The sequence below is a fragment of the Croceicoccus naphthovorans genome (assembly GCF_001028705.1).
Lineage (GTDB): Bacteria > Pseudomonadota > Alphaproteobacteria > Sphingomonadales > Sphingomonadaceae > Croceicoccus > Croceicoccus naphthovorans.
This window is the reverse complement of sequence record NZ_CP011770.1, coordinates 1,814,733-1,872,403: the sequence shown is the minus strand read 5'-3', so window position 1 is coordinate 1,872,403 and position 57,671 is coordinate 1,814,733. Positions and strand designations below refer to the sequence as shown.

At 64.5% G+C, this 57,671-nt stretch carries 45 protein-coding genes and 1 pseudogene (2 of these 46 cut by a window edge); 28 read left to right on the top strand and 18 right to left on the bottom strand.

Annotation, left to right across the window (positions count from 1 at the left end; translation table 11 throughout):
- From tnpC to AB433_RS20510, 3 genes are all read left to right on the top strand, one after another.
- Positions 1-625: the 3' end of an IS66 family transposase gene (gene tnpC / locus AB433_RS09450; protein ID WP_047823140.1), read on the top strand. Its footprint begins 1,025 nt before the window's first position; only the last 625 of its 1,650 coding nucleotides appear in the window; its start codon lies beyond the left edge, outside the window; its stop codon occupies positions 623-625.
- A complete protein-coding gene (locus tag AB433_RS09445) occupies positions 622-1,260 on the top strand; it encodes a plasmid pRiA4b ORF-3 family protein (RefSeq protein ID WP_245626563.1) in 639 nt (212 codons plus the stop codon). The genes tnpC and AB433_RS09445 overlap by 4 nt, the downstream gene beginning before the upstream one ends.
- 141 nt (positions 1,261-1,401) lie before the next feature.
- Positions 1,402-1,593 (top strand): hypothetical protein, encoded by a 192-nt coding sequence (locus AB433_RS20510; RefSeq protein ID WP_156170769.1) that lies wholly within the window; start codon positions 1,402-1,404, stop codon positions 1,591-1,593.
- Positions 1,594-1,600: 7 nt separating this feature from the next.
- Here AB433_RS20510 and AB433_RS09440 read toward each other — a convergent pair whose 3' ends face one another.
- A complete protein-coding gene (locus AB433_RS09440) occupies positions 1,601-2,053 on the bottom strand; it encodes a hypothetical protein (protein WP_156170768.1) in 453 nt (150 codons plus the stop codon).
- Between the two features lie 138 nt (positions 2,054-2,191).
- On the opposite strand from AB433_RS09440, the gene AB433_RS09435 reads away from it, so the two are divergent.
- Together AB433_RS09435 and AB433_RS21250 are read left to right on the top strand one after the other, a co-directional pair.
- Positions 2,192-2,737, top strand: coding sequence for a DMT family transporter (locus AB433_RS09435; RefSeq protein WP_053059091.1), 546 nt, complete (start codon positions 2,192-2,194; stop codon positions 2,735-2,737).
- Positions 2,734-3,000 (top strand): annotated as a pseudogene (locus AB433_RS21250) (HNH endonuclease); the annotation flags it as partial. The gene AB433_RS09435 and the pseudogene AB433_RS21250, both read left to right, overlap by 4 nt.
- A 73-nt stretch (positions 3,001-3,073) precedes the next feature.
- On the opposite strand, the gene AB433_RS09430 reads toward AB433_RS21250, so the two are convergent.
- From AB433_RS09430 to AB433_RS09405, 6 genes are all read right to left on the bottom strand, one after another.
- Positions 3,074-3,331, bottom strand: a complete 258-nt coding sequence (locus AB433_RS09430; RefSeq protein WP_047820822.1) for an ATP synthase F1 subunit epsilon — start codon at positions 3,329-3,331, stop codon at positions 3,074-3,076.
- Positions 3,332-3,333: 2 nt separating this feature from the next.
- Positions 3,334-4,806 (bottom strand): F0F1 ATP synthase subunit beta, encoded by a 1,473-nt coding sequence (gene atpD, locus AB433_RS09425; RefSeq protein WP_047820821.1) that lies wholly within the window; start codon positions 4,804-4,806, stop codon positions 3,334-3,336.
- A gap of 21 nt (positions 4,807-4,827) precedes the next feature.
- Positions 4,828-5,700 (bottom strand): F0F1 ATP synthase subunit gamma, encoded by an 873-nt coding sequence (locus tag AB433_RS09420; protein WP_047820820.1) that lies wholly within the window; start codon positions 5,698-5,700, stop codon positions 4,828-4,830.
- A gap of 31 nt (positions 5,701-5,731) precedes the next feature.
- Complete coding sequence (atpA, locus tag AB433_RS09415; protein ID WP_047820819.1) at positions 5,732-7,261, bottom strand: F0F1 ATP synthase subunit alpha; 1,530 nt, start codon at positions 7,259-7,261, stop codon at positions 5,732-5,734.
- A 29-nt stretch (positions 7,262-7,290) separates the two neighbouring features.
- Positions 7,291-7,845 carry a F0F1 ATP synthase subunit delta gene (locus AB433_RS09410; RefSeq protein WP_047823752.1) on the bottom strand — a complete coding sequence of 185 codons (555 nt, stop codon included), beginning with the start codon at positions 7,843-7,845 and terminating at the stop codon, positions 7,291-7,293.
- A 221-nt stretch (positions 7,846-8,066) separates the two neighbouring features.
- Positions 8,067-9,704 (bottom strand): S1C family serine protease, encoded by a 1,638-nt coding sequence (locus AB433_RS09405; protein WP_047820818.1) that lies wholly within the window; start codon positions 9,702-9,704, stop codon positions 8,067-8,069.
- Between the two features lie 114 nt (positions 9,705-9,818).
- On the opposite strand from AB433_RS09405, the gene AB433_RS09400 reads away from it, so the two are divergent.
- Complete coding sequence (locus tag AB433_RS09400; protein ID WP_375782412.1) at positions 9,819-10,865, top strand: bifunctional transcriptional activator/DNA repair enzyme AdaA; 1,047 nt, start codon at positions 9,819-9,821, stop codon at positions 10,863-10,865.
- Here AB433_RS09400 and AB433_RS09395 read toward each other — a convergent pair whose 3' ends face one another.
- Together AB433_RS09395 and AB433_RS09390 are read right to left on the bottom strand one after the other, a co-directional pair.
- Positions 10,866-12,425: a tetratricopeptide repeat protein gene (locus AB433_RS09395; protein WP_156170767.1), complete on the bottom strand. Its 1,560-nt coding sequence runs from the start codon at positions 12,423-12,425 to the stop codon at positions 10,866-10,868.
- Positions 12,426-12,500: 75 nt separating this feature from the next.
- Complete coding sequence (locus AB433_RS09390) at positions 12,501-14,681, bottom strand: primosomal protein N' (RefSeq protein WP_047820816.1); 2,181 nt, start codon at positions 14,679-14,681, stop codon at positions 12,501-12,503.
- Between the two features lie 74 nt (positions 14,682-14,755).
- Here AB433_RS09390 and AB433_RS09385 point away from each other — a divergent pair, with 74 nt between their 5' ends.
- The 9 genes from AB433_RS09385 to cysS all read left to right on the top strand — a co-directional run bounded on the left by AB433_RS09385 (position 14,756) and on the right by cysS (position 33,441).
- Entirely contained in the window at positions 14,756-15,463 is a 708-nt protein-coding gene (locus AB433_RS09385; protein WP_047820815.1) for a DUF4197 domain-containing protein, read from the top strand.
- 95 nt (positions 15,464-15,558) lie between these two features.
- Positions 15,559-16,212: a fructose-6-phosphate aldolase gene (gene fsa / locus AB433_RS09380; RefSeq protein ID WP_047820814.1), complete on the top strand. Its 654-nt coding sequence runs from the start codon at positions 15,559-15,561 to the stop codon at positions 16,210-16,212.
- A gap of 9 nt (positions 16,213-16,221) precedes the next feature.
- Entirely contained in the window at positions 16,222-18,045 is a 1,824-nt protein-coding gene (cobT, locus tag AB433_RS09375; RefSeq protein ID WP_047820813.1) for a cobaltochelatase subunit CobT, read from the top strand.
- Positions 18,046-18,259: 214 nt separating this feature from the next.
- Positions 18,260-21,310, top strand: a complete 3,051-nt coding sequence (locus AB433_RS09370) for a CHAT domain-containing protein (protein WP_169749330.1) — start codon at positions 18,260-18,262, stop codon at positions 21,308-21,310.
- Between the two features lie 30 nt (positions 21,311-21,340).
- The gene (locus tag AB433_RS09365; RefSeq protein WP_047820812.1) at positions 21,341-23,437 is read left to right on the top strand and encodes an adenylate/guanylate cyclase domain-containing protein; all 2,097 of its coding nucleotides are present in this window, start codon (positions 21,341-21,343) and stop codon (positions 23,435-23,437) included.
- Positions 23,424-24,215: a hypothetical protein gene (locus tag AB433_RS09360; RefSeq protein ID WP_053059089.1), complete on the top strand. Its 792-nt coding sequence runs from the start codon at positions 23,424-23,426 to the stop codon at positions 24,213-24,215. The genes AB433_RS09365 and AB433_RS09360 overlap by 14 nt, the downstream gene beginning before the upstream one ends.
- A 55-nt stretch (positions 24,216-24,270) precedes the next feature.
- Positions 24,271-26,061 (top strand): ShlB/FhaC/HecB family hemolysin secretion/activation protein, encoded by a 1,791-nt coding sequence (locus tag AB433_RS09355; RefSeq protein ID WP_169749329.1) that lies wholly within the window; start codon positions 24,271-24,273, stop codon positions 26,059-26,061.
- Positions 26,062-26,114: 53 nt separating this feature from the next.
- Complete coding sequence (locus AB433_RS09350; protein ID WP_156170766.1) at positions 26,115-31,904, top strand: beta strand repeat-containing protein; 5,790 nt, start codon at positions 26,115-26,117, stop codon at positions 31,902-31,904.
- Positions 31,905-31,947: 43 nt separating this feature from the next.
- The gene (cysS, locus tag AB433_RS09345) at positions 31,948-33,441 is read left to right on the top strand and encodes a cysteine--tRNA ligase (protein WP_047820810.1); all 1,494 of its coding nucleotides are present in this window, start codon (positions 31,948-31,950) and stop codon (positions 33,439-33,441) included.
- A gap of 100 nt (positions 33,442-33,541) precedes the next feature.
- On the opposite strand, the gene AB433_RS09340 is transcribed toward cysS, so the two are convergent.
- The gene (locus AB433_RS09340) at positions 33,542-34,423 is read right to left on the bottom strand and encodes a YihY/virulence factor BrkB family protein (protein ID WP_047820809.1); all 882 of its coding nucleotides are present in this window, start codon (positions 34,421-34,423) and stop codon (positions 33,542-33,544) included.
- 126 nt (positions 34,424-34,549) lie between these two features.
- Here AB433_RS09340 and AB433_RS09335 point away from each other — a divergent pair, with 126 nt between their 5' ends.
- The 5 genes from AB433_RS09335 (at position 34,550) to AB433_RS09315 (ending at position 45,870) form a co-directional block, all read left to right on the top strand.
- Positions 34,550-35,983 carry an aldehyde dehydrogenase family protein gene (locus AB433_RS09335; RefSeq protein WP_047820808.1) on the top strand — a complete coding sequence of 478 codons (1,434 nt, stop codon included), beginning with the start codon at positions 34,550-34,552 and terminating at the stop codon, positions 35,981-35,983.
- 110 nt (positions 35,984-36,093) lie between these two features.
- Positions 36,094-37,506, top strand: a complete 1,413-nt coding sequence (locus AB433_RS09330; RefSeq protein WP_245626628.1) for a multiheme c-type cytochrome — start codon at positions 36,094-36,096, stop codon at positions 37,504-37,506.
- On the top strand, positions 37,503-39,461 hold the full coding sequence (locus tag AB433_RS09325) for a heme-binding protein (protein WP_047820807.1): 1,959 nt from the start codon (positions 37,503-37,505) through the stop codon (positions 39,459-39,461). The genes AB433_RS09330 and AB433_RS09325 overlap by 4 nt, the downstream gene beginning before the upstream one ends.
- Positions 39,461-41,383: a hypothetical protein gene (locus tag AB433_RS09320; RefSeq protein ID WP_047820806.1), complete on the top strand. Its 1,923-nt coding sequence runs from the start codon at positions 39,461-39,463 to the stop codon at positions 41,381-41,383. Before AB433_RS09325 ends, AB433_RS09320 begins: the two co-directional genes overlap by 1 nt.
- Positions 41,383-45,870 carry an LVIVD repeat-containing protein gene (locus AB433_RS09315; protein ID WP_047820805.1) on the top strand — a complete coding sequence of 1,496 codons (4,488 nt, stop codon included), beginning with the start codon at positions 41,383-41,385 and terminating at the stop codon, positions 45,868-45,870. Before AB433_RS09320 ends, AB433_RS09315 begins: the two co-directional genes overlap by 1 nt.
- Here the strand turns inward: AB433_RS09315 and AB433_RS09310 are convergent.
- Both AB433_RS09310 and AB433_RS09305 read right to left on the bottom strand, forming a co-directional pair.
- Positions 45,867-46,217: a hypothetical protein gene (locus AB433_RS09310; protein ID WP_047820804.1), complete on the bottom strand. Its 351-nt coding sequence runs from the start codon at positions 46,215-46,217 to the stop codon at positions 45,867-45,869. The genes AB433_RS09315 and AB433_RS09310 overlap by 4 nt on opposite strands.
- Positions 46,207-46,419 (bottom strand): hypothetical protein, encoded by a 213-nt coding sequence (locus AB433_RS09305; RefSeq protein WP_047823739.1) that lies wholly within the window; start codon positions 46,417-46,419, stop codon positions 46,207-46,209. Before AB433_RS09305 ends, AB433_RS09310 begins: the two co-directional genes overlap by 11 nt.
- Positions 46,420-46,541: 122 nt before the next feature.
- Between AB433_RS09305 and AB433_RS09300 the strand changes: the two genes are divergently transcribed.
- Positions 46,542-47,216, top strand: coding sequence for a S24 family peptidase (locus tag AB433_RS09300; protein WP_047820803.1), 675 nt, complete (start codon positions 46,542-46,544; stop codon positions 47,214-47,216).
- A gap of 3 nt (positions 47,217-47,219) precedes the next feature.
- Here AB433_RS09300 and AB433_RS09295 read toward each other — a convergent pair whose 3' ends face one another.
- Entirely contained in the window at positions 47,220-47,552 is a 333-nt protein-coding gene (locus AB433_RS09295; RefSeq protein ID WP_342670043.1) for a DUF1294 domain-containing protein, read from the bottom strand.
- A 30-nt stretch (positions 47,553-47,582) separates the two neighbouring features.
- On the opposite strand from AB433_RS09295, the gene AB433_RS09290 reads away from it, so the two are divergent.
- The 7 genes from AB433_RS09290 to AB433_RS09260 all read left to right on the top strand — a co-directional run bounded on the left by AB433_RS09290 (position 47,583) and on the right by AB433_RS09260 (position 52,087).
- Positions 47,583-48,254, top strand: coding sequence for an MBL fold metallo-hydrolase (locus tag AB433_RS09290; protein WP_047820801.1), 672 nt, complete (start codon positions 47,583-47,585; stop codon positions 48,252-48,254).
- Between the two features lie 193 nt (positions 48,255-48,447).
- On the top strand, positions 48,448-48,627 hold the full coding sequence (gene rpmF / locus AB433_RS09285; protein WP_047820800.1) for a 50S ribosomal protein L32: 180 nt from the start codon (positions 48,448-48,450) through the stop codon (positions 48,625-48,627).
- Between the two features lie 30 nt (positions 48,628-48,657).
- On the top strand, positions 48,658-49,710 hold the full coding sequence (gene plsX, locus AB433_RS09280) for a phosphate acyltransferase PlsX (RefSeq protein ID WP_047820799.1): 1,053 nt from the start codon (positions 48,658-48,660) through the stop codon (positions 49,708-49,710).
- Positions 49,711-49,712: 2 nt separating this feature from the next.
- Complete coding sequence (locus tag AB433_RS09275; protein ID WP_047820798.1) at positions 49,713-50,693, top strand: beta-ketoacyl-ACP synthase III; 981 nt, start codon at positions 49,713-49,715, stop codon at positions 50,691-50,693.
- 154 nt (positions 50,694-50,847) lie between these two features.
- A complete protein-coding gene (locus AB433_RS09270) occupies positions 50,848-51,144 on the top strand; it encodes an integration host factor subunit alpha (protein WP_047820797.1) in 297 nt (98 codons plus the stop codon).
- A gap of 29 nt (positions 51,145-51,173) precedes the next feature.
- On the top strand, positions 51,174-51,632 hold the full coding sequence (locus AB433_RS09265; RefSeq protein WP_047820796.1) for a MerR family transcriptional regulator: 459 nt from the start codon (positions 51,174-51,176) through the stop codon (positions 51,630-51,632).
- Between the two features lie 74 nt (positions 51,633-51,706).
- On the top strand, positions 51,707-52,087 hold the full coding sequence (locus AB433_RS09260; protein ID WP_169749328.1) for a GNAT family N-acetyltransferase: 381 nt from the start codon (positions 51,707-51,709) through the stop codon (positions 52,085-52,087).
- Here AB433_RS09260 and AB433_RS09255 read toward each other — a convergent pair.
- From AB433_RS09255 to AB433_RS09235, 5 genes are all read right to left on the bottom strand, one after another.
- Entirely contained in the window at positions 52,084-52,635 is a 552-nt protein-coding gene (locus tag AB433_RS09255) for a SixA phosphatase family protein (protein ID WP_047820795.1), read from the bottom strand. The genes AB433_RS09260 and AB433_RS09255 overlap by 4 nt on opposite strands.
- Before the next feature lie 14 nt (positions 52,636-52,649).
- Positions 52,650-55,409 carry an ATP-dependent DNA helicase gene (locus AB433_RS09250; protein WP_047820794.1) on the bottom strand — a complete coding sequence of 920 codons (2,760 nt, stop codon included), beginning with the start codon at positions 55,407-55,409 and terminating at the stop codon, positions 52,650-52,652.
- Between the two features lie 67 nt (positions 55,410-55,476).
- Positions 55,477-56,094 (bottom strand): hypothetical protein, encoded by a 618-nt coding sequence (locus AB433_RS09245; protein ID WP_156170765.1) that lies wholly within the window; start codon positions 56,092-56,094, stop codon positions 55,477-55,479.
- A gap of 107 nt (positions 56,095-56,201) precedes the next feature.
- Complete coding sequence (locus tag AB433_RS09240; protein ID WP_245626627.1) at positions 56,202-56,852, bottom strand: thermonuclease family protein; 651 nt, start codon at positions 56,850-56,852, stop codon at positions 56,202-56,204.
- Positions 56,849-57,671, bottom strand: the 3' portion of a protein-coding gene (locus AB433_RS09235; protein ID WP_047820792.1) for a phytoene/squalene synthase family protein. It continues 164 nt past the right edge of the window; the window shows 823 of its 987 coding nt (coding positions 165-987); the start codon falls outside the window, past its right edge; the stop codon is at positions 56,849-56,851. The genes AB433_RS09240 and AB433_RS09235 overlap by 4 nt, the downstream gene beginning before the upstream one ends.

Sequence of the window (57,671 nt, the reverse complement as noted above, 5' to 3'; positions counted from 1 at the left end):
GATCGAGGCGGGCTGCTTCGCGCATGCACGCCGCAAATTCTTCGAACTGGCCGATGTTGAGGGGGCCGCACGCAGGAGGAGCCGCGGCGAACGCACCGGCATGATCTACCCGATTGCGCTGGAAGCCGTGCAGCGCCTCGATGCCCTGTTCGAGATCGAGCGCGGCATTAATGGCAAGACGTCAGCCGAGCGCGTTGCACTCCGGCAGGAACGCAGCGCGCCGCTGATGGCGGATTTGCACGCCTGGCTCGCCGCGCAGCTCGCGAAGCTGTCGCGCAGCCACGATCTGGCCAAGGCCATCAACTATATGCTCCGGCGCTGGGATGCCTTCACCCGCTTCCTCGATGATGGCCGGATCTGCATCACGAACAACGCCGCCGAGCGGTCGCTGCGCTGTGTACCGCTTGGCCGCAAGGCATGGCTGTTCTGCGGTTCTGACCGCGGCGGACAGCGTGCCGCCGTGCTCTACACGCTGATCCAGACGGCCCGGCTCAACGAAGTCGATCCGCAGGCGTGGCTGGCCGACGTCCTCGAGCGCATCGCCGGACATCCTGCCCACCGGATCGACGAACTGCTGCCCTGGAACTGGCGTGCGAACGCAGGAGTGCTATCGCAGGCGGCATGACCGCTCGATCCATGCACAGGCCCACGGCCATCGACAGCTTCACGCAAATCGCCACGCTGCGCATCGACCTCAAGGACAGCGATCCGCCGATCTGGCGGCAGGTCGAGGTGCCGACCTCGATCACCCTCAAGGTGTTGCATGACATCGTCCAGGCCGCGATGGGATGGTTCGACTATCATCTCTGGGAGATGATGATCGACGGCCAGGCATACGGTATCCCGATGGATGACGACTGGGGCACTCCGCCGCCCAAAAATGCCTCGCGGGTTCGTCTGCGTGATGTCCTTTCCCCGGGCACCACCACGATCGCCTATTCCTACGACTTTGGTGACGACTGGCAGCACACGCTGACCCTGAGTGATGTTCGCCAGGGCGACCCGGCCATAGCCTACCCGCGCTTCATCATCGGCGAGCGCAATTGCCCGCCCGAAGATTGCGGCGGGATTAGCGGCTTCTACGAAGTGCTCGATGCCAGGTCCGATCCCACGCACGAGGAACATGCTGACATCTGCCGATGGCTCGACGATTACGACCCGGAGGAACTGGATATCTTCCCCATCCAGGTCGCCCTCGGCCGTATCGCCGCCAAACGCAACGCCGCCGCAAAGCGCATCATCTCGAAAAAGGGCTCCTAGCCATCACGCTGCGGTCCTCACCGGATGGGTACGCCCTTCCAAGCGAGCCGCCGCTTCAAAAGTAGCAGTTCCTGGCCGATTCCACAGTCGGTTGTCGCTACAGTGCAGACAATATAATATCGGCTCGCACCGCCGCCCCGCTTGAACGAGAAGCAGCCAGATTCATCGGCGAATAGGAAAACAGTCATGCCGCATACGAAAGCCGCTGATAAAAAGAGTCAATCCGACAAATTCAAGGAACTTGCCCGCGAACTCGAATGCGACGAGGACGAAGCTCATTGGGATGAACGGCTAAAGAAGGTCGCGAGGGGCAAGCCGGAGAAGGGCGAATGAACCTACCTCAGCTGCGGACTCCCCCACCGTCTTCGCCTTCGGTTCCACGTTCAGAGCTTTGAGAAAACAGTTCCTGCAGTTCTTCATGCGAAGCGCGCACCTCTGCTACGGCGGAACTCGCTTCCTCCATTATCGCATACGAACGAGCGACCTGTTCCTGCGCCTTCGCTATAATCACGTCGACCTTCCGCGTGACAAACCAGCGAAATATCCCACCAGCAACGAACGCGGAAAAGGCAGCGCCAGCGGCTACGGCCAAGACGCTAACGATAAGTTCAAGCGCGGATTGTCCACCCGCCCCTAGTATGAACTGAACAATCGGGACTATGGCGTCGAGAATAATCAAACGCACACAGACAGTCATCGCAGCTAAGCCGATGACCGCCAGCATAACCCGCGTCGGCCATCTCCCAAAATGCTCCTCAAATTTCTCAACAAGCGAGCCGAATCCAAGGTCCATGATTAAACGCCCCACCCTTTCGGGGAGCGTAAGGACCGCTCGCCAAATAAGCGAATCCGATACGCTCCAAGCGCTATTCACCTAGCCCTCCCTCGCTTGTGTTTGCAAGGTATACAATCGCCATTCCTGAAAGAGCCGGTGACGCGGCAGACATGGCTGGCCAATCTGGGCGGGTTCGTCGGGGTCGCCATTGTCTTGCGGCCCAATCTGATGGCGCTGGGTCCGGTGGCTATCCTGCCACTGGTTTCGGCACTGGGGATGAGCATGCTGGTGATCGGCAATCGCCTGTCTGCCGGGTCGGGCAGCGCCTTGGCCATGCAGTTCCAGCTTGCCGCGCCCGCCGCGTTCTTTCTCGCCCTGACCGCCTTGGCGGGGCATTTGTCCGGTGTCGAAACGCTTCACGTCGGCGCGCCGCAGGGCGTTGCGATCTTGGCGGGCGTGGTCGTGGCCATAGTTGCGACGGCGGGGCACTGGTGCATCTATTTCGGCACGACGCGGGCCGGGGCCGCCACCATTGCGCCCATGACCTATGTCCAGATCGTCTGCGCGGGGGTGCTGGGCTGGTTGCTGTTCGGAGACGTGCCCGATCTGCTGGCGCTTGTCGGGGTGGCGATCATCGTCGCATCCGGTCTGTTCCTGTGGCGCGGTCGGCAACCGGTCGGCGTGCCTGACGAAGCGGGATGAGTGAGCAACCCGAAACTTGCTGGCTTTGCCGGCGGCCATTGGGCCGGCGGGTGGAATGGCATCATCCCGTGCCCAAAAGCAGGGGCGGGCGGGTGACCCGCGCAGTCCATCCGATTTGCCACAGGACGTTGCATGCGCGTTTTTCCAATGCGGAACTGGCGCGGATCGGGGACGATGCGGAGGCAGTGCACAAAGACGCGGAAATTGGGCGGTTCTTGCGGTGGATCGCGAACAAGAAACCGGATTTCCATGCGCCCGCGCAAGGGAGCGCGGCGCTGACATACGAAAAGGGGCGCCCGCGTGGACGCCCCAGTTCGCTTCGATCGGTCGCGCGAATTACTCGCTTACGTGTTCGGCCAGAACCGTCAGGCCAGCATCGCCGACCTCGGCGAAGCCGCCCTGGACCATGATCTCTTCCGGGGCGGAGGTGGCGGTCTTGTAGACCTGCACCGCGCCGTCGCGGATGGTGGACATGAAGGGCGCGTGGCCCTCCAGCACGCCGAACTCGCCTTCCGAACCGGGGACGACCACCATGTGGACATCTTCCGATCGGACCAGCTTGGCCGGCGTGACGAGTTCGAAGTGCAGCGCCATGATCAGGCGTCCTCGGCCAGCTTCTTGGCCTTGGCGACCGCCTCGTCGATGCCGCCAACCATGTAGAAGGCTGCTTCGGGAAGGTGGTCGTACTCGCCGTCCACCACCGCCTTGAAGGACTTGATGGTGTCTTCGATCTGCACGAACTTGCCCGGGATGCCGGTGAAGACTTCCGCAACGTGGAACGGCTGCGACAGGAACTTCTGGATCTTGCGCGCGCGGGCGACGGTCAGCTTATCTTCTTCCGAAAGCTCGTCCATGCCCAGAATGGCGATGATGTCCTGCAGCGACTTGTACTTCTGCAGCGTCTCCTGAACCTTACGAGCGGTTTCGTAGTGTTCCTGACCGACGACGCGCGGTTCGAGAACGCGGCTGGTCGAGTCCAGCGGGTCGACCGCCGGGTAGATGCCGAGTTCGGAAATCGCACGGTTCAGCGTGGTCGTCGCGTCCAAGTGGGCGAACGAGGTAGCCGGGGCCGGGTCGGTAAGGTCGTCCGCAGGGACGTAGATGGCCTGAACCGAGGTGATCGAGCCCTTGGTGGTCGAAGTGATGCGTTCCTGCAGCTGGCCCATGTCGGTCGACAGGGTCGGCTGATAGCCCACGGCCGAAGGAATACGGCCGAGCAGTGCCGACACTTCTGCGCCTGCCTGCGTGAAGCGGAAGATGTTGTCGACGAAGAACAGAACGTCCTGGCCTTCCTGGTCGCGGAAGTACTCGGCCATGGTGAGGCCCGACAGGGCGACGCGGGCACGCGCGCCCGGGGGCTCGTTCATCTGGCCGAACACGAGGGCGACCTTCGAGCCCTCGGACGTGGCGTTGCCGTCAGCGTCCTTGGCGATGACGCCCGCGTCGAGGAATTCGTGGTAAAGGTCGTTACCTTCGCGGGTACGCTCACCCACACCGGCGAACACGGACACGCCGCCGTGGCCCTTCGCGATGTTGTTGATAAGCTCCTGAATGAGCACGGTCTTGCCGACGCCGGCGCCGCCGAACAGGCCGATCTTGCCGCCCTTGGCGTAGGGGGCGAGAAGGTCGATGACCTTGATGCCCGTTACAAGGATCGAGGCCTCGGTCGACTGGTCGATGAATGCCGGGGCCTCGGCATGGATCGGGGCGAACATGTCGCTGCCGACGGGGCCACGCTCGTCGATCGGCTCACCGACGACGTTCATGATGCGACCCAGCGTCTTGGGGCCGACCGGAACCGTAATCTGCTTGCCGGTGTTGCGAACCGACTGGCCGCGGGTAAGGCCGTCGGTGCCGTCCATTGCGATCGTGCGCACGGTGTTCTCGCCAAGGTGCTGCGCAACCTCGAGGACGAGCGTGTTGTCGCCGTTCTGGGTTTCCAGAGCGGAGAGGATCGCGGGCAGTTCGCCTTCGAAGGTCACGTCGACGACGGCGCCGATGACCTGGCTGATCTTGCCCTGGGCGGGGATGTTGCTGGTGCTGTCGAGCACGGGTGCTGCGGTGGCCATGGTTGTTTCCTTGCCTTTAGATTACAGCGCTTCCGCGCCTGCAATAATCTCAACGAGTTCGGTGGTGATCGCGGCCTGACGGCTGCGGTTGTACTGGATGGTCAGCTTGTCGATCAGCTCGCCCGCATTGCGCGTCGCGTTGTCCATCGCCGTCATCGATGCGCCCTGTTCAGAGGCCGAAACCTCCAGCAGCGCGCCGAAGACCTGCGTCTTGACATAACGGGGCAGCAGTTCCTCGAGGATCGCTTCCTCGTCGGGCTCGTATTCGACTACCGCTCCGGTATCCGCCGGTGCGTTCTCCGGGGCCGGGACGGGGACGATCTGCTGAACCACGGGGTCCTGCGCCAGGGCCGACTGGAACACCGGATAGACGAGGTGGGCGACATCGTACTTGCCGTCCTCGAACATGCCGATGACTTCCGAGGCGATCTGCTCGGCTTCCTCGAAACCGGGCTCACGCACCTGGCTGGTGTCGAACTGGTTGCCGATGGCGTTCGGGAAGTTGCGCTTCAGCGGCGCACGGCCCTTGCGGCCGACGAGGTAAAGCTCGACGTCCTTGCCCGCTGCAACCAGTTCGCGCGCCTTGGCTGAGGCCGCACGCACGATGTTTGCGTTGAGGCCGCCGCACAGGCCCTTGTCGGTGTTCACGACCACCAGGAGGTGGCGCTTGTCCGATCCCGTTCCCGCCAGCAGTTTGGGCGCGTTGTCTCCGCTCACCTTGGTGGCGAGGCTGGCCATGACCGCGGCCAGACGTTCGGCATAGGGGCGGGCGGCTTCGGCCCGCGCCTGTGCCTTGCGCAGCTTTGCGGCCGCGACCATCTGCTTGGCCTTGGTGATCTTCTGGGTCGACTTGACCGAGGTGATCCGACCTTTGAGTTCCTTCAAAGAGGCCATGACGGCTCCCTAGCTAGTGTCTCTCAGGGTCTCAGGCGAACTGCTTGGCGAACTTGTCGAGGGCGGCGACGACCTTGGCCTTCACGTCATCCTCGAACTTCTGGGTCGAGCGGATTTCGCCCAGAACGTCGGCATGTTCGCTGCGCATGAAGCTCAGCATCTCGCTCTCGTAACGGGTCACCGCGTCAACCGGGATCGCATCGAGATAGCCGTTGGTGCCGGCGAAGATCGACACGGTCTGCTCTTCGAACGGCAGCGGGCTGAACTGCGGCTGCTTCAGCAGCTCGGTCAGGCGCGCACCGCGGTTGAGCAGCTTTTGGGTCGAGGCGTCGAGGTCCGAGCCGAACTGTGCGAAGGCCGCCATTTCGCGGTACTGCGCCAGCTCCAGCTTGATCGAACCGGCGACCTTCTTCATCGCCTTCGTCTGGGCCGAGCCACCGACGCGCGACACCGAGAGGCCGACGTTAATCGCCGGGCGGATGCCCTGGTAGAACAGGCCGGTTTCAAGGAAGATCTGTCCGTCGGTGATCGAGATCACGTTGGTCGGGATGTAGGCCGACACGTCGCCCGCCTGCGTCTCGATGATCGGCAGCGCGGTCAGCGAACCTGCGCCGTTTTCCTCGTTCAGCTTGGCCGCACGCTCCAGCAAGCGGCTGTGCAGGTAGAACACGTCGCCCGGATAGGCTTCGCGGCCCGGCGGGCGGCGCAGCAGCAGCGACATCTGGCGATAGGCGACGGCCTGCTTGGAAAGGTCGTCGTACACGATGACGGCGTGCATGCCGTTGTCGCGGAAGAATTCGCCCATCGCGGCGCCGGTGTAGGGCGCAAGGTACTGCAGCGGAGCAGGCTCCGAAGCGGTCGCGGCGACGACGATCGAGTATTCCATCGCGCCGTTTTCTTCGAGCTGACGCACGATCTGCGCGACGGTCGAACGCTTCTGGCCGACGGCGACGTAGATGCAGTAGAGCTTCTTGCTCTCGTCATCGCCAGCATTGACGCCCTTCTGGTTGATGAAGGTGTCGATGGCGACGGCGGTCTTGCCGGTCTGACGGTCGCCGATGATCAGTTCGCGCTGGCCACGGCCGACGGGGACGAGGGCGTCGATGGCCTTGAGGCCGGTCTGCACGGGTTCGTGCACCGATTTACGCGGGATGATGCCCGGTGCCTTCGATTCGACGCGGGCGCGGGTGACGTCGGTCAGCGGGCCCTTGCCGTCGATCGGGTTGCCCAGCGCGTCGACGACGCGGCCCAGCAGGCCCTTGCCGACGGGAACGTCGACGATGGTGCCGGTCCGCTTGACCTGGTCGCCTTCCTTGATGGTGGCGTCCGAACCGAAGATAACCGCACCGACGTTGTCGGCTTCGAGGTTCAGGGCCATGCCCTGAATTCCGCCGGTGAATTCGACCATCTCACCGGCCTGCACCTTGTCGAGACCGTGGATGCGGGCGATGCCGTCACCGACCGACAGCACGCTGCCGACTTCGTTTACCTGAGCCTCGGTGCCGAAATTGGCGATCTGGTCCTTGATGACCTTCGAGATTTCTGCGGCGCGAATTTCCATCGTGTTCAGCCTTTATAAGTAACGGGCGTTCAGCCCTTCATCGCCGTGGCGAGGGAATTGAGACGGGTGCGGATCGAACCGTCGATCTGCTGGCTGCCGATCTTTACGATCAGGCCGCCCAGGATCGAGCTGTCGACCGACGTGCGGACCTTGACGTCACGACCCTCTCGGGCCGTCAGCTTCGCGGTCAGCGCGGCAATCTGGGTATCGGTCAGCGCGTGGGCGCTGGTGACGTCCGCCGTAACCTCGCCGCGCTGTGCAGCGGCGATGGCGTGGAATGCGCGGATCATTTCGGGAAGCTTCGCAAGGCGGCGATTTTCCGCCAGCGTGCCGAGGAACTTCTTTGTCAAATCGGCAGCGCCGAGGTGGGTGGCGACCGCGACGATCGCTTCTCCACTGGCCCTGCGGCTGATTTCCGGGTCTTTCAACAGTGCGGCGAGTTCGGGCGTGGCGCTAATCGCCTCGCGCAGCGAATCGAGATCGCCTTCCACTGCCGTCACCTGGTTCTGATCGACCGCCAGGTCGAACAGCGCCGATGCATAGCGTCCTGCAAGACTGGCCGTGATGCCGCCGGAATTATCCACGCGCGTCGTGTCCCTCTTCATTGCCGGAAACATCCTGTCGGTTTCGTTCCGCCGTTTCGGGCGGGCGAGACCGCATGCTGCCGATGGCGGCAGTCAGGGGGTTCCTTCTCGGCGGCGCGCCTAGCAACGAAACCGGCAAATGACAACCGCGCCCTTGGGCTAATCCTTCGCTGGTGCGAAATGACTTATGAAAGCGGCCAAATGCCTGCCGTTTACGGGCGTTATTTCGCGTCTTGGTCCGTTTTGTCGGTCGCAGATGCGGCAATCGCGGCCGGTTCGCAGGCATAGACAAGGCGTTCGTTGGCCTGATCGGGCAGCAATGCGCGAATCGCCTGCTGGTCTTCGCCCAGGGTGCGCGCGGCATCGGTGCCTGCGCCGCATGCCGGGGCCTGATACTGGGCACGGGCCTTGCGGGCCGCCTCCATCGTGGACAGGTCGACGAGGTAGCGGTCCACCGAATAGACGCGCGCCTGCGGATCGTATCGGTTGATAGAGATCGTCTGATCGCTGTCGGAAACCACGACCCGCGCCCATTCCCCGCTGGACAGCCCGTACTGGCTGCGTTCCGCCATACAGCCATCGGGCGACCAGTCGACCGAGACATCGTTGGTGGTCGATACGGTCACGCGGCTGCGTTCGGGGCGGAACGTACAGGTGAACTTGCCCTTGTCGATCAGCGAATCGGGCTGCTGCGCATCGGCAACCTCTTTCATCGCCGCACGTTCGGCATCGGCAGAGCGTTCGACGATCTCGTCCACAGAGGGCCGCGCGGTCCACGCCGCGATGCTGCCGGCAAGGCACAGCACGGCGAATATCGCACAGGCAGTGGCCTGCTCACTCTCGCGTTTGTCATAGAAATGCATGCCGCCAATCGCGCCCAGCATCATCAGCACCAGCATGACGCCCGCAAGGCCCATCAGCGTCTCGCTCGATTCGATCGATTCGAGTTCGGACCGCCGCGCGGCACGTTCCGCCGCCAGCGACCGTTCGGCGGCCAGTGCCTCTGCCCGGGCCTGCTGGGCGGCAGCCTCTCGCATCTGGCGGGCGGTTTCGTTGGCGTCGAATTCGGCAAGGCTGCGGCACGGCAGGGCGTTGCTGTGGATCGCGACACCGGCCTTGCGCAGGAAAGGCAGCATCTCTCGCATCGAGACCGCGAAGTAGAATTCCGAATCGGAGCCGTTGTCGCTGATCGTACCGAAGCTGTTCACGCCGACGACACGCCCGCAGGCATCGAGCAACGGCCCGCCCGAATTTCCGGTGCCGATGGGTGCGGTGTGGAGCAGGGTGTCATATTCGGTGGACGATCGGCCGCCGGAAATCTGCCCCCGCGATTTCACCGGGGCCTGTGGCGAGACGAGGCCGTTGAGGCCCTGTCCCAGCGCCTGGTCGACATTGGCCGGATAGCCCACGGCGAATACGTCGGAACCGTCCTCGACCCGCCCAGTATAGAGCGTGGCGACCGGCAGACTGGCCTGTTCGGTCAGTTCGATCAGGGCAAGGTCGACATCGCTCGCCACCCGAACGATTCGCGCGAAGTACCCGGTGCGGCCTTGCGCGGGCACGACGCCAAGGCGGAGGCGATCGTCCTCCAGCAGCGGGGCCAGCACGTGCGCATTGGTGACGATCAGTGTCGGCGTGACGGCAAAGCCGGTACCGTGGCCGATAACGTCGTATCCCGAATTATCGCGCAGGACGATGACGACGCGCACAACGCTGCGCGCGGCAGCATTGATGTCGGCGCTGTCGGCGCGGGCGGGGGTGGGCGCGATCAACTGTGCGCCGAGCGCCAGCAGGACGGCGCAGAACAACCCGCGCAGCCAGCGCGTGGCAGTCGAAACAGAAAGGCGGGAGGATGCCATGCCTCGGCTGTTAGCCGATTGATCGCGCGGGTGTCAGGCCCTGAAATGTTTTGCCCGCAGCTTTCGGGAAGCGCGTTGCAGCGATGCCGCGCTAGGTCCATCTGTATGACAGAGATGACCGCGATCCGCCCTTCCAACACCAAGATGCCGCCAGAGGCAGAGGCGCTGGACGCTTTTGCCCGGCGCGATCGCAGCTATGATGGCCGCTTCGTGGTGTGCGTGACGACGACGCAGATCTATTGCCGCCCGTCTTGCGCGGCGCGTCGGCCACGCCCGGAAAACATGATCCTTGCCGCCGACAATGCCGAAGCGGAGGCGAAGGGCTTTCGCCCCTGCCTGCGTTGCCGCCCTGACGAAGTGGCGCGGGATGAGGCGGCGGTGGCGAAGGCCTTGGCGATCCTGCGCGATGTGGAGGAGAGGGTCGGGCTGGCCGACTTGGCCGAGGCGGTCGGGTATTCGCCTGAGCATTTCTCTCGCGTTTTCGCCCGTTCAACCGGGATGACCCCTGCCGCCTATGGCCGGGCCTTGCGGATGGATCGCGCGCAACAGGCGCTCGGCGAAGAGGATGTGACCGGCGCGATCCATGCCGCAGGGTATGGCGCGCCGTCGCGGTTTTACGAGAAAGCGAAGGAGCGGATGGGTATGGCACCATCGGCATGGGCCAAGGGCGGCGCGGGCGTGACGATCCGCTGGGCTACCGTCGAGACAAGCCTCGGTTCAATGTTGGTCGCAGCGACCGATAGGGGCGTGTGCCGTCTATCGTTCGGCGAGGGTGAGGCGGACTTGCGAGAACGTTTCCCAAAGGCCGAACTGGTGCAAGGCGGCGCGGATTTCGCGGATCTGATGCGGCAGGTCGTCACGGCGGTCGAGCAACCCGGCGCAGCCCCCGACATCCCGCTCGACGTCAAGGGCACCGCATTTCAGGAACGCATCTGGGCCGAACTGCGCAAGATCCCGGTGGGCGAAACCCGCACTTACGCCGAACTCGCCGCAGCCGCCGGACACCCCACGGCAGTGCGCGCGGCGGGGACCGCGAACGGCGCGAACAACGTCGCGGTCCTGATCCCCTGCCACCGCGTGATCCGGTCGGACGGCAGCGTCGGTGGCTATGCCTATGGCGAGAAGATCAAGACCGAACTGCTGCGGCGAGAGCGGGGATGATCAATCTTCCGCGTCGCTCTTCTCTGGGGGGAGCCACGGTAGAGAAGGCGCAAGATAAGCGATTGCAGAGGCGGGATTACCCTCCTCAATCGCCGTATACTTTTCACGCAGTATTTCCGCGTCTTTTCCCCTCTCTACGTCGTTGATTAGCGGATTGAGCACCGCCAATGCTGCCTTATCCCGTCCTTCCAGAAGCAGAAGGTGGGCAAGGGACTTGCGAATATTTTCGTCAAAGGGGGCCAGCTCATTCGCGCGCTCCAAGGCAATAAGGGCAATTTCCGGCACCTCTTGGCCTGACAAGCGATATGACAAATAGAATAGGTAAAGCGCTTCAGGCTGGTTCGGTTGCAGCCTGTTTGCTTCAGAGATCGGTATGCGCGCCGCTTCGAACTGGCTTGAATCCTCCAACGCTTTTGTGAGTAAAATGCGTGCGAGAAAGATTCTCGCACGCAAGTTATCAGGCTCGAGTTCGATGATCCGCTTGGCGGCGGCCGTCGCCTCTTCGTACATTTGCGCGTCAAAAAAAGATTCTGTGGCAGTCAATTGTACCGGAGCCGATGACGGGTATTGGGTTGCAAGTTCTCGCGCAGAATCGACAAGAGAGGCGGCGGCTTTTGGATCAACACCAGCTTTCAGTCGCATATACAGCGACATTCGGGCAGCTTCTCCCTCCGACAGTTTGCGCACGTCAACGCTCGGCTTAGTATAATCGTCGAACGTGACGGTAACCCCGCGGGCACGCCCCCGCAGATAAGAATCGAGATCCTTGTCCAGCTCCTTGATGTCGCCAAACGCTTTTTCAGCCGCAGCCATACTGTCGAAGCCCTGATTGAGCAGGCTGAAATAGTCTGACAACTGCCCTTCGCGGTCGGGCGAAAACGTCAGATAATGGGTTAGCAGCCAGCCCATTGAATATGCCGCGATAACGTCGATGACACGCACCCGTTCGACTGGCTCGAGCAAAAGCCTGACGGACTTGCGCTCGAGATATTGCATCGCATCATCGCGATGCCTTGGCGGTTTTCCTAGGATAAATCCATTCGGAAGAAATTCGAGCGTGCTGTAAACTTCAGCGAAACCCTCGCTATACCAATAAGGGTAGGAGGCGGCTGCGTGCTGATACATGAAATAGTGCGCGTATTCGTGAAATAGCACGAACTCGGCCGGTATTTCGGACCTGCCGCGATAGACGGAACCGATCGCTTCGCGACGCCCTTCCTTAGCAGGGACGAAAGCGACGGATTCGCCTGCTCTCGGTATGAAAAATCCCGCGATGCCAGAGCTTCGGCTTCCGGCGAGTCCTGCAATATCGTCTGCATCGCCGGTCCGGAGGACCGTCAGCCGAGCTGATGGATTGGCGACCGTATCGGGCGGAACGTTGAGCATGAAACGCATAGCTTCGTCCAAGCGCTCCAGCTTGATAGCCAGTTCTTCCGCGTCGGATTCCGTTCCTTCTGCAAATACGCGGAAATGCGCTGTGTTTGCCTCATGCCAATCATCGGCAACGGCCACATTCGGCCAAAGTGCAAGTATGGCTAAACCGAGAATTCGCTTACGCATGTGTGCAACCCCATTTTTCAAGCAAAGTTGCAGAATGGGGGCGAATTGTGAAGCCCTTGCCAGATCAAAAAGATTTCAAACGAAACTGTAAGGATCGATATCGACCCCAACGCGCACGCCCGGCGGAAAGTTCAAATCGTCCAGCCAGTCGCGGATCGTTTGTTGCAGCGCGGCGCTGCGGCGGGCGTTGATCAGCAGGCGATAGCGATAGCGGCCGCGTAACAACGACAGCGGGGCAGGGGCCGGGCCATAGACCGCGATGTCGTCCAGCCGTGGCGCCGTGCCGCCGACCTTGCGCGCGGCTTCGGCGGCTTCGGCTTCGTCCTCGCTCGACACGATGATCGCGGCCCAGCGGCCGAAGGGCGGGGCCCCGGCGTGGCGGCGGGCTTCGGTTTCGGCTGCGTAGAACGCGTCGCGGTCCCCGGCGGCGAGGGCTGCGATGACCGGCGCGTCGGGGTGGCGTGTCTGGATCAGGACTTCGCCGGGTTTGCTGGCCCGACCGGCGCGGCCCGCGACTTGCGCGATTTGCTGATAGCTGCGCTCGGCGGCACGCAAGTCTCCGCCCTCCAGCCCCAGATCGGCATCGACCACACCGACAAGCGTGAGTTCGGGAAAGTGATAGCCCTTCGTCACCAGTTGCGTGCCGACGATCACGTCGATCGCGCCGGTTTCCGCCGCTTCGACGAAAGCCGCGATCTTTTCGGGGTTCGACAGCGTGTCGCTGGTGACGACGGCGGTGCGTGCATCGGGGAATATTGCCGCGACCTCGTCCGCGATGCGTTCTACTCCGGGCCCGCAGGCGGTCAGGCAATCGGCCTCGCCGCATTCGGGGCACTGGCTGGGGCTGGGGACTTCATGGCCGCAGTGGTGACAGGCGAGGCGTTTCGACAGGCGGTGTTCGACGAGCCATGCCGAGCAGTTCGGGCATTGAAAGCGAAACCCGCAATTCCGGCACAAGGTCAATGGCGCATAGCCGCGTCGATTGAGGAACAGCAGCGCCTGCTCACCGCGTTCCAGCCGCTCCTCTATGCCCGCGACCAGCGGCGGGGCGAGCCAGCGCCCGCGAGGCGGGACCTGTTCGCGCAAGTCCACCACGGCGATGTCTGGCAAGGATGCTTCGCCGAAACGGCTGGGCAGGTCGACTTTCTCGTAAACCCCCGCCTCGGCCATTTGCAGGCTCTCCAGCGCGGGCGTGGCGCTGGCCAGAACCACGGGGATTTTCTCGAACCGGGCGCGCATGACCGCGACGTCGCGGGCGTTGTAACGCACGCCGTCGTCTTGCTTGAAGCTGACCTCGTGCGCTTCGTCCACGACGATCAGGCCAAGGTTCGCGAAAGGCAGGAACAGGGCGGACCGCGCCCCGACCACGACTTGCGCGCCGCCCCCCTTGTCCGATTTGGCGCACACCTGACGCCATGCGCGGCGGCGTTCGGACTGCTTCTGGCTGGAATGCCACACGACCGGGGGAACGCCGAAGCGTGCTTCGAACCGCTTCAGGAAATTCTCGGTCAGCGCGATTTCGGGGAGCAGGACCAGCACCTGCCGCCCCATGCGGATGGCTTCGGCCACGGCCTCGAAGTACGTCTCGGTCTTGCCCGAACCGGTCACGCCATCCAGCAGGAACGGCGCAAAGTCGCGGGTCTTCACCGCCTTGACGAACCGATCCGCAACGCCGCGCTGTTCGTCCGACAGGTCGGGCGGGGCATGATCGGGCAGGGCGGGCCGATAAGGCCGGTCGATCTCCACCACTACCGGCTCCATCACGTTCGCGTTCACCAGTCCGCGCAGCACGGCCTCGGATACGCCCGCAAGGTCGGCCAGTTCGCGGATCGTGCCCTGTTCGCCATCCAATGCGGAGATCGCCGCATCGCGCTGCGGGGTCAGGCGAGAGGGCATGACACCGGTCAGCCGGTACTCTGTCACCGTACCGCCGCCGCGCAGCGCCGCGCTGGAGGACAGCGCCATCCGCGCGACACTGGCCATCGAGGCGCAGTAGTAGTCCGCCGTCCATTCGATCAGCCGCCGCAGGGCAGCGCGCAGCGGCGGCACCGGCAGCACGTCGAGAATGGGGCGCAGCCGCGCGTCCGGAACCTCGGCCCCCGGCAACCGTTCGCTTTCCCACACGATCCCGAGCACCTGACGGGGCCCCAGCGGCGCAACCACCACGCTGCCGGGTACCGGGGACAGGCCATCGGGAACGCTGTAGTCGAGCGGACCGAGAGCGGCGTTAAGGACAAGGATACGGACGCGGTTCATGAGACGCTTGCCAATATGAGCACTCGCCGCGGAATGCGACACCCCGGCGCACGACGCGAGAAGGAGTTGTCGTCATGAATTTTGAAACCCCTGCCGAATCCTCGATCACCGACACTGTTTCCAGCCGCCGCCGCTTTCTCGGTTTCGCCGGGATCGGTGCCGCTGCGCTGACGCTGCCGGGGTGTGCCAGCTATGGCGGGTTCAGTTTTGTCGAGGCGATCCGCCGTTTGCTGACCCTGTCGTCGGAGCGTGCTTTCGACCGCCTCCTGGCCACCAACGGGTTTTACGACAGCCAGGTCGCGCGCCTGCAACTCGATCAGTTCCTTGGCGCGCGGGGTAGCGTGCTGTCCTCGATCCTCACGTCTGGTCTGGTGAAAGACCGGCTCTATCGCGGCCTGTCCGATGTCGCGGTAAAGGGCGCGATGCGCGCCGCGCCCGCGATTGCCGATACGATCCGCGTCGTCGGCATCTCCAACGCCATTGATATCGTGCGCGGCGGGCCGACGGCGGCGACCGGGTTCCTGCGCCAGAACATGGGCCAGCGCCTGATCGATGTGATGCTGCCGGAAATCGGCGATGCGCTCGACCTTGTCAGCGATCCGGTGATCGGCACCGCGCTCTCGGCGCTGACCGGCACGAACCTGCAGAACGTGGTCTATGGCCTGACCGACGCGGCGGAAGAGACGATCTGGACCGAAATGGGCAATGAAGAGTCGGGTATCCGCGCCAATCCGGGCCAGACCAACGATCCGCTGCTGATCGGGGTATTTGGCGTCGCCTGACAGGTAACCGGCGCGCGGGGTGGCGTATGGGCGGGTGAGGGCATATAGGCCCAATCAGATTCGCCCATGGGCCACCCTTCCTGCCGGAGCCAGTGATGAAATTCTTTGCCGACACCGCCGAAATCGCCGATATCAAGGACCTTGCCGCGACCGGCCTGCTGGATGGCGTGACCACCAACCCCAGCCTGATCGCCAAATCGGGCCGCGACTTCATGGAAGTCACCAAGGAAATCTGCGCCATCGTCGATGGTCCCGTCAGCGCGGAAGTCGTCGCGCTCGACCACGAAACGATGATGAAAGAGGCCGAAGTCCTGCGCAAGCTGGCCGACAACGTCTGCATCAAGGTGCCGCTGACGATCGACGGGTTGAAGACCTGCAAGGCGCTGACTGGCGAAGGCACGATGGTCAACGTGACCCTGTGCTTCTCGGCCAATCAGGCGTTGCTTGCAGCCAAGGCTGGCGCGACCTTCGTGTCGCCGTTCGTGGGTCGCCACGACGATAACGGATTCGACGGTATGGACCTGATCCGCGACATTCGCCTGATCTATGACAACTATGCCTATGAGACCGAGATTCTCGTAGCTTCGGTGCGTCACGTGACCCACGTGCTGGAAAGTGCGCGGATCGGTGCCGATGTGATGACCGCGCCGCCTTCGGTCATCAAGGCGCTGTTCAAGCATGTGCTGACCGACAAGGGCATCGAAGGCTTTCTCGCCGACTGGGCCAAGACCGGCCAATCCATCCTGTAAGGGCGCGCATTGGCCGACCAGTCCTCTCTCGACAAGTTCCGCTCCGCCCTGACCGTGACGGCCCGTGCCGTCGCGCGCGATGCAGAGCTTGAGGTGAACTGGACCAGCGAAGCGCCGTCGCAGGCGGGCAGCACCGTTCGCGTGCCAATGCCCGGCCGCAAGCTGGAGGCAGGGCCGGTCGCCGCCGCGCGCGGCGTGGCCGACAGTTTCGCGCTGAAGAATCGCCACCACGACGCTGCCGCCCACCGCAAGTCCCGCCCGATGGAGCCGGTCGCGGGGCAGGTCTTCGACACGCTGGAACAGGTTCGCTGGGAAGCGCTGGGCGCGAATACCATGGCGGGGACGCGCGCCAACCTTGCCGCCGCGCTCGATCGGCGCTTGGCGAACGACCCGATCCTGCGCGCCGACAAGGCGGAGGATGTTCCACTGGCCACCGCGCTGGCGCTGATGGCGCGAGAGGCGCTGACCGGCGAAGCTCCGCCGCAAGAGGCGCGCGCCGGGCTTAACCTGCGCCGTGCCGCGATCGAAAGCGCGATCGGCGACGATTTCGCCGGCCTTGCCGAAGTCATCGGTGACCAGGCGGCGTTTTCGCAGAAATTGCGCGGCCTGCTCGAACACCTTGAACTGATCGTCACCGACCCGGAAGACGCCGCCCCCGATGGCGACAGCGACGAGCCGGAGGGTGACAACGAGATCGAGCAGGACGACGAGGATGACGTCGCCAGCGATTCCGATGCCCGCGCCGAACCCGCGCCCAGCGATGTGACAGAGGGCGAGAGCGAGGACGGCGAAGGCGAGACCGACGGCGAGGAAGGCGAATCCGATTTCGAACCGGGTGAGGGCGATCCCGACGGCATGATGCCCGTCCGGCCCAACCGGCCGTGGACCGATATTCCCGACGACTTCGACTATCGCGCTTTCACCACCGATTTCGACGAGGTCGTCGGCGCGGTGGACCTTTGTGACGAGGAAGAGCTGGGCCGCTTGCGCACCTATCTGGATGCGCAGTTGAAGGGCCTGCAGGGCGTAGTGACCAAGCTCGCCAATCGTTTGCAACGCCGCTTGATGGCGCAGCAGAACCGCAGCTGGGATTTCGATCAGGAAGAAGGCTTGCTGGATGCCGCGCGGCTGGCCCGCGTCGTGATCAGCCCCGGCCACTCGTTGAGTTATAAGGTCGAGCGGGATCAGGAATTCAAGGACACCATCGTCACCCTGCTGATCGACAATTCCGGCTCGATGCGGGGCCGCCCGATTTCCATCGCGGCAATCAGCGCCGACGTGCTGGCTCGCACGCTGGAGCGCTGCGGCGTGAAGACCGAAATCCTTGGCTTTACCACCCGCGCATGGAAGGGCGGGCAGAGCCGGGAGCAGTGGCTGGCCAAGGGCAAGTCGCAGAACCCCGGCCGCCTAAACGATCTGCGCCATATCGTATACAAACAGGCGGATGAGCCGTGGCGGCGTGCCCGCCGCAACCTTGGCCTGATGATGCGCGAAGGGCTGCTGAAGGAGAACATCGACGGAGAGGCGCTGATGTGGGCGCACTCCCGCCTGCTGGCCCGACCGGAAGATCGTCGCATCCTGATGGTCATTTCCGACGGCGCGCCGGTCGACGATTCGACCTTGAGCGTGAACAATGCTGGCTATCTTGAGCAGCACTTGCGCAAGGTAATTGACTGGATCGAAAAGAAATCGCCGGTTCAGCTGGTCGCAATCGGCATCGGACACGACGTCACTCGGTACTACAGGCGCGCGGTGACGATCATGGATGCCGAACAACTGGGCGGCACGATGATCGAACAATTGGCGGGCTTGTTTGAGGGGGAAGACCGCTAGGTTGCTGGCGGAACGCCAACTTTCCCACATTTCTGTCCAAAAACAGGGCACTTTTGCTCGCTCCTGTGCTACGAGTCACAGAGTCGATGGGGCGGCCGAGCTACGGGAAAGCTCGCGCGGCAGGGCGGTGTTAACCACCGTGTGTCGCACAAGGCCGTGGGAAATGGGGAAAGACACGATGCGATGTGAACGATCGCCTGCCGGACGCCGCGCTGTGCGAGCGATTCTGGCTTTTGGTTCGATGCTGGCGCTAGCGCAGCCCGCGATCGCGCAGCAGTCGCCTTTGTTGGCCGACAGTTTCCCGATCGGTGGCGGGGCCGAGGCGCTGTGCCAGGTGCAGAGCCGGGCCGAAAGCACCCTCCTTTCCAGTCCGTTCGACCGCGCGTGGGCCGTCGTCTGCCGCGATACTGCGCTGCCGGTGGGGCATATCTATGCGCTGCGGGGCGACGATGCCGATACCCGCATCGCCGCTGCGCGCGACGATTTCACGTGCCCCGAAGGCACGCCCGAAGTCGCGTCGGAACGCGTCTCGGGCGCGACTGAGATGCAGTGCGTTGGCGCGCGGACTGGCTTGCCCTATACTGTGATCTCGCTCGACCACGGTCGTGCGCGCTGGGTTGCCGAGGGTTTCAGCGCCTATGACAGCGCTCTCGATCTTGCGCTACGTTCGTTGCTGACTGATGCGGTGCAGCCCGGTGAGGTGACGGTTGCCACCGCGTCCGTTGCTGACAGCGAGGCTTTTGCACGCATTCAGGCGCAGACGCTGGACGTTCGGGCCGCGCTGGCGGAAGGGTATCGTCGCAACAACGCGGGCGATTATGCCGATGCCGCGGCGTTTTTCGAACAGCTGGGCATGCGCGACACGGCGGATACCAGCGCTTCGCAGACCGAGTATCTTGCCAACACCGCACTGCAACGGTCGAACCTCGGCCAGTTTACCGAAGCCGACATCTTGTTTGCGCAAGCCGATGCTTTGCCCGCGCGCGATCCGATTACCGAACGCAAGCTGCGCAATTTTGAGGCGATTCATCAGCTTAATCAGGGCGATTACGCCGCCGCCATCGCGCGGCTGGGCCAGCCGCTGCGTATCTCGATCGCGCCGGGCGGCGATGCGCTTCGCCAGAACCTGACCTTTACCAAGCCTCTGGCGGACCGGATCAATACTGGCAACCCGATCATGAAGGCGCTGGGCCTTGTCGACGATCAGCGGCTCACGGCAGAGGAACACGCCGCCATTCTCGATGCGCAGGCGGACCACTTGCGCGGGTCGGCGCTCTATTACCAAGGCCAGAGAGCGGAGGCGGAGGCTGCGCTGGAATCGGCGCAGCGCCGCGTCGTCGGCGTGCGCGGCGGGCGTGTGGTTTCGATCATCCGAATGCGCGGTCAGATCCTGTCGCAACTGGCGCGCATGGCAGAGGATCGGGGCGACCTTGGCCGTGCGGAGGGCTTGCTGAAGTCGGCGGTCGACATGGTCGCGATCCAGTATCCCGAAACCCGCAGCCTCGCCGCCGCACAGGCGCAGCTCGCGTCGTTCTATGCCCGTCACGGGCGAGAGGACGAAGCGGCGACGCTTTATCGCGGTATTGTCGACCGTTCGCTGGAACGGACCGACGGACTGACCAGTCTTGCCGGGCAAATGGGTCCGTGGTTCGATATTCTGGCGGGCCGGATGGGCAGCGATCCCAAGGCATCGGCAGAGTTCCTCTCGGCCTCGCAAATACTAGTGCGGCCCGGCGTCGCCGATACGCAGGCGGTGCTGGCGCGTGAACTGTCGGCTGGCAATGACGAGGCGGCTCGGCTGTTTCGCCAATCGGTCAGCCTGAACCGCTCGCTCGAACGCCTTCGCGTACAGCGTGCTGCGCTGGCCCGGCTGGAGGGCGAGGATGCCCAGCCGCAGCAGTTGCGCCAGACCGAGCGGCAGATCGCCGATCTGGAAGAGCAGGCGCTGAACACCACCGTCGCACTCAACAACTATGCGCGTTACCGCGCCGTGGCGCAGCGGCATATCGGGGAAGGCGACCTGCAAGGCGTGCTGTCGCCGGGCGAGGTCTATGCCAAGATGGCCGTGCTTGACGACGACGTGTTCGTCTATGTCTCGGGCGACGATTTTGCGACCGGCTATCGCGCCGGGGTCACCGGTCGGGAACTCGCCACCAAGGTCGCGGCAATCCGCGATACGATCTCGCGCTTCGAGGATGGCAATTACCTGACTTCGCCCTTTGACGTCGAAGATGCGCGCGCGCTTTTTGTCGCACTGTTCGGTCCGGTTTCGGACCGGATTACCGGGGCTAGCCATGTCGTATTCGAACCCGATGGCGCGATGCTGCAACTGCCGCCGAACCTGCTGATCGCCGACGAAGGCTCTTTGCAGGAATATCTCGTCGCGATGGAGGCACCCGATGCCGACCCGTTCGACGTGACGATGATCGACTGGCTGGGCAAGGACCGGATGGTTTCCACCGCCGTCTCCGCCCGTGCCTTCGCCGATGCTCGCGCGCTGCCGTCGTCCGATGCGCCGCGCAGCTATCTCGGCATGGGCAGCAACGCCACGCTGGGCGATGCGCAAGGCGGCTTCACCGGCATTCGCGGGGCTTCGGGCGCCAGCGCGCAGGATTGCGAATGGCCGCTGGCCGAATGGAACAACCCGATCAGTTCGGCGGAACTCGTCACCGCGACGCAGCTTGTAGGTGGCGGGACCGACCTGATGACCGGGCAGGCTTTCAGTGACACCGCGATCAAGGCACGCGAAGACCTTGAAAACTTCCGCATCCTGCACTTCGCGACCCATGGCCTCGTCACGCCGCCGGGGCCGCGTTGCCCGACGCGTCCGGCGCTGTTGACCAGCTTTGGCGGGTCGGATTCGGATGGGTTGCTGACTTTCTCTGAAATCTTCGACCTGAAGCTGAATGCCGATCTGGTGATCCTGTCGGCCTGCGACACGGCGGCGGCGGCGGACATCGCCACGACGCGGGCGGCGGGTCTCGGTTCAGGCGGCGGCACGGCGCTGGATGGGCTGGTGCGCAGCTTCGTCGGGGCAGGCGGGCGTGCAGTTCTGGCCAGCCACTGGCCCGCGCCCGACGATTTCGACGCAACGACGCGATTGATGCAGGGCCTGTTCGAAGGGCAGGGCCAGCCGCTGGGCACGGCATTGCTGGGCGCACAGCAGGTGTTGATGGCCGATCCGCTGACATCGCATCCCTATTACTGGTCGGGTTTCGCCATCGTTGGCGACGCGGCCCGCCCGCTGCTGAACGTGGGCGGCTGAGCCGGGAGTACGGGAACGGGACAAGGCGCGATGCCCGATAGCGAGAGGCCCATCACCGAGGAGGAGATCCGGCGCAAGCTGGGTCAGACCTTGCGCCAGCTCGGCGGTACGCGCGTAACGATCGCGGCGCTGTTGATGGTGATCGGCGCGCTGGTTGCTTACGGCAGTTGGAACCTGCCCTTGCTGCGCGATGCGGAACGGGCCTTGTACGATGTGCGCGCGGTGACGGCGGCAGAGCCGGTCGATACCGATGAGCGCATCACGCTGGTGGTCTATACAGACGATACCAACCGCGCGACGGGGCAGATTTCGCCGGTGGACCGCACCGTGCTGGCGCAGGCGCTGGCCAATATCGATACGATGCAGCCCAAGGCGATCGGGATCGACGTTCTGTTCGATTCGCCCCAGGACGACGATCCGCTGCTGAAGGAAACGCTGGGGCAGATGGTAACGCCGACGTGGCTGGCCTATGCGACAAACGCTACCAACCCAGAGGCGATTACCTTCGAGCAGCAGCAGGACCTGGACCTGTGGCACGCCGATGTGCGGTCGGATACGATCCGGTCGACCTCGATCCTCTTGGAAACCGACAGCGATGGTGTGGCGCGGCGCTGGCCCCGGCATTTCGCAGGTCTGCCCCCCCTGATGAGTGTGGCGATGACCGAGGATGCGCCGGGTATCGACCCGGCTTTTGCGGGCTATACCGGCCCGATCCGCTATCGCGTGCCGGTCAGTTCCGAACGCCCGGTGTTCGATAAGATCCCCATCGATTTGCTGGCCGATCCGGCGACGGCGGAGTTCATGGCCGACCTGATCAAGGACCGCTACGTCCTGATCGGCGGCGATTTTGCCGATTTCGACCAGTTCGACACGCCGTTCACCCGCACCGGCAATCCCGTAACGGGCGAATTGCAGACCATCGGCGTGGAAATCCATGCGACGATGCTGGCGCAATTGCTCGATAGTGTGCGGCCTCTGTTGGTGCCGGGCTGGTTGCTGTGGGTGCTGGCGGCGGCATCGGTGCTTATGGGGGCGGCCAGTGCCGCGCCGCAGGGCGGTGGTCCGGCGGTGGGGCTGGCGATGATCCTGCAGTTCTCGATCTTTCTGGCGCTGCCGTTCCTCCTCGAAAGCTGGGGCTACAATACGTACGAGCTGCCTTCGGTCGGGTGGATCGGGGGGTGGCTGATGGGCTATCTCGCTATCGCGTCGGCCTTGCGCGTAATCGGCGCTGCACAGCGCGAATTCGCGGCGGGTGCGCTGGGCAAGTATCTGCCGAAATCGGTGGCGAGCGAGATACTGCGCAACCCGGAGCAACTGCGTCTGCACGGTGAGAAGCGCGAAATCTATTGCGTCTTCACCGATCTCGAAGGGTTTACCAAGCTCACCCACGCGGTTTCGCCGGAAGTCATCGCCAGCCTTCTGAACCAGTACCTCGATCACCTGTCGGCGGTCGTGCTCAAATATGGTGGGACGCTGGACAAGTTCGTCGGCGATGCGGTCGTTGCCTTTTGGGGGGCGCCCATCTCCAAGCCCGACGACGGCTATCGCGCCGCAATGGCGGCCTGCGCGATGTACGAAGCGGGCGAAGCGTTTCGCAAATCGGTGCCCGACGGCGTGCCGCCCATCGGGCGGACCCGTGTGGGGATGCACTATGGCGTTGCCATCGTCGGCAATTTCGGGGGTGAGGGGCGTATTCAGTACACCGCGCTGGGCGATGCGATGAACACCGCGGCCCGGTTGGAGGCGGCGAACAAGGCGCTGGACACCACGGTTCTGGTTAGCGGCGAAGCGATTGAGAAATTGCGTAGTTCTGACATAATCGACTGGTTCGTGCCGATGGGCCGGGTGACGTTGCGGGGGCGGGCGACACCGGTCGATGTTTTCGAGCCGAGGCCCGATTGCGATCCGAAACAGCGGGATGCGATCGCGGCGCTGGTTACGGCCCATCGCGACGGGGATGCAGAGGCTGTGCAACGCTTCACAGACGACCGCGCACGAATCGGGCAACAGGGGAAACAGGACGCGGAAGGGGCAGAGGCAACTTCCGTCTTGAGGGAAACGGCGTTGCGCAACCTGATCGAACGGTTGCGCCAGACGCGAGGAGGAGAAAGCTATGTCATCGGTTAGGCATAAGGTCGCAAGCGGTGCAATCGCGCTGGCAATGGGCGCGGCGACACTGGTCGCAGCACAAGCTCACGCCCAGTCGGTCGTTCTGCGGGCAACGGGGCCGTCATCGGCATCCTATCCCGCTGGCAAGAAGCTGGCCGACGGGACGGAGATCGTGTTGAAGGCGGGCGACGTTCTGACGGTTCTGGACAAGGCTGGCACGCGTGTTGTGCGCGGTCCGGGCAAGGTCACGCTGGACGGTTCGGTGACGCGCGATCGCACCGGGGCGAAGCGAGTAGCCGATCTCGTATCCGGTTCGACCGGAGCGCGTGCGCGAACCGGAGCGGTTCGTGGTGCTGGCGGCGGAGCAGCCTCCGCAACCTATACCGGCCCGACCAACATCTGGCAGATTGATTCTACCAAGGGCGGCACGTGGTGCGTCGCCGATGCGACGAGGCTGGTGTTCTGGCGCCCGGATCGCGTCGAGGCGATGACCGGAACGGTCAAGGGCCAGTCAGGCAGCGCGGACGTGGCATTCAAGCGCGGCGGCGCGCTGAAACTGTGGCCGCAGGATATGCCGGTGGTCGACAACGCAACCTACACGCTGGAAATGCCGGGCGCGTCGCCCGTCACTTTCATCACGCGGGTGCTGCCGGGTGTACCCGATGGCGACGTTCCGGCGGTCTATTCCATGCTGAACGATGCGGGCTGCACCGCGCAGCGCGATCTTCTGCTCGAGGCGGCCTATGCCGACGCGGCGGAGATCGAGGCCGAGGCGGAGAATACGACCGAGGGCTGAGGGGCCCATTTTGATTTCGGGGAGCGCGGCACAGGGGCCGCGCGCGGGAGGAATGATGACGAAGACTGCAACCGTGCGGGGCCTTGGCGCGCTGCTTCTGGCAGGGGTGGCGTTCGCCCCCGCTGTCGCGATAGCGCAGGACGTGCCGGCAGGCGCGCTGCCATCGCGCGAAGAGCTTGAGCAGGGCGTGACCCAAGGCGCGCTGAACAGCCTGAACAACACGGCGGTTGCCCCCGACGATATCCAGCGCGCGCCGTGCCCGCTGGCCGCGCCCGAATTCGCGGACATCACCTTCACGTTGGGCAGCGTGACGTTTACAGGGATGGAGGGGTTCCCCGCCGATCTCGACCTGTCCCCCGCCTGGTCCGGGATGGTGGGGCAGACGATGCGTGTGGCCGCCGTCTGCGACATTCGCGACCGCGCTGCGACGATCCTGCGCGGCAAGGGCTATCTTGCCGCAGTGCAGGTGCCGCCGCAGACGATAGAGGACGGGAACCTGCGGCTCGACGTGCTGGCCGCACGGATCACGCGCCTGCAGATCAAGGGCGATGCGGGACCGAACGAGGAAATCCTGCTCCGCTACCTCACACCGCTGACCGAACAGCCGGTGTTCAACAGCCAGGAAGCGGAGCGCACCCTGCTGCTGACCCGCGACCTTCCGGGGATCGATTCCCGGCTCGTCTTGCGGCCGGTAGAGGGCAGCCCCGGCGAATTGATCGGCGAAGTCGCGGTTCGCCGGGTGCCGTTCACCGCTGATGCGCTGGTCCAGAATTACAACGCGAAGTCCACCGGCCCATGGTCGATCCTTGCCCGCACGCGTTTTGCGGGGATGACCGGATGGGGCGACGCGACGACGTTGTCGATGGTCTGGTCCGGCGATTTCGAGGAACAGATGGTATTTCAGGCCAGCCACGAATTCCGCATCGGCAGCGACGGCCTGCGCGTGGCGGCCGATGTGACTTATGCCGAGACCGATCCCACCATCGGCGGCGCGAACCCGTTTCACTCGACGACGCTGGCTGGGACGATCCGCGAGGACTATCCGATTATCCGCAGCCGCGCGCGCAACCTGTTCTTTGGCGGCGGTCTGGATATCGTCAATCAGGATGTAGAGTTCGGTGACATCACGCTGACCGAGGACCGGCTGCGCGTTGCATGGCTGCGCGCCGACTATGCGATGATCGACATGGCTTCGGCCAACGGACGCGGCGGGTACAACGCGCTGGAGCCGAAGTTCGGCCTGTCCGCCGGGGTGGAGCTGCGGCAGGGCCTGGATATCCTTGGCGCCAGCACCGATTGCGCCAAGAATTTCGATCTTTGCGCCGGACCGGACGGCAGCTTTACCAGCCGTGTCGATGGCGATCCGACGGCCTTCGTGCTGCGCGCCGATGCGTCGGTCAGCTATCGCCCGACCCGTGCGATCACATTGGCTTTCCAGCCGCGCGCGCAATGGTCGCCGCATGCTCTGCTGTCCTACGAGGAGCTTGCAGGCGGAAACTACACCATCGGGCGCGGTTACGATCCCGGCTCTGCCATCGGCGACAGTGCCGTCGGGTTCCGGTCCGAACTGCGCTATGGCTCGGCGTGGCCCAGCATCGCCGGTGGGCGCGCGGTGCAGCCCTATGCCTTTTTCGATGCAGGCTGGTTCTGGAACGAAGACACGGGCCTCGAAGATACCAACCCGCAAAAGCTCTATTCGGTCGGCGGCGGCATTCGCGCCAACCTAATGGACCGGTTCCGTCTGGATGCCGCACTGGGCGTGCCGCTCAAGGACACGCTCTACGATCCGGATGCCAAGGGCGACTGGCGCGCGCTGGTCAGCCTTTCGATGCAACTGGCGCAGTGATGGGGGCGGGAACGATGGGACGCAGCAAGACAGCAATCGGGGGATTCGACGCCATGGCCAACAGCACTGCAAAAGCCCGCCGGATGGGCCGCTTCCTGCTCTCGGCATCGGTAGCTGCGGCGGCGCTGGCCGCTGCCCATCCGGCGCTGGCGCAGGTGAACGCCACCGGCACGGCGGTGTTCGGCGCGAACGATCCGACGACGAGCGGTTCGACCACGAGCGTGACGGTCAACGCGGCAGAGGCGCTGGTCGATTGGACTGCGACCGATGCGGACGTGTTCCTGCCGCAAAACTCCACGCTGGAATTCAACGGGATCGGCGGCGACTACACGGTACTCAACCGGATCGATCCGATTGCGGGCAACGCCCTGCTGATGGACGGAGCGGTCAATGCAACCGCCGCTAACGGATCGGGCAATGTCTGGTTTTACAGTCCGACCGGCTTCGTCGTCGGTGCGAATGCCAGCTTTGACGTCAACGGCCTGATGTTCTCGGCCAGTCCCATCGATTCCGTCGATGAAGCGGGCCAGTCGCTGTTCACCAATCCGGGCGAAGTCGTGTTCGGGCAGGCACTCAACAGCGATGCCTCTGTCGTGTTCCAGAACGGCGGAGCCTACACGCTGGGCCAGGCCGACAGCTACCTCGCCGTCGTCGCGCCCCGGATCGAGCAGCGCGCCAATATCTCGGTCAACGGATCGGTCGCCTATATCGCGGCTGAGGCGGCGACGCTGACTGCTTCGGGCGGATTGTTCGACATCTCGGTCAGCGTGGGAAGCGAAGACGCCAACGGCATCGTGCATGACGGAACCACCAGCGGTCCGTTGCCGACCGCGCCGGGCAGCGGGCAGTATTTCGTGGCGGTGCCCAAGAACCAGTTGATGACGATGCTGATCGGCGGATCGGTTGGATATAGCGAGGCGTCTGCCGTCAGCGTGAATGACGGACGCATCGTGCTGTCCGCTGGCTATGACGTCGTCGGCGGCACGGTGGACACCACCAGCGGCGTTGCCGGGGCCAGCATGACCGTCCATGGCGTGCAGGCGACCAGCGCGATCGATGCGGGTGCGACCGATGCGATTGCCCTGACCGACGCCAGTGACGCGATTTTCTTGCTGAAGGACGCCCGCTTTTACGCCGGCAATACGCTCTCGCTCGATCTGGGCGGGACGGTTGTGGAAGAGGGCGCTAACCTCGATGCCTCGGATCTTTTGCTGGAATCGGGCGGCGATCTGACCATCGATCTGGTGAACGGAGCAAGCACGTTCGTCTCGGACCTGACCGCATTGGCGCGCGATAGCGTTGTCGCCACCGTTTCGGATGGGGCTACGCTCTTCGTCGATGGCACGCTGACGCTGGGCTCAAGTGTCGAATCCGCCGGCGCGATCACGGCGGGCGACGTCACGCTGACCGTTGCGGATGGCACGGTGGACGCGGGTGGGCTGAACCTGATCAGCATCGCGCGGTCCGATACCGCTGCAACCGGCGGCACGGTGACGCTGGAGACGACCGATCCCGGCGCCACCGTTACCACCATCGACGCGGTAAACGTCTGGTCGCTGGGGCTGGGCAACGATTTCAACGCCAACGGGTCGAGCGGCACCGGCGGCACCGCGCAAGTCCTGATTGGCGGTGGCAACGTCAACCTCGGCAGCGACTCGGGCGCGCTCTACACGCTTTATGTCCGTGCCGATGGCGGGGCGGGCGTGGGCACCGATCCGGCGGGCACCAGCGGCGTGTCGCAGGGTGGCACTGCGCTGATCCGCATTACTGACGGTGCCTTGGGTAGCGACAGCATCGGCATCAGCGCCAGCGGGCTTCCCAACACGCTGGACTTCGACGGCAACGGCAATTTCGTGGAAACCGGCGTGCGTCAGGCGGGCGATGGATTCGACGCTTTCGGCGGCAACGCGACGTTTGAGCAGACCGGTGGGCAAGTGACCGGCGTGTTCAACTTCGGATCGGCTGCCTTGGCGATTGTGGCGACCGGTTTTGGCGGGGCGGCGCAAGGTTCCGTTACCGCAGGCGGCACCGGGGGCACCGGCACCGGCGGATCGGCCAGCTATGTGCAGAGCGGCGGTACGGCGGACTTGTTCACCCTCTCGGTCGATGCCAGCGGCATGGGCGGGGCCGGGTCCGACGAAGACGTCGAAGGCGGCCAACAGCCCGGAAGTGGCGGCGCCGGATCGGGCGGCATCGCATCGGGTTCGCTGACGGGCGGATCGACCACTGCGGGCAGCGTGACGCTGCGCGCCGACGGCAATCCGCGCCGACCGGCTCCTGGGCTGGGCACGCAGGCCGGACAGGGCGGCTTTGCCCGCGATGTCGATGGCGGCGATGGCGGCGACGGGTTCGGCGGCGACGCGCTGTTCACCGTGGACGGTGGCAGCCTGCTTGCGGGCGTCGACGGCAATGGGGGCGCGCTGCCGCTGTTCCTGACGCTGTCCGCCGATGGCTATGGCGGTGCGGGCGGTTTGGTCACGATTGACGTCAACCCAGTATCCGGCGGCACCGGGGGCGAAGGGCAGGGCGGCAATACGCTGCTGACGTTCGCGGGCGGCGCGCTGGCGGCGACGAATATCGCGCTTTCCGCGATCGGCAACGGTGGATCGGCAGGCGCGGACGGCAGCGGCGGCTCCAGTGGCATCTTCGCCGGGGCCGATGGCGGTTCGGGCATGGGCGGTACGGCCCGACTGATCGCGACAGCGGATCTCGACCTGAACCTCATTGGCATCACGCTGGATGCGACCGGCAGCGGCGCGGATGGTGAAGACAGCCAGACCGGCACGGGTGGCAGCGGCGGCGTGGGTGCGGGCGGCGACGTCTCGCTGATCGCCGACGGGGCGGCGGTGATCGCCAATGGCGTGAACCTCTATGCCGACGGCTATGGCGGCAACGGCGGCGCTACGACGGCTGCTGGCGCAACCGGTGGAGCGGGTGGCGAGGGCAATGGTGGGTCGGTCCGGCTTGCGGCGCTAAATGGCGGATCGTTCACCGATAACGCGGGCTTTGCAGTCATCGCAGCAGAGGGCTTTGCCGGGTTCGGTGGCGATTCTGCCAGCGGCACCGGCGGCGCGGGCGGCGATGCGGCGGGCGGTACGGTTCTACTCGATGCGCTGGACGGGGGGGTGACGGTCAACGGTCTGTTGCTGTCCGCCGTTGGCTATGCGGACAAAGGTGGCTTCGGCTCGACCTTCGGCGCGGATGGCACGGCGACGGGCGGCACGGTGGCAATCACCATCACCGGCAGCAATACGGTGCAGATCGGCAACCTGAATGCAATCGCCTATGGCGCGCTGGTCGAATCGACGACGGCGGCGGGAACGATCGTGCTCGACAATTCGGGCACGGGCAGCACTACGTTCAATTCGCTGTTGTTCGACAACGGCTACGATTCCGCCGATCCGAGCGGTGTCATGACCGTGATCTCGAACGGCGCGACAACCACGGTGCTCGGCAATGCCGGGTTCTATGGGGCGGGAACGCTGACGTTCGACCTGACGGCGGGCGGTCTCGCGGTCGGGTCGCTGACCGCGCTTACCGAGGGCGATCTGGCGCTGAGCTGCGGTCCGGCACCGTGCAACGGCATTGCGATCGGCACGGACGAGAGCGTGATCGAGGCTTCGGGCGGAATCGTTTCCGACGGGATGATCGTGACCAGCGGCGGGCTGTTGGAGGTGTCGGCGCTGGGCGGTGATATCGTATTGAACAACGGGGCCGGGTTTACGGGTGCACCGCTGTCCGTGACTGCCAGCGGATCGGTGCTGGGCACCGGAACGCTGGCCTCTACCGGCGATCTTACGCTGGAGGTTGGCGGCGATGTTCAGGCGGGGTCGATCGTTACAGACGGGCGGATCGTCAACGTTTTCGCCGCGCCAGGATCGACGTGGGCGGTGCCCGGGTCGATCGATGTCGGCATGCTTGCCATTGCGGGCGGGGATCAGCCGATTTCGGCAGGCGGTGACATTGCGATAGGCGACCTCCAGGCGGGCGGCAACGCGCTGTTCCTCGACGCGGGCGGGGCGGTTTCGCTTACGACCGTCAGCAACCTGTCCGATCTCGACGTGATCGGCGACAGCATCGCGTTCGATAGCCTGACGACGAGCGGCTACGTGATCCTCGACTCGCTTGGCGATGTGACCGGCGGTGCCATCGATGCGGGTGGCGATGTGGTGGTCTTTGCCGACGGCGACCTGACGGCCACCTCGCTGGTCAGCGGCGGATCGATCGATGTCGACGTAAACGCGGTCAACGGCCTAGACAGCCTGACCGCGCCGGGCAGCATCTTCGTCTTTACGCTGGCCGATCAGACCTACACGTTGGTCGATGCGGGCGGGAACGTGTTGCTTAGCTCTGGCGCCGGGGCGATTACCGTGGCCGACCTGTCGGCGACCGGGTTTGTCGACCTGTATGGCACCACCCTCGATATCGGATCGTCAGGTGCGCTCGATGTCGATTACGCGTCCGCATATGACGGCGATATCGTCATCACTGCGGCCGGCGATCTGGGCATGGGCTATGCAGAGGCGCTGGGCGATATCGTCCTGACCTCTACCGGTGGCGACGTCGTTGTCGGGTCGCTTTACGCTGGGACCGAACCGTTCAGCGAAGGGCAGGGCGGCCTTGCCATGACTATCCCCGATCCGGGCGCGGGCAATATCGCGCTGAACGCTGCGGGCGATGTCACGGTGAACTTCACCGCATTCGCCCCCGAACTGTTCGGAATCGACGCGGGCGGCACGGCGAATATCTTCGGCAATGTCTTTGCGCGGCTGATCTATATTCGTGCGAACGATCTGGTGCTGGGCGGCCAGGCGTTCCTTGGCGATGCGGATTACACGCAGGACATCAGCCTGGTCGCGCTGGGCGATGCGGGTATCGGCAGCGGGGCGTTCGGCACGTTCCTTGTCGACGATTTCGAACTGACCCAGATGTTCTCCGCTGGCGACTTCGGTCTGGCGGCGGGCGGACAGCTCAACGTCGGCGACTTGTCGGTGATTGCGGGAGACGGTTTGCTTGGCACTACGGGCAACCTGTACCTGTCGGGCACCGGCGGGATCGACGTGATCGGGGCGTTGCTGCTGGACGATGCGTTGGATGCGACGCTGGTCATGCAGACGGGCGGCTTTCTGTATATCGATGCGACAAGCGGCAGCGTGCGGGTGCGCGCCAACGGGTCGCAGGATGGCAGCATGTTCCTCTATGCTGACACCATCCTCGCGGCGAGCGGTCAGATGGTGGAAGACCTCTCGGGTCTGACGTACGCGGACTATACCGATGCGCTGGGCACGCCCGATGGCGGCGACGGCCGCAGCCTGATCGAGGGCGGCTCGATCTTCGTCGATGCGGACACATTCCTTGTGCAGAACACGGGCGCAGACACCAGTTTTGCGGCGCGGCGCGGCATTTTGGCGAACAGCATGACGGTGATCAATTCGGGCGGTTCGCTGCCCCGGATCGCGATCAACGGTATCGTGAACGGACAGACCGGGCTGGATACCGCTTTCGCCATCGGCCTCCCGATGTCGGCGGCGCCCTATTCCTCGGTCAACGGGTGCTTCATCGGGTTCGGGTCGCAGTGCGGGGTGACCATCCCCAACGAGCTGATCAAGACCCTGATCGGTGAAGATCCGCCGCATTCGGTTCTGGATGGCGAGCCGCGTTCCACCATCGAAACGCGGATCATCACAATCGATACCGTCGAACCGGAGGGCTTCCAGCCGCTGGTCGACGAACCGGTGACCGGAACGGGCAACGACGACCTGTGGGAAAACGGCGCGCTGGACGGCAAGCAATGCCCGGTGGACGTGCGGCAGGACGAGTGTGAGGAAGAGGACGGCGAATAGGACCCGCTTGACCGAAGCGGCAGCAACGGGGCAAGGGCGCGCCATGACCGACGCGCCCGAAAATCCGCTGACGCTGTTCAACTCGCTGACCCGAAGCGCGGAGCCGTTCGTGCCGGTGCATCCGGGCGAGGCGCGGGTCTATTCGTGCGGGCCGACGGTCTATAACTATCCGCACATCGGCAATATGCGGGCCTATGTCTTTGCCGATACGTTGGGGCGGGTGTTGTCGTGGGAGGGGTATGACCTGACCCATGTTATCAACATCACCGATGTCGGCCACCTGACCGACGACGCCGACGCGGGCGAGGACAAGATGGAGAAGATGGCGGCGCAAAAGGCCCAAAGTGGCGAACAGGTCACCATCTGGGATATCGCGCGCCACTATACAGAGGCCTATTGGGCCGACGTAAAGGCGCTGAACATCCGCCAGCCCGCGCAGTGGACCATCGCGACGGACTTCATTGAAGAGATGCTGGACTTCGCGAACCAGATCGCGCCGAAGCATTGCTACGAGCTGGAGAGCGGGCTCTATTTCGATGTTTCGACCGTCGCGGATTACGGGCGGCTGGCCCGTGCCGTTACGGAGGAAGGAGAAGGTCGGATCGAGGCGGTGGACGGCAAGCGCAATGCCGCCGACTTCGCGATCTGGCGCAAGACGCCCGCTGGCGAAAAGCGCCAGATGGAGTGGGACAGTCCGTGGGGCCGCGGGGCGCCGGGCTGGCATCTGGAATGCTCGGTGATGAGCGGCAAGGTGCTGGGCTTTCCGTTCGATATCCACACCGGCGGTATCGACCACCGCGAAATTCACCACCCGAACGAGATCGCGCAGAATCAGGCGTTCTGCGAATGTGGTGCGTTGTCAGACGCGGCAAATTCGGGCGCGAACATCTGGATGCACAACAACTTCCTTGTCGAGCGTAGTGGCAAGATGAGCAAGTCTTCGGGCGAGTTCCTTCGCCTGCAACTGCTGATCGATAAAGGCTACCACCCTCTGGCGTACCGGATGCTGTGTTTGCAGGCGCATTACCGCAGCGAGCTGGAGTTCAGCTGGGACGGGCTGGGCGCGGCGCTGGTGCGGTTGAAGCGGTTGCTGGGTTCGGCGCGCGGCTTGCTGGAAGTCGTGACCGACGGGGCGACGCTGGCGTCGGTGCGCGCGACGGTGACGCATCAGAAGCTGACGCCGCTGATCGAGAAATTCGATGCGGCGCTGGCCGACGATCTGAATACGGCAGTGGCGCTGACCGTGCTGGAAGAGGCGATCGCGGTGAAGAAGGTCGATCAGGAGCAAAAGGCTTCGCTGGTCGGTGCGATGCTGTCGGCACTGGGCCTGCCGGTCCTGCCGCGCGAAGATTTCCGCATCCGCCCCAAGAGCGCGACCATCGATGAGAGCGAGATCGAAGCGGCGATGGAGCGGCGCAAGGCTGCGCGGGCGGAGAAGGACTTTGCCACCAGCGACGCGATCCGGGACGAACTGGCGGCGAAGGGTGTCGAGGTGATGGACGGCGATCCCCTGGGGTGGGAGTGGAAGTTGGCGTAGAAGGCCGTCATGGAAGTAAATTCCATGACGTCGAACGGGCCTTCGGCCCGCCGGCCGGCCTGACCGCTCTCGCTTCCAAGCGGCGGAGCGCTTCGCGTTCCTAGCTTGGGCGCGGGCTTGGATCGGGCGTATCCTCCCGATCCATCAACGCCACATCGCATTCCGCGCCGATCAACACGACATAGCTCGTCAACCACATCCACGTCAGCAGCACGACCACGCCGCCCAGCGCGCCGTAAGTCGCGTTGTAGTTACCGAAGTTGGCGACATAGGCCCCGAATCCGAACGTAAGCGCCGCCGCCACAAAGGCCGCGAACAGCGACCCCGGCGTCAGCCAGCGCAGCGAAGGCGTCTGGCACGCCGGGCCATAGCGGAACAGCAGCGCGATAAACGTCGCCAGCGCAAGGATCAGCACGGCCCACGTCGCCAGTTGCGCCACCAGACCCAGCACCACCGAATCAGGCGCGACGAAGGCTTGCAGCGCCCCGAATGCCCCGATCCCGGCAAACAGCACCACCGCCGCCAGCGCCCCGCCGACAGTCACGGCCAGGGCCATGAGGTTCTTCTTCACAAACCCGCGCCCCTCCGGGCACCCGAACGCAACATTCAGTGCGATGATCATCGATCCCGCCCCGTTGCGCGCGCCGAACAGAGCCAGCGCCAAGGCGGTCAGGAAAGCGAAACCCTTGGTCGATCCGCGCGTTTCGACCAGTCCCTGAATCTGCCCGGTCACGATCTCGGCCGCCGCCGCGGGCAGGGCCTGCGACAGTTCGGCGATATGCGTTGCGACCGTCTCTGGCCGAGCGACGATGCCGTAAAGCATGACGATCGCGCCCAGCAGCGGGACCATTGCCAGGAACAGGTAAAACGCCACGCCCGCCGCGATCAGGCCCATGTTGTGCTGGCTGGCGCGGGCCCAGCCGCCCTTGATCACGCTGATCCAGTCGCCCGGCGAAAGGCGTGTCGGTGATCTGTGCTGCATGTCCCGCTGTCCCTGTTGCGTTTCCCTGATTAAAGGCTTGCGACCCGATGTGTTCCGCGATTTTCGTGCGCGACGCCCGGAACCGCGCTGCCCGCCGACCGCTTGAAGGGGCAACAGGAGAATACCGTGCCCGAACTCAAAGATACCTACCCCCTCTACCTCAACGGCAAGGCGGCGCAGCCCAACACCGATCTTGAAGTAACCGACAAGTTCACCGGCAAACTGGCGTTTCGCACCGCGCTGGCTACGCCCGACGTGATCGAGGAAGCCATCGCGGGGGCGGTGCGGGCGGCAGAACCGATGGCAAAGCTGGCCAGCTATGAACGGCAGGCCGTGCTCGATCACTGCGTAAAGCGGTTTCGCGAACGGTTCGACGATCTGGCCTATGCCCTGTGCGTAGAGGCGGGCAAGCCGATCAAGGATGCCGAGGGCGAGGTCACGCGGCTGATCGACACCTTCCGCATCGCCAGCGAAGAAGCGACGCGCAACTATGGCGAGGTGCAGCCGCTCGATATTTCGGAGCGCGCCAAGGGCTATATCGGCATGTGGAAGCGCGTACCGATTGGTCCGTGCAGCTTCATCAGCCCGTTCAATTTCCCCCTGAACCTTGCCGCGCACAAGGTCGCCCCGGCCATCGCCATGGGCTGTCCCTTCGTGATGAAACCCGCCAGCTTGACCCCGCTGGGCGCGATCATCATGGGCGAGGTTCTGGCCGAATGCGACTTGCCCGAAGGCGCGTTCTCGATCCTGCCCGCCAGCCGCGACGGGGCGGACCTGTTCAGCACCGACGAGCGGCTGAAGCTGCTGTCCTTCACTGGCAGCCCGGAAGTAGGCTGGGCGCTGAAAGCCAAGGCGGGGAAGAAGAAAGTCGTGCTGGAGCTGGGCGGCAATGCGGCGGTGATCGTCGACAAGGATGCCGATCTGGACCACGCATTGGAACGCATCATCTTCGGCGCGTTCTATCAATCCGGCCAGTCGTGCATCGGGGTGCAGCGGATCATCATCCACGCTGACATCTACGACCGGTTCAAGCAGATGCTGGTCGACAAGACGAAGGCGCTGGTTTCGGGCGATCCGAAGGACCGCCACACGTTCATCGGCCCGATGATTTCCGAGAAGGAGGCCAAGCGCCTGAAAGGCTGGATCGACGATGCGGTGGCGGCGGGCGCGCGGCTGCTCTGCGGCGGCGGGCTGGACGGTGCCATGCTGGAGGCAACGCTGATCGAGGATGCCCCCGACGGTTGCGACGCGGTTCGTGAAGAGGCGTTCGGTCCGCTGGCGGTGCTGTCGAAGTTCACGGACTGGAATGCGGCTATGACCGAAGTGAACGATTCGCGCTTCGGGCTTCAGGCAGGCCTCTTCACGCGCGACATTCACAAGGTGCTGGATGCGTGGGACGACCTTCAAGTTGGCGGTATCGTGGTAAACGACGTGTCATCCTATCGCGTTGACAACATGCCCTATGGCGGAGTGAAGGATTCCGGCCTTGGCCGCGAGGGCATTCGTTTCGCCATGGAGGACATGAGCGAGATCCGAAACATGGTCATCCGGCGCGCTTGATCGGGAAATTCAGCGCCTTGGCGGGTTGAAGAATCGGGCAAGGGCAGGGTAGGCTCCTCCACGGGTAGGGACAGGCGGCGCATTGCGTTCGCCTTCATGGGGGAAATCGTGTGCGCCAGCCGAACGGCAGCAGGGGATGGCATTTCGCCACCGTCGTCTCGCGCCCGGCTCTGATCGCTTTTTTCGCCTGTTTCCTGATGGCCGCCGTTGCCCTGGCCGCCAGCATGCTGATCGCGCCCGCGCCGGTCGAGGCGCAGGCCAGCAGGTCCGATACCATGAAGCGCCACCTTGGCGTCGCGTCATGCGCGGGGTCGACCTGCCACGGGCGTTCGCTGGGCGACGGTACCCCTGTGCGGCAGGACGAATTGCAGCTTTGGCAGGAAGAAAGCTCTCCCACCGGGGCGCATTCGCGCGCCTATCGCGTGCTGTTCCAACCGCGGGGGCAGGACATTATCCGCCGCCTTGGGCTGGATCAGGCGGGGGTGGCGCGCGATTGCCTTGGTTGCCACGCCGAACCGGGCGCAGCGCGCGTGGAAGACGCGGTTGGCTGCGAATCGTGCCACGGCGCTGCTGGTCAGTGGATCGCGGGGCACTACACCGTCGGCACCACGCACGAACGCAGCGTTTCGCAAGGCATGACCGATCTGGTCGATCCGCAGGTGCGGGCGAACGTCTGCCTCGATTGCCACTTCGGGTCGGACCGGCAGGGCCAGTTCGCCTATCACCGGATCATGGGGGCCGGGCACCCGCGCATTTCTTTCGAGCTGGACCTGTTCTCGACGCTGCAGCAGCACTGGAACGTCGATGCGGACTACATTGAGCGCAAGGGCCGACCGAACGCGCTGCGCAACTGGGCGGTGGGTCAGGCAGAGGCGTTAAACCGTTCGCTGGCGCTGTTCGAAAAGCCGGGGCTTGCGACCGACGGGATGTTCCCGGAATTCTATTTCTTCGACTGCCATTCGTGCCACCGCCGGATATTCGATGGCGAGGATGTCCGGGCGAGCAAGGTGGCGAACCCGCTGCGCCCGATCCCGCCGGGCTATCCGCCCTATAATGACGAGAACATGATCATGCTGGCTGCCGCCGTGCGCGTGCTGGCCCCCGATCTGACGGGCGCTTACGACGGGCAGACCCGCTCGTTCCACGCTGCGATGTTGCAGGGGCGCGATGCTGCCGTGACAGAGGCGGGCAAGATGCGGTCTATGGCGCGCGGGCTTTCGACGCGGTTTGCCGGTTCGGCCTTCACCGACAAGCAGGGTTTCGCGATGCTGGACGCCATCGCCAGCGAGGCGGTGGCTGTGCGCTACACCGATTACGAGGGCGCGGTGCAGTCGGTGATGGCGATGGATACGCTGGTATCCGGCCTCGTCGCGCAAGGCGCGATCAGCGAGGGGCAGGCTTCGGCGCTGCGGCTCGACATCAATCGCGCCTATGCGGCGGTGAACGATCCGAACGGTTTCAAGCCGCTCGCCTTCCGCAGCGCGCTGGCCGGGGCGGTTCGTTCAATCCGGAGCATGCAATGACCCGCATCGGCAGCACTTTCTGCGCCGTTGCTGCGGCGGCGCTTGCGGTATCCGGCTGTGGCGGCGGTGGTGACGGCAATTCGGTCGGCGGGGTTGCGCCGACCCCGACGCCCAGCCCCACGACGGGGCGGCTCTATTCCGATCCGGTGCAGGAATCGCTGAGCGTAGCCGACGTTCAGCAGGTGATCGCGCAAGCCGTGGGCGAGGCGCAGGCGCGCGGGTTGCCAAGCACCATCGCGGTGGTCGATCGGGTAGGCAACGTGCTGGCCGTGTTCCGCATGAACGGCGCGGATGACGAGATGCTGACGAGCGCATTCATCCCGCTCCTCGGCACCGACAACGTACCACCTATCGACGCGCAAGGCTTGCCGATCCCGGCAGCGGCGGGGGCCATCGCCAAGGCCATCACGGGGGCATACCTGTCCAGCGGCGGCAACGCTTTTTCCAGCCGCACGGCCAGCATGATCGTGCAGGAACACTTTCCCCCTGCACCGACCACGCCGGGGCTGGAATCGGGGCCGCTGTTCGGGGTGCAGTTCTCGCAATTGCCCTGTTCGGACCTTGCCGCGCGAGCCAGCGACGGGCTGATCGGACCGAAGCGGTCGCCGCTGGGGCTGGCCGCCGATCCGGGGGGCTTTCCGCTGTACAAGAACGGCGTGGTCGTCGGCGGTGTGGGCGTGATGGGCGATGGCGATTATGGCCTCGATCCCAACGTGCTCGATGTCGATACCGATGCAGAGGAATACATCGCGCTGGCCGCGATGCAGAGCTTTGCGCCGCCGTCGAACATCCTTGCCAACCGCATCACGGTGGACGGCACGACACTGCGCTTTTCCGACGCCTCGGTCGGCAAGCTGTCCCCGCTCCAGACCAATTTCGCGGCGATCGATGGCGTGGCGGGGGCGTTGATCCCGATCACCGGTTATACCGACGGTACGCTGATCGCGGGCACGGCCTATGGCACCGAGGCTTCGGGCATCCGGCAGGCGACGGCTGGCGAGTTTACTAACGACGATGCCTTCATCCTGACCGACGGCGCGGGCACGAACCGTTTCCCGGTGCGCGCCGCGACCGATGGTGCCGCCCATGCCCAGCCGCTGACGCAGGCAGAGGCGCGGGCGATACTTGAGGAAGCGTTCACGGTGATGAGCCGCGCCCGCGCCCAGATCCGCCGCCCGCTCGACAGCCGGGCGCAAGTCTCGATCAGTCTTGTCGATACCTATGGCGAAGTGCTGGGCGTGGTGCGCAGCCCCGATGCGCCGATCTTCGGCACCGACGTTTCGCTGCAAAAGGCGCGGACGGCGACGTTCTTCTCCAACCCCGTCGCCGCCGACCAGATGATGACCGACGCGGCGGCCGCGCCCTTCGTGCAACTGGTCCGGGATTTCCTGAATGATGCGACGGCGCTTACCGGCACTTTCGCCTTTGCCGACCGCAGCGGCGGCAACCTGTCGCGCCCCTATTTCCCCGATGGCGAGTTGGGCCGCCCGCATGGCCCGCTCAGCCGTCCGATCGAGGATTTCAATCCTTTCGCCACCGGGCTTCAGGTGCAGCTGATCGCGGGCAACCTGTTGCAACATGTCGGCTTCGTGCGGGGGCTGAACGCCGATACCCCGCGCCAGTGTACCGGCATTACCCCCGCGCCGACGGGCCAGCGCAGGCTTGCCAATGGTATCCAGATTTTCCCCGGCTCGGTCCCGGTCTATCGCGATGGCGTATTGGTCGGCGGGATTGGCGTGTCGGGCGACGGTATCGACCAGGACGATATGATCAGCTTCCTGGGCACCCATAACGCGGGTGAGCGGACGGGCACGCTTAACAACGCGCCCAAGGCGATCCGCGCCGACAGGATCGTGGTCGACCTTGGCGATGCCGAAGTGCGGCTGCGCTATGTTTCTTGCCCCTTCGCGCCGTTCCTCGACACGGACGCGCAGAACGTGTGCGACGGTTTGTGATGAGCATCGCGGCGATCCTCGTCTCGCCACTGGCGATGATCGCGGCCCAAGCCGCTGAACCCGCTTCTGCGGAGCCGGTCTCGGAACCCGTGGTGATCGATGACCCGGTGCTGCAAGATGTCGAGGACGTGCCGCTGGACGACCGCCGCCGCCCCGGGATCGAACGCGAATTGCCCGACCCCATCGTGCAGGACAACGAAGGCGCGGTCCGCGCGCCGCCGCCCGAGGCATTCTACACGAAGTATGATGGCAGTGAGGGCGATCTGACGCTCGACGTCGCACTGCCTGACCGGGCGCGGATCACAAGCACGCTGTGCCCGGCAGGTGGCGACACGACGATCTACACGCTCTATCCGAACTTGCGCTCGCTGTGCCGGTCGAAGCTCGATCCATTTCACCACAACCTGCTGAAAGGCGACCGTCCGTTGGGCAAGGGGCGGCCCGGCTTCCTGAAGGGCGAGGACTGGTACCTTATCCTGACCGGCATTTCCGACACGGTGGTCGAACCGCGCAGCTTCCCGATTCCCGTCGGCGTGCAGACGACAAGCGATCCCGACCGGCTCGACGTCTTCGGGCGCAGCGACAGTTTGGTGCTGGCCCAGACCTTCATCGCGGGCGTTTCGTTGCTGAAAGGCATGACCGCGTTCAAGCCGCCTGCAGTCGAGTATCGCCTGACGCTGGCGGGTCAGTACAACTACGTCGACGTGCCCGAACGCCGCGTGCTGGAGGTGGAGCCGAGCGAGGACAGTGAGCGACACGACATGTTCGTGGGCGTGCAGGAAGCCTTCGTCGATTACCACCTCGCGCGGTTCGATTCGAAGCGGTACGATTTCTTCTCGGTCCGCGCGGGCATTCAGCCGTGGCAGTCGGATTTCCGGGGTTTCCTGTTTCAGGACAACCAGCTCGGCATCCGGTTCTTTGGTAATCGCGACAACAACCGCTGGCAATTCAACGCCGCCGCGTTCTGGCGGGTTGAGAAGGACACCAATTCGGGCCTGAACGACATCACGCAGAGCCCGCGCGACGATTACGTATTCACCGCCAATGTCTATCGGCAGGACTTTCCCGTCGTCGGCATGACCAGCCAGCTTTCGGTCACCTACAATATGAACCGAGAGGCGGGGGATATCGAGGTCGACAAGAACGGTTTTCCGGTCCGACCCGCGCTGCTCGGCAATTTGCGGGGGCGGGATTACGATGTCGTCTATTTCGGCCACGCGATGGACGGGCATTTCGGTCGCGTGAACCTGACGACGCAATTGTACGGCGCGTTCGGTGAGGATCGGAACGACATTTTTACCGACGGTGAGTCGCGAATTCAGGCATTTTTCGCCGCCGCCGAAGCCAGCTATGACGTCAACTGGCTGCGCTTTCGCTTGTCCGGCCTATACGCCAGCGGCGATGGCGATCCCTATGACGGCAAGGAAAAGGGCTTCGACGCCATCTTCGAGAACCCAGTCTTCGCGGGCGCCGATACCTCGTACTGGATCCGGCAGACGATTCCCTTTGCAGGCGGCGGGCGTGCTATCGGCGTGAACGGGCGCAACGGCATCCTGAATTCGCTGCGGTCGAGCAAGGAGCAGGGGCAGTCGAACTTCAACAACCCCGGCACGATTCTGGTCGGGGCAGGGGTGGACGCGGACCTGACGCCCGATGTGCGCGTCTCGGCCAACTGGAACCACCTGTGGTTCGACAAGACCGATGTGGTGCAGGTGCTCCGTTCCGAAGGGTCGATCCCGACGTCCATCGGCCATGACATCTCGGTCGCGGGCATCTGGCGTCCGTGGGCTAACCAGAACGCGGTGCTGCGCCTGTCGGGCGCGGTGTTCGATCCTTCCGCCGGGTTCGGGGACCTGTTCGTGGCCGAAGGGCGCGACGACCGGTTCTACTCGATCCTCGCCAACGCGACGTTTGCCTTCTGATGCGTGGGGCGAATTCTTCCAGCCGTCTCGGCAGGCTTTCACTGCTGATCGCGGCCCTGCTGATCCCGGCGGCGCTGATGGCGGCGGGCGGCGAGAAGCCGCAGGACGTAAAGCACACCCGCGCCGCGCCCGCGCCAAAGGGCCAGCCGGGCGATACGCTGGCCGAGAACTGGGCCTATGTCGACGAACAGAACGCCGGTTGCCAGACCTGCCACACGCAGACCGACCACAAGACGATGCACGCCAGCCCCGCCGTGGTGCTGAGCTGCGTCAACTGCCACGGCGGCGACGGTACGGTGAGGGCCGCGCCCGAATGGGATCACGGCGGTCTGGATTACATGGCGGCGATGAAGGCGGCGCACGTCCTGCCGAAATACCCGGCAGGCTGGAACTGGCCGAGCAGCGCGAACCCCGAACGGTCCTATGCGCTGCTGGCCAAGGAGAGCCCGGAATTCGTCCGTTTCGTGAACCCGTCCGATTACCGCGTCGTTCGCGATGCCTGCGGTGCCTGCCATATCGAAATTATCGAGGCGAGCGAGCGCAGCCTGATGTCGACCGGCGCGATGCTGTGGGGCGGCGCCGCGTACAACAACGGTATCGTGCCCTTCAAAAACTACATCTTCGGTGAAAGCTACACCCGCGATGGCGAACCGGCGCTGGTGAAGAGCGCAAGCCAGCAGATCGGCCCCGATGGCAAGCCGATGTGGGGTACTGTCACCGAAGAGGAAAAGGCGCGCGGCGCACTGCCGGTGCTCTACCCGCTGCCGACATGGACCACCGTGCCGCCCGGCGACATATTTCGCGTGTTCGAGGATGGCGGGCGCACCATAAACCCGCAGTTCCCGGAAATCGGCCTGCCTAACCCGACCGGGCAAATCCAGCGGCTGGAGGAGCCGGGGCGACCCGATCTGAAGCAGTCGAACCGCGGGCCTTCGACCGGGCTGCGCGTCGCGATCCCTGTTCTGAACATCCACAAGACGCGGTTGAACGACCCGTTCCTCTATCAGATGGGGACGAACGACCAGCCGGGCGATTATCGCTCCTCCGGCTGTGCGGCGTGCCATGTGATCTACGCCAACGACCGCGAGCCGCGCCATTCGATGAATTACGCGCAGTGCGGGCGCGACGGGCAGACGGTGACGCTGGACCCGGCGATCAACGGATTGCGCGAAGGGCGGCACCTGTCGGGCGCGTATGGCACGTACGATGCTGCCGGGCATGAAGCGCATGGCAAGGTCGCCGGATCGGTGCTGGATACGCATCACGGCGCGAAGGGCTATCGCGGCAAAGAGACCGCGACCGAGGATGATTGCCGCGCCGCCACCATGTCGGCCCAGCAGGTCGCTTTCGGCCCGGCCAAGGGTGTTGCCCCCCACGGCACCGCCGACGATCACGCGATGAGCAAGGCCGATGCCCATGCGGCGGCAGGTCTGGACGAGCATGGGCATGCCACCGGCCCGGTGCCCTTGAACGAGCGTGAGCGCGGCCATCCGCTCGCCCACACCTTCACCCGCGCCATCCCGACCGCGCAGTGCATGAATTGCCACATGCACCAGCCGAACATCTTCCTGAACACCTACCTCGGCTATACGATGTGGGATTACGAATCCGACGCGCCGCAGATGTGGCCCGGCCCGGAAAATACCGCCCCGCGCCCCGATGGCATGAGCGACGAGGATTACGCGCGGCTGTTCAAGGAACAGTACTACCCCACCGCCAAGGAAAAGCGCGAGGTGCTGGACCGCAACCCCGAAGGCGCATCGCCATCGGGGCTGTGGCGCGACGTGGAATTCCTGCGCAACGTCTATGACCTGAACGAGACGAACGAGGATACGCAGTTCGCCGACTATCACGGTCACGGCTGGAACTTCCGCGCGATCCTGAAGCGCGACCGGCGCGGCAACCTGCTCGACGCCGATGGCGATATGAGCAGCTACGGCACCGATACCGATCATATCGTCGCCGAAAACGACCCGCAGAAATGGCGCAAGGACGGCGAGGGCAAGTTCGTGGCCCCCGGCAGCAACCCCGGCAAGTCGGTCCACATGATGGACATCCACGCCGAAAAGGGGATGCAATGCGCCGACTGCCACTTCGCGCAGGACAGCCACGGATCGGGCCTGATCTATGGCGAGGTGGCCAATGCGGTCGAGATCGGCTGCAAGGACTGCCACGGCACGGCAGACGCCTATCCGACGCTGAAAACCAGCAACCTCGCCGCGCCGCCAGAGGGGCATAACCTTGCCCTTTTGCGCAACATGGACGGCAAGCCGCGCTTCGAATGGTTCGAGGATGCGAGTGGGCGCAAGGTGCTGATCCAGCGGTCGATCATCGACCCCGACCTTGAGTGGGAGGTCAGCCTCGTCAAAGATGCAGTCGATGCCCGCTGGCAGGGCGTGACAAATATCGTCGGCCAACCGGTGTTCAACCCCAAGGCCGCCCGCGCCAAGCTGATGGCGAAGGACGCGGCGGAGACCGGCGACTATCGGTTCGGCACAGGCGTCGCCAAGGCGGACCGGGCGCATGACGATGACGACATGGCCTGCTTCACCTGTCACCTTGCGTGGACGACAAGCTGCGCGGGCTGTCACCTGCCGATCGAGGCGAACTGGAAGTCGGGCGTTCACAAGTACGAGCAGGACGAGACGCGCAACTACGCCACCTACAACCCGCAGGTCGCGCGCGATCAGATGTTCCAGCTGGGCCGCCACCAGACCACCAAGGCCAGTGGTGAGCCTGGAAAAGCGCTGATTGCCCCGATCCGCAGCACCTCGGCGTTGATCCTGTCGTCGACGAACATCAACCGCGAACGCATCTACGTGCAGCAGCCGCCGATCAGTTCCATCGGATACTCGTCACAGGCTTTCGCGCCGCACTTCCCGCACACGGTGCGCAAGAACGAGACGAAGCAGTGCAGCGACTGTCACGTCAGCGAGGCGGACGACAATAATGCGATCATGGCGCAGCTTCTGCTGCTCGGCACGAATTACGTGAATTTCGTCGGCCTGCATGCCTTTACCGGGCTGGAGAACGGGTTCGAAGCCGTGCGCGTCACCGAGTGGGACGAGCCGCAGGCGGTGATCGGGTCTTATCTCCACCGCTATGCCTATCCCGATTACTGGCGTGCACACGTTAACGACAACGGGCGCGAGCTGAAGGAATGGACGCGCGGGCCGATTGCGGATGCCGACCTGTCGGGCGAGACGAAGCAGCGCGAGCTGTTTCGCAATGTGGTGCAGGGCACGCCCGATGTGGTCCGCTGCCTTCAGATGCGCGGCGAATATATGTTCGCCGCGCAGGGCAAGGGCGGTTTTGCGGTCTATGATATCGCCTCGGTTGGCAACAAGGGCTTTTCGGAAAGCATCACGACCGCGCCGTTCAGCCCGCTGGGCCACGATACGCGGGTGAAGACCAAGAACGCGACCTGCATGGCGATCCCGACCAATCAGGCCATAGCGCCCACCCGCAACACGCCCGAACTGCGCGGCGTGAACCAGGAACAGCCGTTCAGCCCGGTCTATTCCTACGCCTTCGTCACCGATGCAGAGGAAGGCCTGATCGCAGTCAACGTCGATACGATGGCCGACGGGGAATTCCGCAACAACTTCCTCAGCCGCGCCTTCACCTTCAATCCGGATGGCGTGCTGACCGGCGCGCGGCACATCACGCTGGCGGGCGACTATGCCTATGTCGTGACGGCCCAAGCGCTGGTGACGGTGCACCTGCCGAAGGCTTGGTCCCCGGATGCGCCGTGCGAGGTGTCGATGAGGAAAGGCGGGGAGACCTGCCTTGATCCGCGCGTCACCAGCGTCGTGCCGCTGCGCGATCCGCGCGCGACCGCGATCCAGTTCCGCTATCTGTGGGCGACGACCGCGAACGGGTTGGAACTGCTTGACGTGACCGATCTGGCCAGGCCGAAACCGGTCGCGGGTGCGACGGTGCCGCTGGCTGATGCAAGGCGGGTCTATCTGGCGCGCACATACGCCTATGTCGCGGCCAAGGCCGAGGGGTTGGTGATCGTCGATGTCACCGCGCCGACGCGGCCCAAGGTGATCGAGAAGTTCACCGCCGACGGCACCCTGACCGATGCGGAGGATGTCATCGTCGGCTCCACCAACGCCAGCGCCTTTGCCTATGTCGCCGACGGGGTGAACGGGATGAAGGTCGTGCAGCTCACCGATTTCGAGCGGACGCCGAATGTCTATGGCTTCGCGCCGACCCCGAAGCCGATGCTGATCGCATGGGTGAAAACTCCGTCTCCGGCTCTGGCGATGAGCAAGGGGCTGGACCGCGACCGCGCTGTTGACGAAACCGGCGGCCAGATCGCGGTATTCGGTCGGCTTGGCAGTCGGCCCTTTACGCGGGCGGAGATGGAGAAGCTGTTCCTGAATTCGAAGGGACAGGTCTACAAGGTGTCGAACACCGTCGACATGCGCCACTGGGTGGGGGCATCCGCGCCCGCCACCCTGCGGCGTCGGGTTCCTTAGCGGTCTTCCAGCAACAGCAGTTCGACTTCCGCGCGCAGCACCGGTTCGGGCAGCATTGCGTGGTCGACCGACAGGACCTGTGCATCGGCGACAAGCTGGCCGGGGATGATGAATTCGTGATCGGGCAGGTCGGCGATCATGCGTTCGCCCGCTTCGACCGCCTCTGCGCCTGAAAAGGTCAGCGACAAGGTGTGGCGGCTGCCCGAAAAGGTGATGCTGGCCCATGGCACCTCGCGGTGGATGACCACGCGGCCATGGCCGCCCGACAGCGCGCGCAGCGCTGCCTCGATCCGTTCGGTGGGATAGCGGCGCTGGCGGGGCGAGGGGGGCGGCGTATCAGCGAACATCGAGCGACTCCTGGGGGCGTTTGGTAAGGGTTTCGGTGTATTTGTTCATGAAATGTTCCACCCGTAAAATCATGCGACGACGGGGTTCGCGGCCGTTGCGCATGTCGAGCACAAGGCGCGGATCGCTGACGGCAAGGCGACCGAACTTGGTGGCGGGCATTCCGGTACGGGCAAGGAATTTCTCGATTTCCCTAAGCAGCAAGGCGACCTCCCTGTTCTCATCCATCGCCAGCGGGACTGCGGCGATTCGCTGTAGGAATAATCCTGTGGTGACGCTCGAAATCCTACTTGTCTAGGAAAAATACATCGTCTAGGAAGCGGCCTATGGTTAACGATCCTGCACGCATCAAACTCGTCGAACTGGCAGAGGGGCGGAATGCCTCGCTTTCTGCGCTGTCGAAGCTGATCGGACGAAATCCGACTTACCTTCAACAATTTATCCGTAAAGGTAGCCCGCGAAAGCTGGAGGAGAACGACCGGCGCACGCTGGCCCGGTTCTTTGGCGTGGACGAATCGGAGCTGGGCGCGCCGGACGATTCGGAAAAATCCTACGCGCGGGTTTCAGGGGGGCAGCGCCGGGGTAACTGGATCGGCATCCCGCGCCTTGCACTGGGGGCTTCGGCGGGGCCGGGCGCGCTGGCGGATGATGACCGTCCGGTGGGCCATCTGGGATTTTCGGAAGGCTGGTTGCGCGAAATGGGACTGACCCCGAATGCGCTGACCGCGCTGTCGGTCGCGGGCGATTCGATGGACCCGACGCTGTCCGATGGTGACGAAATCCTCGTCGCTCGCGCCGATGCCCAGCCGGGCGGACGCTTGCGCGACGGCATTCACGTGATCCGCCGGGACGGGACGCTGCTGGTCAAACGCCTGCTGTTCGAGCGCGAGGGACGGGTCTCGGTGATTTCGGACAACAAGGCCTATCCGTCCGACGCGGATGTCTCTCTGGACGAGGTGGAGGTGCTGGGGCGCGTTGTCTGGAAGGGTGGGCGGATTTAGCCGTCAGATAACGAAGAAACCGATGATCGCGCCGATTTGCAGCGTCGCAATGATTTGCAGATAGGTTGAAAACGGTTCTTTGCGCGTCTTGTGGCGAAAGACCTTGCGACCGGCAAAGGCACCGGCTGTTCCGCCAAGAAGGGCAAGCATCAACAGGTCTGCCTCGGGAATACGGCGAGCGCCATCGATGGCGAAAAGCTTATCCCTGCGAAACTGCAGAAACGTCCAGAGATTTAGGAGCGCCAACACAGGCAGGATCCAAGCAAGCATAACGCTCCCATAGGTGCGATTTGCTAAGGCCTCGTAAACCCTCCTCAGCTCGCCCCCCGCTTGCATTCCCCCGCCGCCCCCGCCACATCCTGCGGCATGACCAATCCCACTACAGAACCCCCGATGCGCGCCGCCATCGTGCCCGTCACGCCGCTTCAGCAGAACTGCTCTTTGATCTGGTGCACCAAGACGATGAAGGGCGCAGTGATCGATCCGGGCGGCGACCTGCCGCGCATCAAGGATGCCGTGGCCAAGGCGGGGATCGCGCTGGAAAAGGTGCTTGTCACCCACGGCCATCTTGACCACTGCGGCAACGCGGGCGTCTTTGCCAAGGAAATGGGCGTGCCGATCGAGGGGCCGGAAGAGGCTGACCGCTTCTGGATCGCGCGGCTGGATGACGATGGCGGACGCTGGGGGATGGAGGCGCATACGTTCGAGCCGGACCGCTGGCTGAAGCATGGCGATACCGTCACCGTCGGGGACCTCACGCTGGATGTCGTGCATTGCCCCGGCCACACGCCGGGTCATGTCGTGTTCTATCACGCGCCGTCGCAGTTCGCGGTGGTGGGCGACGTCCTGTTCAAGGGTTCGATCGGCCGCACCGATTTTCCCATGAGCAACCATCAGGACCTGATCGATTCGATCACGCAGCGCCTCTGGCCGCTGGGCGACGACGTGACCTTTATTCCGGGCCACGGGCCGATCAGCACGTTCGGGGCAGAGCGGCAGACCAACCCCTTTGTCGCGGATATGGCCCTGAAGCAGTAGGAAGCTGTAGGTTCTCCCCGGCCGGACCATTGCCCTAACCCTTGCGTTGTCGCGAAAACCGGGTATAGGGCGCGCCTTCGCCGCATCCTGTGATCGGACACGCGGTGCAGTCCCTTTGCGGGGTTGTGCCGGGCCGGAGGCTGGACTAGGGCGGCACGCAAACATCGTCGGTTATTATTGAGCAGGTGCCGAAATGGCTGTTCCGAAGAGAAAAGTATCGCCGCATCGTCGCGGCAACCGCCGCGCACACGACGCGCTGAAGGTAGAGGCGTTCCACGAATGCCCGAATTGCGGAGAGCTGAAGCGCCCGCACAACCTTTGCGACGCCTGCGGCCATTACAACGGGCGCGAGATCGTTTCCGTCGGGCTCTGATAGCCCGCTGACCCTAAGAGGACGCCTGTCATGAGCTTGCCGCGTATCGCCATCGACGCGATGGGCGGCGACCATGGCGTGCGCGTCATGATCGAGGGGGCGGCGCTGGCACGGCGTCGTCACGATCGTTTCAAGTTCCTGCTGGTCGGCGATGAAGAGCAGATCAAGCAGGCGCTCGACAATCATCCCAACATGCGCGGCGCGTCGGAGATTCTACACGCGCCCGAAACCGTTTCGGGTGATGAAAAGCCGACGCAGGCCCTGCGCCGCGCGCGCAAGACCAGCATGGGCCTTGCGATAGACGCGGTGAAAAAGGGTGAGGCCGGGGCCGCCGTTTCGGGCGGCAACACCGGCGCTCTGATGGCGATGGCCAAGCTGTCGCTGCGCACGATGCCGGGGATCGACCGGCCCGCGCTGGCCGCGCTGATGCCCACGCTGGGCGAAACCGACATGGTCATGCTCGATCTTGGCGCGAACACCGATTGCGATGCGCGCAACCTGGTGCAGTTCGCGATCATGGGCGCGGCCTATTCGCGTATCGCCACCGGGCTTGCCGCACCGCGCGTCGCGCTGCTCAATATCGGTACCGAAGAGATCAAGGGTACAGAGGCCCTGCGCGAGGCATCGGAACAGCTGCGGCAGGCCGATCGCAAGCTGGCGTTCTCTTTCGGCGGCTTTATCGAGGCGGACAAGATCAATCGCGGCGCGGTCGACGTTGTCGTGACCGACGGGTTCTCGGGCAACATCGCGCTGAAGGCCGTGGAAGGCGCGGCGCGATTCGTGACGGATTTGCTGAAAAGCGCGTTCCAGTCCTCGATCCGATCGAAGGTGGGCTTTCTGGTCAGCCGTCCGGCAACCGAATTGTTGAAGCACCACCTCGACCCCAACAACCATAACGGCGCGGTCTTTCTGGGCCTGAACGGCGTCGTCGTGAAAAGCCACGGCAGCGCCAATGCCAAGGGCGTGGCCAATGCCGTTGCGGTTACCGCGCGGATGCTGGAGGAAGACCTGACCGACCGTATCACCGCCGACCTTGCACGCGGCACTGGCGAAGGCCCCGGCGCATCGGGACAGGCGGCGTGAGCATGATCAAGCGCGCAGCAGTCATCGGCAGCGGATCGGCCCTGCCGGCCAAGGCGGTTTCGAACGCGGAACTGGCGAAGCAGATCGATACAAGCGACGAATGGATCGTCGAACGGACCGGCATCAAGAACCGCTATATCGCGGGCGAGGGTGAGACGACCGGCACGCTGGCGACCGAAGCAGGACGCAAGGCGATCGAAGCGGCTGGCCTGACGCCGGATCAGATCGATGTGATCGTGTTGGCCACGGCCACGCCGGACCAGACCTTCCCCTCCACCGCCAGCAGCGTGCAACAGGCACTGGGCTGCAAGTCCGCCTTCGCGTTCGACGTGGCGGCGGTCTGTTCGGGCTTTCTTTATGCGCTGGGCACCGCCGATTCGTTGCTGCACCGGGGCATGGGCAAACGCGCGCTGGTGATCGGGGCGGAAACCTTCAGCCGTATTCTCGACTGGGAAGATCGCGGAACCTGCGTGCTGTTCGGCGACGGCGCGGGCGCGATGGTGCTGGAACTGCGCGAATATGCCGAGGATGAGGCCGCGACGGCCCCCGGCCTGATCGCGACCAAGCTCCACACCGATGGTGAGCATAACGGCTTGCTCTATGTCGATGGTGGGCCGTCGACGACGCAGACCGTGGGCAAGTTGCGGATGGCCGGGCGCGAGGTTTTCCGCCACGCCGTCGTCAATCTTGCTAATGTGCTGACCGAAGTGCTGGCCGAAACCGGTCATGCCGCGTCGGACATCGATTGGGTCGTGCCGCATCAGGCGAATGCCCGCATTCTCGATGCCACGGCCAAGAAACTGGGCCTGCCGGCAGAGCGCATGGTGAAGACCGTTGACCAGCATGCCAACACCTCTGCCGCGTCGGTGCCGCTGGCCTATGACGTCGCGGTAAAGGACGGGCGAATCCAGCCCGGCGATCTGGTCATGCTGGAGGCGATGGGCGGCGGATTCACCTGGGGTGCCAGCCTTTTGCGCGTGTGACCTGTCGCAATATTCACCCAATTTGCCCGAAATCGGCACGAAACCCTTAGAATGCATCAAAATTTCGCCATTTCGATTTGGCGGTTCGGCGATGCTGTGGAATAAGAGTTCCCAAGCGGTCGCAGCAAACGGGGGCAAGACGGGGAATTTATCGATGCGTTCTGTCGGAACACTGACGCGGGCCGATCTGGCCGATATCGTTCATCACAAGGTCGGTCTCAGCCGCGCCGATTCGTTGACCATGGTCGAATCGATTCTGCGCCTGATGTGCGATGCGATGGGCAAGGGTGAGAACGTGAAAATTTCGGGATTTGGCACGTTCCTTCTGCGCGACAAGGGCGAACGGATCGGTCGCAATCCCAAGACCGGGGTCGAGGTGCCGATCACGCCGCGCCGGGTGATGACCTTCCGCGCCAGCCAGATGATGAAGGAGCGGGTGAGCGGCCTGTAACGGGCCGTCGCAAGCCGCACTTAACCGTTATGCAGGACACGCTTTTCGAGGACGGCAAGGATCCGCAGGCCTTCCGCACGATCGGAGAGGTCTCGTCCGCGCTCGACATAAAACCGCACGTCCTGCGCTATTGGGAAGAGCAGTTTCCGATGCTGCGCCCGGTAAAGCGCAGCGGCGGGCGGCGCTATTACCGGCCCGGGGATATCGACCTGTTGCAGACGATAGACCGGCTTTTGAACGAGGAAGGCTACACCATTCGCGGCGCGATAAAGGCGATCGAGGATGGCGCGGCCAAGCCAGCCGAACCTGCTCCGCCGCCGGGGCCGTCGCCCGAAATGGTGGCGCGCCTGCGCGGCGCGATGGAAACGCTAAAGGCCAGCGGCGTCGACGGATCGCGCGAACCACCCAAGCCGGAGCGGAAGGACGTACTGCTCCACGCGCGCCTGCGGGCATTGCGCGAAAAGCTGGCGAGTGCGTTGATCGAGTGAGTGATGCAAGCGTTGTCGTGCTTGGAAGGATGTTACCTGCCGACGATCTTCCCATCCAGTCCAGCGGAACTGTATTGTCCGTTTTTACCGCAGATGACGCCGCCAACGCGCACGTCTTGATGGCCCGCGCCTATGCCGATGGTGGCGGATCGGTGGGACCGTTCGATGCATGGTGGTCGGCGCTCAGCAGCGATGCGGAGTACGACCCCAAGGCCATGTTCGCGATCCGGGAAGGCGGTCGGCTGGTCGGTTTCGTCCATTGCTGGTCGAGCGGGTTCATAAAAGATCTTGTCGTTGCGCCCGAACATCAAAGGCAAGGGCTGGGCCGCGCCCTGGTGCTTCGCGTCTTCGAATACTTCACAGCGGCTGGTAGAGAGCAGGTCCGCTTGAAGGTGTTGCGCGACAACGACAAGGCTATCGCGTTCTACCGCTCTCTGGGTATGCGCAACGTCTAGTTCGCCATCTCCGGCCCCAAGGTCGGGTCCAGATCGCGCGGGCGGGTCAGCGTGATCAGTTTCGCCTTGGCATCGGAAACATCGGCCCAGTTGTCGATATCCAGTTCCAGCAGGGCGAAGGCCCCGGTCGGGTACTTGGTCGCCACGATATCGCGCAGGGCGCAACTGCCATCATTGGGCACGTGGTCCAGCACGAAGTCCTCCAGCCCCGGATTATGCGCGACCAGCAGAATCGAATCCGCATCGCCGCCCATCTTCTCAAGCACGTCCTCAATCGAATCGTGGGTGGCCAGATAGAGGCTGCGCGTCTCGGTCCTGTCCACCGGCGCGGCGCGGCCCATGGCGTCCAGCGCGATGTTCAGCGTTTCCTGCACGCGCACCGCGGGGCTGGCCAGAATCTTGTCGAAGGCGTCGATCTTCTTGCCGATATAGCGGCCCATCGTCTCTGCCGCGCGGCGGCCCTTGGGGCTTAGTCCGCGGTCGAAATCATGGCCGGTGGGCCGGTCTTCTTCCGACTTCGCGTGACGCAGGAGTCCCAAGCGTTTCAAACGTCTCTATCCCTTTAAATCTCTTGTTCGGTTGCAGCCGCTTTGCCCAAGGAAACACCCGGCTGCAAGATTTGTAAAGCGTCGTCGAGTGTCGTGCGTGTGACAGGCGTGCCCGGCGGGAACGCTGAAAGCAGCCGCGACGGGAAGGCGGCAGAGAGCACGACAAAAGCCCCGGTATCGTCGCGTGACCGGATCAGCCGCCCGAACGCCTGCGCCAATCGCGCCCGGACGATGGCATCGTCGTGGGCCTGCCGTTCCTCTCTCCCGCCGCCCGATGCCGCGCGGCGTGCGCGGTGCAGGATCGACGGTTTGGGCCACGGCACCTGCTCCATGATGACTAGCCGAAGCGAATCCCCCGGCACGTCGACTCCGTCACGCAGGGCATCGGTGCCCAGCAGGCTGGCGCGGGGGTCGTCGCGGAAGATGTCGACCAGCGTGCCGGTATCGATCGGGTCGACGTGCTGCGCGAACAGCGGCAGCCCATTGCGGGCCAGCCGGTCGGCGATGCGGGCGTGCACGGCGCGCAATCGGCGGATCGCAGTGAACAGGCCCAGCACGCCGCCCTTGCTCGCCTCTATCAACCGGCCATAGGCGGCGGCTAGGCCCGCGATGTCGCCCTTTTTCACGTCGGTGACGATGATGACCTGCGCCTGGCGGGCATAGTCGAACGGGCTCTCCGCCTCGGTCATGCGCGGGTTCAGGCCCAGCGCCGCCGCGCCGGATCGCCGCACGGCGCGGTCCCAGTCGTGCCCGTCGGGCGTTCGGTCGCAGAGCGTGGCGCTGGTCTGCAACACGCCGTGCGCGGGTTCGAGGACGGTCGCGGCAAAGGGGCGCATCGGATCGAGCCAGCGGCGGTGGATGGCGATATCGAATTCGCGCGCTTCGGCTCGGTCGACTGCCAGCCAGTCGACGAAATCGGGATCGGCTGGCCCGCCGAGCCGCGCCAGCAACGCTTCCCAAGCGGTCAATGTGTCGATCCGCCAGCTAAGCGAATGGCGCGCGCCCTCGATCCGCTGACGCCCTTGCGGGTCCAGCCAGTCCGGCGGGTCGGTCAGGATCGCCTCCAGCCGCGCGGCCAGCTTCATCAGCGGCTGGCGCAGGCTGGCCAGCGCATCGCGGGCCTGTGTCGCGGCGTCGAGGAACGCTCCGTCGAGGTCGACTGCCTCGGTCTCCAGCCCATAGCCCGCCTCGCTGCCAGCCTCATCGCGCGCGTGGGTCAGGCGGCGGACGGCGGCGAACAGGCTTTCGAACGGGCCCCACGGCTGGCTCTCGGCAATACGGGCCAGCCAACCGTCAGAGGGCAGGGCGCTGGCCGCTTCGCGCGCGGCGGCGATGGCGCGTTCGCCGTCTTCGTCATAGCTGGCGACGTCGGCTAGGCGCGCGGCAAGGCCCCGGCGGCGGCCTTTCGACTTGCCCTCCGGTCCGATGACCCAGCGGCGCATTTCGATTGCCTCGCTGCCCGACAGGGCGACGGCGAAGGTTGAATCGGCGGCGTCGAACAGGTGGTGCCCTTCGTCAAAGATAACGCGGCTGGGGCGTTGTTGGCCCTCGCGTTCGCCACCGCGCGCGGCGTGGACCATGACCAGCGCGTGATTGGCGATGACGAGGTCGGCGTGCGCGGACTGCCGCGCGGCGCGTTCGATAAAGCATTTTCGGTAATGCGGGCAGGCGGCATAGACGCACTCGCCCCGCCGGTCGGTCAGCGCGGCAAGACCGCGGCGGCGGAACAGCGTGGGCAGCCAACCGGGCAGATCGCCGCCGACCATGTCGCCGTCCTCGCTATAGGCGGCCCAGCGCGCCACGAGTTGCGCGAAGATTCCGGCACGGTTCTGAAACCCGCCTTGCAGCGCGTCTTCCAGGTTCAGCAGGCAGAGGTAATTCTCGCGGCCTTTGCGCACGACGACTGAGGGCGTTTCGCGGTCGTCGTCCGGCCCCCATGCACGGCGGCTCTCGCGGCGAAGCTGGCGTTGCAGCGCCTTGGTATAAGTCGACACCCACACCGTGCCGCCCGCAGCGCGGGACCATAGCGAGGCAGGGGCCAGATAGCCCAGCGTCTTGCCGACGCCGGTGCCCGCTTCTGCCAGAACCACGTTGGGGCGGCCTTTTTCGGGGCGCGGGGCGAAGACATGCGCGGCATCGCGGGCATAGGCGTGCTGACCCTCTCGCCGTTCGGCATCCGCGCCGGTCAGCGCGTCGAGCTGCGTGCCCACCGCATCGGGTTCCAGCACGACATGCGCCGGCTGCGGGCGGGGCGGCTTTTCCTCCCACTCTGGCAATCGGGCGAAGAGCCAACGCTCGGCGCGTTCGGGCCGCGCGACATGCGGGGCGAGCAGGCCCGACCACGGCCATTTCAACCGCGCCAGCGCCTGCAACACGCCATGCGCGCCCTCGCGCTCGGCCCAGTCCGCCGCCTCGCAATGTTCGAACAGGCGCGCGGCGGCGCGGGCCAGCAGGCCGGGGACTTCGCCTTCGTGTTCGGGCAGGGGCAGGTTAAGCGCCTCTGCCAGCCCCTTTGGCGTCGGCACCATGAACCGCGCCGGATGGACGAACGCGAACAGTTCCAGCAGGTCCAGCCCCGACAATTCGGGATAGCCAAGGCGGCTGGCGACCAGCGGCGCGTTCAGCATCAGCAGCGGGGTTTCCGCCGCCGCCATGATCGCTTCGCCCCGCGACATGCCGCGCACGTTGCCCGCCGCATCGGACAGCCAGCAGCCGGAATGGCTGGCGTGGAGCGCGGGCAGCGGAACGGGTTCGGGAAGGGGCGTTGTCGCCATGCCCTTCAGATAGGGTGTGGCGAGGTTCAGGGAAACCGCATCGGGCGGCTATTCCCCGGCGGAAAGATCAAGCGGCGAGGCCGTCGGTTTCACTGGCGACGCAGCAGTCGCAATCGGTCGTATCAAGGGTGAGCAGCGCAGTCACTTTCGCATCAATCTCGTCACCATAGTCGCTTTCCAACGCGCGGCGGACAAGGCGGGCGAGGACCGACGGCGCATCCTGCCCGGTGTTTTCGGGCGCGTGGACAAAGCCGGATACATGCATCCACTGGTGCATCAGGTGCGCCGCCATGTTCACGCGGTCGCCCGCATCCATGCACTGCGCCACGAACCAGCGGGCGGAACGAATGGGCAGGGTGCCAAGGCGCGTTCTGCCGATCACGGCATGACCGCTTTCGGGGGTTTCAAGGTCTTCGACAGAAACGGAAATATCCAGCGTATGGTCCGCCGTCTTGCCGCATTCGCGGCCGTGGACAATGCGTTCCCAGATGGCGTCGCCATCCATGTCCCGAACGCCGCCGTGCAGGCTTTGCCAGCCGGAAAACCCATAGTCGGCGTTGCGCACAGACGCGCCGAATCCCGCGCTGCTGACAGCTGTTCGCAGCAGGACCACGCTATCGCGGATGAAACGGTCCTCGGCCTCTGTCGCGCCGGTAACTTCGTGAAGGCAAACGTCTACGGTCATGTCGGGCCAACGCCTCTCAGGCAGCGGATGTTCCGCCAGCTTGAGAAAAAGGTACCACACATTACCGAACGGGCGATTAACGGCCGATTCCCGGGCCGAACGGGCGCTTAACACCAGTCGCGGCGGAAACCCTGCCAGTTTTCGGCCAGCCCTTCGGCCACCAGCACATCGCCCAGCGATTGCTGCCCGCGCATCACCCGGCGCAGTTTGCGGCCATAGCGGTCGGTCTCCTCTGCCCCGGATTCGAGGCGGAACGGTCCGGCATTGAGCAGCTCGATAAAGCGCCTCGTGGCGGCTTGGCCAAGCTCGTATTCCCGATCGCAGCGCGGGGTCGACGTTTCGGGGGTGTTGATGTCGAGCACCCGGTATTTCTCGCCCGCCAGCCAGAACGTATCGCCATCGACGACGCAGTCGCTGCGATTGCCACCGCCGCACAGCGCGAATGTTGCGGACAGGGTGTCTTGCGGCCCCGCCACCGGGAGTTCAGCGGCGGAAACAGCCTCGGGCTGGTCGCTGCCGAATTGCAGATTGCCATAGCGCATCGACAGGCCAAGACCGAGCAGGACGACCGAGACGAAGGTGAGGGCGATGGCCCACCAGTTGATCGGTTCCTTGCGCGACGGGGCGGAGTCTTCGAAGCGCGGGTTGCCCTTGATCTGGTTGAACAGCAGCGTGCCCTTGCGCGGCTGGCGAAACGGGATCGTCGTCCCATCCTTTTTGTGCAGCGGCACCGCCTTGAACGGCTTGCGCCACTTCACGCGGCGTAGCCTTTCTCCCGCGCACGTTCGGCAAAGCCAAGGCGGGTCAGCGGGCGGCCCTTTGCCTGCTCTGCGCAGCCTTCGGGCGGCGGTGCCATGCTGGCGCGCAGGCCGCCCGCGACATGGCCCAGCTTCTCGAACCGGCTGGTAAAGGCGCGGTGGTCCCAGCCGTGTTCGCCCGCGTCCTCCACCTTGCGCGCGATCGCGCCATAGATGCCGGTGGCCGACAGGATCGCCCAGCGCGATCGGAACGGCAACCGCGCCGCGCCGATGCGGGCGGACGCTTCGTAAGTGCGCGCCAGCAGGCACGCCTGTTGCACCATCGCCACCAGCGGTTCGCGGTAGATCGGCTTCATATGCTGGCCGGGCGGAATGTCGGCCTCCACCAGCCATTCGACCGGCAGGTAGCAGCGACCGGCGGCGTCATCTTCCCACAAGTCGCGGACGATGTTGCCCAATTGAAACGCGATGCCCAGATCGCAAGCCCTGTCCAAAGTATCACTGGCCAGCGTATCGCCATCGTCATCGGGCACGCCCATCACCTTGGCCATCATCACCCCGACCGCGCCAGCCACGTGATAGCAATATTGCAGCATGTCGTCCCGGTCGCGCGGGCGCCAGTCGGCAGCGTCCATTGCAAACCCGGCGATCACGTCGTCGCACATGGCTTGGGTTAGACCACATTCGGCGGCAACCACGCCCAGCCCATCGAAAGAGGCATCGCCGGTCGGCTGGCCCGCCAGCGCCAGTGCGGTGCGTTCGCGTATCGTCGCCAGCCGTGCCTCTGCCTCCGACTGGTCGCCCAGATCGCCGCCCATG

Excerpts from the sequence above, each read along its gene's own strand:
- AB433_RS09275 (WP_047820798.1), top strand. The coding sequence starts at position 49,713 with ATGATCAAGCGCGCAGCAGTCATCGGCAGCGGATCGGCCCTGCCGGCC.
- AB433_RS09300 (WP_047820803.1), top strand. The coding sequence starts at position 46,542 with ATGGTTAACGATCCTGCACGCATCAAACTCGTCGAACTGGCAGAGGGG.
- AB433_RS09245 (WP_156170765.1), bottom strand. The coding sequence starts at position 56,094 with ATGACCGTAGACGTTTGCCTTCACGAAGTTACCGGCGCGACAGAGGCC.
- AB433_RS09340 (WP_047820809.1), bottom strand. The coding sequence starts at position 34,423 with ATGCAGCACAGATCACCGACACGCCTTTCGCCGGGCGACTGGATCAGC.
- plsX (WP_047820799.1), top strand. The coding sequence starts at position 48,658 with ATGAGCTTGCCGCGTATCGCCATCGACGCGATGGGCGGCGACCATGGC.
- AB433_RS09365 (WP_047820812.1), top strand. The coding sequence starts at position 21,341 with ATGCCCGATAGCGAGAGGCCCATCACCGAGGAGGAGATCCGGCGCAAG.
- AB433_RS09295 (WP_342670043.1), bottom strand. The coding sequence starts at position 47,552 with ATGCAAGCGGGGGGCGAGCTGAGGAGGGTTTACGAGGCCTTAGCAAAT.
- AB433_RS09445 (WP_245626563.1), top strand. The coding sequence starts at position 622 with ATGACCGCTCGATCCATGCACAGGCCCACGGCCATCGACAGCTTCACG.
- AB433_RS09360 (WP_053059089.1), top strand. The coding sequence starts at position 23,424 with ATGTCATCGGTTAGGCATAAGGTCGCAAGCGGTGCAATCGCGCTGGCA.
- AB433_RS09265 (WP_047820796.1), top strand. The coding sequence starts at position 51,174 with ATGCAGGACACGCTTTTCGAGGACGGCAAGGATCCGCAGGCCTTCCGC.
- fsa (WP_047820814.1), top strand. The coding sequence starts at position 15,559 with ATGAAATTCTTTGCCGACACCGCCGAAATCGCCGATATCAAGGACCTT.
- AB433_RS09440 (WP_156170768.1), bottom strand. The coding sequence starts at position 2,053 with ATGGACCTTGGATTCGGCTCGCTTGTTGAGAAATTTGAGGAGCATTTT.
- AB433_RS09310 (WP_047820804.1), bottom strand. The coding sequence starts at position 46,217 with ATGTTCGCTGATACGCCGCCCCCCTCGCCCCGCCAGCGCCGCTATCCC.
- AB433_RS09395 (WP_156170767.1), bottom strand. The coding sequence starts at position 12,425 with ATGCGTAAGCGAATTCTCGGTTTAGCCATACTTGCACTTTGGCCGAAT.
- AB433_RS09325 (WP_047820807.1), top strand. The coding sequence starts at position 37,503 with ATGACCCGCATCGGCAGCACTTTCTGCGCCGTTGCTGCGGCGGCGCTT.
- AB433_RS09290 (WP_047820801.1), top strand. The coding sequence starts at position 47,583 with ATGACCAATCCCACTACAGAACCCCCGATGCGCGCCGCCATCGTGCCC.
- AB433_RS09420 (WP_047820820.1), bottom strand. The coding sequence starts at position 5,700 with ATGGCCTCTTTGAAGGAACTCAAAGGTCGGATCACCTCGGTCAAGTCG.
- rpmF (WP_047820800.1), top strand. The coding sequence starts at position 48,448 with ATGGCTGTTCCGAAGAGAAAAGTATCGCCGCATCGTCGCGGCAACCGC.
- AB433_RS09320 (WP_047820806.1), top strand. The coding sequence starts at position 39,461 with ATGAGCATCGCGGCGATCCTCGTCTCGCCACTGGCGATGATCGCGGCC.
- AB433_RS09270 (WP_047820797.1), top strand. The coding sequence starts at position 50,848 with ATGCGTTCTGTCGGAACACTGACGCGGGCCGATCTGGCCGATATCGTT.
- AB433_RS09350 (WP_156170766.1), top strand. The coding sequence starts at position 26,115 with ATGGCCAACAGCACTGCAAAAGCCCGCCGGATGGGCCGCTTCCTGCTC.
- AB433_RS09430 (WP_047820822.1), bottom strand. The coding sequence starts at position 3,331 with ATGGCGCTGCACTTCGAACTCGTCACGCCGGCCAAGCTGGTCCGATCG.
- cysS (WP_047820810.1), top strand. The coding sequence starts at position 31,948 with ATGACCGACGCGCCCGAAAATCCGCTGACGCTGTTCAACTCGCTGACC.
- AB433_RS09315 (WP_047820805.1), top strand. The coding sequence starts at position 41,383 with ATGCGTGGGGCGAATTCTTCCAGCCGTCTCGGCAGGCTTTCACTGCTG.
- AB433_RS09405 (WP_047820818.1), bottom strand. The coding sequence starts at position 9,704 with ATGGCATCCTCCCGCCTTTCTGTTTCGACTGCCACGCGCTGGCTGCGC.
- atpA (WP_047820819.1), bottom strand. The coding sequence starts at position 7,261 with ATGGAAATTCGCGCCGCAGAAATCTCGAAGGTCATCAAGGACCAGATC.
- AB433_RS09390 (WP_047820816.1), bottom strand. The coding sequence starts at position 14,681 with ATGAACCGCGTCCGTATCCTTGTCCTTAACGCCGCTCTCGGTCCGCTC.
- atpD (WP_047820821.1), bottom strand. The coding sequence starts at position 4,806 with ATGGCCACCGCAGCACCCGTGCTCGACAGCACCAGCAACATCCCCGCC.
- AB433_RS09400 (WP_375782412.1), top strand. The coding sequence starts at position 9,819 with ATGACCGCGATCCGCCCTTCCAACACCAAGATGCCGCCAGAGGCAGAG.
- AB433_RS09250 (WP_047820794.1), bottom strand. The coding sequence starts at position 55,409 with ATGGCGACAACGCCCCTTCCCGAACCCGTTCCGCTGCCCGCGCTCCAC.
- AB433_RS09355 (WP_169749329.1), top strand. The coding sequence starts at position 24,271 with ATGACGAAGACTGCAACCGTGCGGGGCCTTGGCGCGCTGCTTCTGGCA.
- AB433_RS09385 (WP_047820815.1), top strand. The coding sequence starts at position 14,756 with ATGAATTTTGAAACCCCTGCCGAATCCTCGATCACCGACACTGTTTCC.